Raw genomic sequence first — 57,671 nt, 5'->3', positions numbered from 1 at the left:
GATGCGCGCGGCTCATCGACATCAACGGCGTAATGCCGGAACCCGCCGACAGAAACAGGAATTTGCGCGCGGGATGGCGGGCGCACGTGAATTCGCCGGCCGGCCCAAGCACGCGAACCTCGCCGCCCACTTGCAGATTGTCATGCAGCCAGTTCGACACTTTGCCGCCCGGCACGCGCTTCACCGTAATGGAGATGGTGTGTGGCCGCGTCGGCGGCGACGAAATCGTATAGCAGCGGTTAATCGATTCGCCGTCTATATCGAGTTCGAGCGTGATGAACTGCCCAGGCTCGAACACGAACGCCCGTTCATTCGGCGCGCGGAAGAAAAAGCTCTTCACGTCATGCGTTTCCTGACGGACGTGGCAGCACACCAGCGTGTCGTCGACGTCGCTGTTCCAGCGCGCCGGCAGCGCGTCCCAGAAGCGCGGCTGCGTAACACGGCTTGCACGGCTTGTTGCAGGGTCTGTGGCCGGCTCACCGCCTGGCTGAAACGCCGCCTGATCGCGCATCATTGTTTTCTCCCGCTCCTGGTTGCGCTCGGCGCTCAGCGCACGAAGGACACGACATTCTCGCCATGCGCAAGCGGCGTGGCATCGTGCGTTTGCGGTGCATTGCTGTAATCCGCGATGCGGCCGATATACCACTCGCAGAACTTCTCGACGAGACCTTCGGTGAACGGCGAATAAGGACCCGGCTCGTACGCGCTGCTCGATGCGCCGCGCTGCGAGTATTCGACGAGCGAACGGTCCTGATCGTTGGTCGCGCGCCAGACTGCCGTGAGGTTGTTCACGTCATAGTCGATGCCTTCGCGTGCATCCTTGTGCACGAGCCATTTCGTGCGCACGAGCGTCTTGCCCGCGGAAAGCGGAATCACGGAAAAGCTCACGATATGATCGCTCATGAAGTGATGCCACGAATTAGGTTGCGTCCAGAAAGAAAGCCCGCCGAGATCGGCCTGCTCGAAGCCGCCCAGCAGTTTCTTCGACGCCACTTTTGCGTCGAGCGTCTGCGATTCGCCGTCGCGATCGAGCGGCAGGCGCTGCGTGCGAAAACCAGTCACGAGATCCGCGAGCCGTTCAATTTCCGCCGACGGCAGTTTCATCGCTTGCCATTGCGCGGTGCGCCGTGCAACGGTCTCTTCGAATGCGGCCATGCCTTCTTCGTTGGCCGGCGAGCGTTGATAGCCGAAGCCGTATTCGTAAAGCGAAATGGTGAGTTCGGGATGGTTCGCGACGCAGTGATAGCACTCGCGATTGTTTTCCATCGTCAACTTCCAGTTGCCTTCCTCGATAATGTCGACCGATGCCGCGATCTTGCAGCCGGCCAGTTCGTGCGGCAGCAGATACGGCTCCATTGCAGCGCGCATCACCGAAAAGTCCGCGGGCGGATTCTCCGCGAGGCAGATGAAGATCAGGCCCGCGAGGTTCTCGACGTGCACTTTCTTCAGGCTATGCTTGCAACGGTCGAACTGGTCGCCCATATGCTCGGCGAACATCAGGTCGCCGTTCAGGTTGTACGTCCAGCTGTGATACGGACACACGATGTTGCCGAGCGAGCCCTTGTCGGTATTGCACAGGCGCGAGCCGCGATGACGGCATACGTTATGAAACGCCCTCACCTGCATGTCGTCGTCGCGAACGATCAGAATGGAATCGTGACCGATCTCCACCGTGATGTAGTCGCCCGGTTCGGGCACGTCCGGCTCGACTGCGACCTGAATCCAGTGCTGGCGAAAGATCGCTTCCATGTCGAGCGCGAAGATGTCCTCGCTCGTATAGAACGGCGCTTCCAGCGTGCGATTCTTTTTGCGGCGTTCGATCATTGCGCGAACGTCTGCGGAAACTTTCATTGTGTGCTCCGTTGCGTGTCACGTCTGGCGCCGCGCCAGGCCCTCCTGGCCGCTGGTTCGCCTGAACCGGAAATCAGTAATCCACGAGTTGATGCTCGCGCAAATACGCGAGAATCACTTGTGCTTTTTCGACGGAACTCCCTTCAATTACGACGCTTCCGCCGCGGCTTTCCGTCGTGGTTGCCGAAAGCATGCGGGCATGGCCGGAACGCTTTTCAGCGGCGGCCAGGCGCACGGGTTTGGCGGTTGCGGGGCGGATCATCCAGGCGGGTTCTGTGGTGGCATTGCTCGCGGCTGTTCCCGCGCCTGCCGTACTCGCAACCGGACGAATCGTGCCTTCGCGCAGCCGTCCATACGCATACGTCGGCGTCGCATTCGCCATCGGATGCACCGCGATCAGCGCAGGCAATTGAACCTCGACACGTCGACGCAAACCCTTCGGCATGAATTGCCGCACCTGCGCGCAACTGTCGTTCAACGTCACGTCGACGGCCGCGCCGACGAGCGGAATATTCAGCGCATTGGCGACGCGATACGGCAGCATGCCGCTGTCGAATGCGCCTTCTGCGCGCGTACCGGTCAGCACCAGATCGTAGCCTTGCAGGCGCGCGGCGAGCGGCGCGGAAGCATCCGCTTGCGCGTTGTCGCCCGCAGTGGGAACCGCAAGCACTTCCACCGAGCGCGCGCCGAGCGCCAGATACTCCTGCAACGCGGGATTCGCTGCGTCGCCCGCATGCAGCACATCGAGCGTGGCGTTGTGCTGTTTCACCAGCGACAACGCGAGCGTGAGTGCGGCTGCGTCGTTGCGGCTGTAACGCGCAACGCCGCTTACCGGATGCCGGCCCACCGAAACAAGTACGGCGATTTTCATGCGAGCGCTCCTTCCGCAACGGCCTTCGAATTGAGTAACGCCGCGCCGGTGCCGCGCGCCGAACGCGCCGCAGCCGCGGCATCGTTGAGCGCCGAGATCGTTTCCTGCGCGTCCGCGATCACGGTCAGATTGGCGCGCTTGGCAATCGGTGCGCTGGCGTCGAGATTCACGGCGATCACATGACGGCAATCCTTGATGCCTTGCAAATGCTGCACGGCGCCCGAGATGCCGAACGCGATATACACGCTCGCTTCGACCGTCTTGCCCGTTGCGCCGATCTGCTTGTCGCGCGTGAACTTGCCGTCGTCGACGGCCACGCGGCTCGCGCCGATCGCCGCGCCCAACGTAGCCGCGAGACGCTCGAACGCAGGCACGTCGCTCACGCCGTTGCCCGCGGACACGATGAAATCCGCCTCTTCCAATGCGAGTTGCGCCGCGTCCATTTCCTCGATGCCGAGATCGCGCACCATGCCTTTCGCGCTGGCCGACTCGCCATCGAAGCGCCACACCACTCGCTCGCCCGCGCCGACGAACGGCAACTTCGGATCGACCGCATTCGCTGCGAGCAAAATCACTTCGGGCAACGCGCGCGAAGCCAACGCGGTATTCGCGTGTGCATACGCGGCCACATGCGAGGCGTCTATTTCGACCACATGTGTCGCGACGCTCGCATTCGCCGCGGCTGCATAGCGGCGGCCGAGATCGCCGTCGCCGGTCGCGTTGTCGGGCAGGAACACATGCACGGGCGCATACGCGGCGACGCACGCGGCAAGCGCATTCAGTTCATCGACCGGCGCGAACTTGCGTCGATCGAACATGGGCAATTCGATTAGCTTGTCGGCGCCGAGTGCCGCGGCGTCGCCGGTGAACTCGCCGAATACCAGCAGCACGATTTCCGTCGATGCATCCGCAACCAACGCGGCGGCGGCGAGTGTCTGGCGCGCATGCTCATCGAGCGCGCCGCGGTCCGCGTGCGCCGCGACCAGCATCGTGTGCGAAGGCGCCGCTGTCGTGCGGCGCGGCTTCGGCTGTTCGCGATGTGCGCCGCTCGCGGCCGTGAAATCCAGCGCACCGGCCACACCGATAGCGCCCAACGTAATGCGCCGAAGTCCGTCAGCCGTGATCGTGAACGGCCGGCGCGGATCGATTCGTTTGATTGTGTTCATCGCGTTACTCCAGCGCCGCTGCAACCAGTTCGGCGACGTCCAGCACTTCGGGACGCGGACCGACCACGCCTTCGAGCATCGCCGTGCAATTCGGGCAACCCACGGCGACGATGTTTGCGCCGATGCCGCGTGCGTCGTCGATACGAATGTCGGGAATGCGCCGCTTGCCCGGAATGTCCGTCAACGGTGCGCCGCCGCCGCCACCGCAGCAACGTCCACGCATGCCGTTGCGCTCCATTTCGACGACCTTGATGCCGATGCTCTTCAACACGCGGCGCGGCGCTTCGGTTTCGCCGTTATAGCGGCCGAGATAACACGGATCGTGATACGTGATCTTGCTATCCGCGTACGCGGCCGCGGCACGCGGCGACAGCTTGGCGCTCGCGATGAGTTCGTCGATCAGCGCCGTGTGATGCTGAACCTCATAAAAGCCGCCCAGCGCGCGATATTCGTTGCGCAGGCTGTGCAGCACATGAGGGTCTGCCGTGACGATCTTGCCGAACGAATACTGCGAAAGCGTGCCGATCAATTTGCTCGCGAGTTGCTGGAAGGTGGCTTCGTCGCCGAGACGCCGGGCTGTATCGCCCGTATCCGTTTCCACTCCACCGAGCACCGCATAGTCGATGCCCGCGCGGTTCAGCACCTTGACGAGCGCGCGCAGCGTGCGTTGATAGCGCATGTCGAACGCGCCTTCTCCGGCGAGCAAGAGCACATCCACGCGACGTCCGGGCTGCGCGACCTGCACCTGAAGATCGACGGCCCAGTCGTAACGCGCGCCGATGTCGTAACCATTCGCGCTGCCCGTCTCGCGCAGATTCGCGAGCGTGATCGGACCTTTGCCGGGCACCGTGCCTTCGACAAGCGTCTGATTGCGGCGCATGTCCACGATCGCGTCGACATGCTCGATCAGCATCGGGCACTCCTGCACGCAAGCGCGGCAGGTCGTGCATGACCACAGCGTTTCCGCTTCGATGAGACTGGAAATCAAGGGCTTTTGTGGTGCGCCGCCGTGCTTGCCGACCGGAATGCCGGGCGTCGGGCTGCCCGCGTATTCCGCGTCCGTTCCACCGACCATGCCCGTGACCAGGTCCTGAATCAGCTTCTTCGGATTAAGCGGCTGGCCGGCGGCGAATGCGGGGCATGCCGCTTCGCACTTGCCGCACTGCACGCACGCATCGAAACTGAGCAACTGGTTCCAGCGAAATTCAACCGGCTTGCCCACGCCATATTCTTTCGCGTCGAGCATCGGCACTTTCAATGCGGTGGGCGGCACGACATCGCTCGAGTTACGCTCGGCAAAGCGCTCCTGACGCGGATGAAAAGCCAGATGCAAAAGACCCGCGAGCGCATGTTTCATCGGACCGCCACGCGCGGCGCCGAACGTCATCGTGAAGGCGCCCACCGCGATCAGCAGCGCGACGATGATCGCGAGCGCACCCGACATCGCCGAGGCCGGCAGCGCGACGAACAGCACGAGGCCGAGCGCGAACGAGCCGAGCAGCAGCGGCAAGTGATCCCACGGTCCACGCGAAAGCCGCGCGGGCACCGCCTTCGCACCATGACGGCGGCGCCACACGAACACGGCGCCGACCAGCATCACGAGCGCGGCCAGAAAGATCAGCTTGTCGAGCCACGGCGAGTAGATCGCGAGACCGTAGTTGACGAACACGAGCGCCATCGCGAGGATCGCACCGCCAGCGGTCGCGACGTGCGTCTTTGCAATGTACGGATCGCGCGCGACCACATGATGCAGATCGACGAAGTAGCGCTTCGGAATGGACAGCAAATTGGCCCAGCCGTACGCGCCCGCCGCCGTCGCGCGGCCCTCGCGCCAATACGCGGCGCGCTTCGCGAGCGCGAACGCCAGACCCGCCATCGACAACCACAACAGCACGGTGATGACAGACACGGGGCTCATCGTCAGAAATCCTTGCAAAGGCGCAGCGCGTCGTAAATCGCGCCGTGAATGTTGTGCATGGAGATGCAGTCGCCGACGCGGAACAGCAGAAAGCGGCCATTGCCGAGTTCTTCGGAAAGCGACGGCTGCGGCTCGGATGCGAAGAGCTTATGCACGTCCACCTGGCCGCGATTCACCGACTCGGGCTTGAGCTTCCAGTACAACTCGTCGTTCGGCGTGCTGCCGTTTTCGATCACCACCTGATCGACCGCGCGCTCTTCCTGCTCCTCGGTGTACTCGTTGCGAAGCACGGCGATCTTCTTGCCGTCTTCTTCGTACACCTTGTCGAGCCAGTAATTCGGCGTGTGAACCACGCCTTGCGCATAGAGACGGCGATAGAAAATCGGGAACGTGGTGCCGCCTACGTCGTCGGCGACTTTCACGTCAGGCGTGACGATCTCCACATTCGAGCCGCGGCTCGAGATGAAATCGGCGACGCCTGCGCCGGCATGCGTGCTGACGCCGTCATACACGAGTACATTTTTGCCCGGCTCGACCTTGCCCGACAGCACGTCCCACGAACTCACTGCGAGACCTTCGTCGACACCCCATGCCGCGACTTGCGACGTGAACGACGACCCGCCCGTCGCCAGCACGATGATGTCCGGCTTCTCGGCCATGATGGTCTTTTCGTCGGCGGCAACACCGAGACGGCGGTCCACGCCAAGACGTTTCGTCTCCATGTCGAACCAGCGGACGATGCCCGCCATCTGCTCGCGCTGCGGCGCCTTGGCCGCAAGCATGATCTGGCCGCCCACGTAGTCGTTCTTTTCGAACAGCACGACGTCATGACCACGCGACTTCGCGACGCGAGCCGCTTCGAGTCCCGCAGGACCGGCGCCGACCACAACAACCTTGCGCTTCGGCCCGCTCGTGCGTGTAATCACATGCGGCATCGTCGCTTCACGCGATGTCGCCGCGTTCTGTACGCACAGCACGTCGAGCCCGTTGTACTGGCGGTCGATGCAATAGTTCGCGCCGACGCATTGCTTGATCTCGTCTTCGCGGCCATCGCGAATCTTGATGACCATATGCGGGTCGGCAATTTGCGCGCGCGTCATGCCGACGAGATCGACCATGCCGCTTGCGAGCAAACGCTCGGCCTGGCCCGCGTCGCGAATACTTTGCGCGTGCATGACCGGAATCTTGACGACCGACTTGATGCCGGCCGCGAGATGCACGAACGGCTCGGGCGGCAGCGCCATCGGCGGCATGCAGTTCGCGAGCGTGTTGTGCGTGTCCGCGCCCGAACCGATCACGCCGAGATAATCGATCAGGCCGCTTTCGCTCATGGCCTGCGCGATCTCTTTCAACTGCTCGTGATCGAGCCCGTCTTCATGAAACTCGTCGCCGCACATGCGCAAGCCGACGCAGAAATCGGGGCCGACTGCTTCGCGCACCGCCTTCAGCACTTCGACGCCGAAACGCAGGCGGTTTTCGAGCGAGCCGCCCCATTCGTCAGTACGGAAATTGGTTCGCGGGCTCCAGAACTGATCGATCAGATGCTGGTGCGCCGCCGAGATTTCGACACCATCCATGCCCGCGTCTTTCACACGCTTAGCGGCCGCGGCAAAGTCGGTGATAATGCGGCGAATCTCTTCCGCTTCGATGATCTTCGCGTTGCCGCGATGTACCGGCTCGCGCACGCCAGACGGCGACATCAGATGCGGCCAGTGCTCGCCGTGAAATGCAGAGCGGCGGCCCATATGCGTCGCCTGAATCATGATCTTCGCGCCGTGCGCATGCATGGCTTCGGCGAGGCGCGAGAGCGGATCGATGATCTTGTCGGTCGACAGATTCACCGACTTCCACCAGCCTTGAGGACTGTCGATCGACACCGGGCTCGAACCGCCGCACACGGCGAGGCCGACACCACCCTTGGCCTTTTCTTCGTAGTAGCGGATATAACGGTCGCCAGGCAGGCCGCCCGGCTCCGCATACACCTCCGCATGCGCAGTGCTCACGATGCGATTGCGCAAGGTCAGCTTGTTCAGCGTGAGAGGCTTGAAAAGGTTCGGGTAACGCATCGCGATCGACCTCGGAATGATATGGCTGGTGGTGCTGTGCCGTACGCGTTATGCGGCGAGCGGCGAGACTTCGAATACGCAATGCTCGTGGCCTTCCGCTGCGCAGCGCGCTTCGCGCGATTGCGAAGGCGGTCCCTTGCGCGACGAATCGGGCGCGGTGTCGTTGACCCAATCCATTGCGCCCGCGAACCAGCCGGCGAACATGTAGCAGAGCTTGCCGACCTTGCCCGGTTGCGCGAGCACGAACGACGAATGATGCAGTTCGATACGCGCATGCGAAGTTGACGGGTCCGCTTCGGTAATCGAGAAGATGCCCCAGCCTCGCTGCGAAAGCCGCTTCAGGTAATGCTCGAATACGGCCATGCCGGCAATGCCGTGCTGTTTCGCTTCCTTGTCGCACCAGAAGTACGCGGACTTGTAGCCGGCCTTGTAGAGAATCTCCGCATACGTGTCGATGCCGAGCGCTTCTTCAACCGCGGTGTGGTTGTTCGTGAAGAAATGGCGCGGCACGTAGAGCATCGGCAGCGCGTCGGTGGTCCAGACGCCGGTGTTCGGATCGACGTCGATAGGCAGTTGGGGTTGCATGTGGGACTCCGCTTTTTATAGGGTGATTTCGTTGACTGAATGAGGCGGAAGATCAGACCTTCCACACTTCGCCGAATACCCGCACCCAGTTCTCGCCCATGATCTTCTTGATGCGCGTTTCGCTCCAGCCGGCACGTTCCATCGCGGCGGTCAGATTCGGAAACTCGCCGATCGTACGAATGCCTTCCGGGTTCACGACCTTGCCGAAGTTCGTCAACTGGCGATAACGGCCCTTGTCGTGCGTGATCCAGTCGAAGAACTCAGTGCTGTAGCCTTGCGTGAAGTCCGTGCCGATGCCGACCTGATCCTCGCCGATCAGATTCACTACGTATTCGATCGCCTCGATATAGTCTTCGACGGTCGCGTCGGCACCACGCTTCAGAAACGGTGCGAACATCGTCACGCCGACAAAACCGCCTGCATCTGCAATCTCTTTCAGTTGCTCATCGCTCTTGTTGCGCGGGTGCTCTTTCAATCCCGACGGGCAGCAATGCGAATAGCACACCGGCTTTTTAGAAGCCGCAATCGCTTCCGAAGAAGTCTTGCCGCCCACATGCGAGAGATCGACCATGATGCCGACGCGGTTCATCTCCTGAATCACTTCTCGGCCATAGCCCGAGAGGCCGCCGTCTCGTTCATAGCAACCGGTGCCGACGAGGTTCTGCGTGTTGTAGCAAAGCTGCACCACGTTCACGCCGAGATCCTTGAATGCCTCGATATAGCCGAGGTTGTCTTCTAATGCGTGCGCGTTCTGGAAGCCAAAAATAATGCCGGTCTTGTTTTCTTTTTTCGCGCGGAAGATGTCGTCGGTCGTTCGCACGAGCGTCAGGATCTCGCCGTATTCGCGGATCTGCTGCTTCATCTCGGCGATGTTGTCGACCGTCTTCTGGAAACTCTCCCACACCGACACGGTGCAGTTCACCGCGGTCACGCCGCCCTTGCGCATATCCTCGAACACCGAGCGCTCGAACTTCGAAATGTTCAAACCGTCGATGATGATGCTGTTTTCGTGCAGATTGCTCATCGTTTGCTCCAGGCGTTCTCAGTAGATGGGGAAGCGCTCGCACAGCGCGAAGATCTCGCGGCGCACGCGTTGTTCGGTGGCGGCATGGCCTTCGGGGTGATCGCGCAGCGAATCGAGTACTTCGACAATCAGACGGCCCACGTCGCGGAACTCGTTCACGCCGAAGCCGCGCGTCGTGCCGGCCGGCGTGCCGAGGCGAACGCCCGAGGTGATGGTCGGCTTTTCCGTGTCGAACGGAATGCCGTTCTTGTTGCACGTAATGCCGGCGCGCTCCAGCGCCTGCTCGACCTGATTGCCTTTGAGACCCTTCGGGCGCAAGTCGACCAGCAGCAGATGATTGTCCGTGCCGCCCGTCACGAGATCGACGCCGCCTGCCTTCAGTACTTCGCCGAGCGCCTGCGCATTCGCGAGCACACTGTCGATATAAGTCTTGAAGCCAGGTTGCAGCGCCTCGCCAAACGCGACCGCCTTGCCGGCGATCACATGCATCAGCGGGCCGCCTTGCAGGCCGGGGAACACCGCCGAGTTGATCTTCTTCGCGATATCTTCGTCATTCGTCAGCACAAAGCCGCCGCGCGGGCCGCGCAAGGTCTTGTGCGTCGTCGACGTAACCACGTGCGCATGTTCGACCGGATTCGCATGACGTCCCGCCGCGATCACGCCTGCGATGTGCGCCATATCGACCATCAGCTTCGCGCCGACGCTGTCGGCGATCGCACGCAGCCGCTTGAAATCCAGCGCGCGCGGATAAGCGGAGAAGCCGGCGATCAGCAGCGCGGGTTTATGCTGCTGCGCGAGTTCCTCGATCTGCTCGTAGTCGATCAGCAACGTGTCGCGATTCACGCCGTACTGGACCGCGTTAAACCACTTGCCCGAAAGCGCCGGCTTGGCGCCGTGCGTGAGGTGGCCGCCCGCATCGAGCGACATGCCGAGCACTGTGTCGCCTGGCTTGACCAGCGCGAGCATCACCGCGCCGTTGGCCTGGGCGCCCGAATGCGGCTGCACGTTGGCGAACTTCGCGTTGAACAGTTGCTTGATGCGATCGAGCGCAAGCGTCTCGATCTCGTCGACATATTCGCAACCGCCGTAGTAACGCTTGCCCGGATAACCTTCCGCATACTTGTTGGTCAGCACCGAGCCTTGCGCTTCGAGCACCGCGCGCGACACGATGTTTTCCGACGCGATCAGCTCGACTTGCGACTGCTGACGCTCGAGCTCTTTCAAAATTGCGCCGCGCACCGCCGCATCGCGCGTGCTCAGCGGTTCTTCGAAGAAAGGATTCGGGTTCGACATGGAAGGTCCGTGGGGTCATTGACGTTAGGCGCCGGAAGCGTTGGTGGGCCTTTGTTTCTGCCCTGTCGCCGCCGGATTGCGTACGTCTATTCTTGACGCTTGCATCGCGCGTCAATTTATGAATTCAGACGCGTTCTTTGCCTTTTCCGCCATAGGCGACCTTTTTCGACAAGTCGCCTCTGCGGATCCCTTTGTTCATACCGCCGGCGGATCATCGCGCCGATGCCGAACGGTCGTTCGCTGACGACGCGATGCTGCACTGCGGCTGAACGCAGTGCGCGTTTGCGGTGCGGTTCGCGATGGCCGCCGCGCGCTTCTGGTGCCGTTTCTTATCTGTTTGATGGGCAAGCATAGGCAACCGAGGGTTTAGCCTGATGGCATGGTAGTTGCGCTAGTCCTCAAAATTACATAAGTCGCAGTTCCCCACAGCGACGCGGCACTATAGATTCGAAGGAATCATTCCTCATCATGTCCACCGATCGCACGGCGTCACTGTCGCATTTCGCCTTCATGCCCGTCCCGAACTTCACGATGATCGCATTCACCAACGCGATCGAAGTGCTGCGCATGGCGAATTACCTGACAGGGCAAACGCTTTACCGCTGGTCGATCGTGAGTCCCGAAGGCGGGCCGGTGACTGCAAGCAATGGGCTGTCGGTCGATACGGGTCCTGTCGAATGCGTCGGCCAGCCGGATATCGTGTTCGTGATCGGCGGCATCGACGTGCAGCGCGCGACCACGCCTGCGCATCTGTCGGCATTGCGCCGCTTCGCGCGCATGGGTTGCGTGCTCGGCAGTTTGTGCACGGGGACTTATGCGCTCGCGCGCGCCGGACTATTAGCGGGCTATGCGTGCGCGATTCATTGGGAGAACATGTCGGCGCTAAAAGAAGAGTTTCCCGACACGCGCTTTCTGAAAGAACTCTTCGTGATAGATCGCGATCGCGTGACCTGCACGGGCGGCGTCGCGCCGCTCGATATGATGCTTAACCTGATTGCGCCGCGTGTGGGCACTGCACGCGTCACGCAGATCGCCGAGCAGTTCATCGTCGAGCATGTGCGCGATACCAGCGCGCAACAGAAGATGCCGCTCGTCGCGCGGCTCGGCTCGGCCAACAAGTCGCTCTTCGAAGTGATCTCGCTGATGGAGAACAACATCGAAGAGCCGCTATCGCGCGAGGAACTCGCGCGGCTTGCCGGCATGTCGCAACGGCAATTGCAGCGCCTCTTCCGCGAGCATCTCGGGATGACCCCGACGCATTACTATCTGACGCTGCGTTTGCGGCGCGCGCGCGAACTGCTGCTGCAAACCGACATGTCGATCATGAACATCACGATGGCGTGCGGCTTCCAGTCGGCCTGCCACTTTTCGAAGAGCTATCGCGATGCATTCGGCACCGCGCCTACGCGCGAGCGTCGCAAGCAGGCGCCGTCGCTTTCTTCGCCGCCGGTGATGGCGGCCTGAGAAGCGCCTCAGCACTCCCCAAGGTTTATACCGCCGTTGATCGCTTCACGCGGATTAATGCCTTAGTCCGCGTGCCGAATCCGCGCTTACGTCGGCCGGTTGCGCGCCCCATGTCGCCCGCAGATAGTTCGCGAGTTGCGCCAGTTCGTCGTCGCTCAGCTTGCTCGCGAAGCCGGGCATGGCCTGCATGCGTTCGAGTCCGGGGAAGCTCTGTTCGTCGATGCCATCAAGCATCGACACGATCAGATTGTGCGGATTGCTTTGACGAACAGTGGAGTTTCCAAGCATCGGCACGGCTACATGAGGCACGCCTTCTCCGTCCGCGCCATGACAGCGTGCGCATAGAGACAGATAGAGGCGACGGCCCGGCGCGAATTGAGTAGCATCGACCGCCTTAGCTTGCACCCGCACCGGCTCACTCGGTCGATCACCGAGCAGGTACGTCGAAACCGCGCGCAAATCGTCCGGCGTCATGTACTGACTGCTCAGATGCACGACGGAATGCATCTCGCCAAACGCCGAGCCTTGCGACGCGATGCCCGTTGCGAGATACGTCGTGAGATCGGCCGCGGACCATCCTCGCTCGGCGAGCCCTTGCGGTGTGAGGCTCGGCGCGATGACCCGGCCGAGCGTGCCGCCTGCAAACGGCGCGGTGAGGTCGAGTTGCCCGAAGCGGCCGCGCGGCGTATGGCATTCAGTACAGTGTCCGAGCGCGTTCACGACATAACGTCCGCGATTCCAGTCCGCCGAATGACCCTGCGATGCATCGGGCAACGTGTCTTCGAGAAACAGCATTTTCCAGAAGCGCACGGCGAAACGCACATTGAACGGGAACGACAGATCGGCCTCGCGGCTTACGACGGCCGCCGGCTTTTGCGACATCAGGTATGCGTAGATCGCGTCGCTATCCTCGCGAGACATCTGGCGATACGACGTGTACGGCATCGCCGGATACAGTTGGCCATTGGGCGACTTGCCGTCGTGGAGCGCAGCGTAGAACTCGTCCGCGCTCCATTGTCCGATGCCGTGCTGCCTGTCCGGCGTGATGTTCGATCCATAGAACGTACCGAACGGTGAGTCCAGCTTCACGCCTCCTGCGAATGGTGCGCTATCGGGCGACGTATGGCAGGCCGCGCAATCCGCCGCTTTCGCAAGATAACGACCGCGGGCGATCAACGCGGCGTCGTGCGCATCTTGTGTAGTCGCGGTGCGCTGGGCGGCAGCATCAGGTGCGTTGCCGCAGGCTGTCAACATCGCCGCGGCGAGTGTCACCAACGCCGCGCGAAACAACGAAAAGGTACTCGTGTGGGAAATCATCTTTAGACGTTCCTCACCAGTCCGGCTGTGTTCAGTACGAGGTCCTTCACCGCTTCGTAATAGCGTACATAGCCCGTGCAGCGGCAAATATGCGCGTTGAGCGCCTCGGTGATCGTCTCTTCGACCTTGCTGCGTTCAATCGGCTGACGCTTGAGGCGCTCGATCAGCACCGTCGTCGCATTGACGAATCCCGGCGTGCAATATCCGCACTGGAAGCTGAAGTGTTCGAGAAACTTCTGCTGGACGGGCGACAGCGCGACGGGCTTGCCGCTTTCGTCGCACGTCGGGTGAGCTTCGACCGTGCGGATTTTTTTGCCGTCGAAGAAACTCGCGCCGGTAATGCACGATCGCACTTCTTCACTGCTGCCATCGGCGTTATCGAGAATGACGACGCATGCGTGGCACACGCCTTGGCCGCACCCCAGGCGCGAGCCTGTCAGCCCGAGGTACTCATGCAGAAAGTCGATCAGCATGAGCTGCTCCGGTACGCGGATCGGCCCGACGGGTCGGCCATTGACGGTCATCGACACCGGTTGCACGGCGTAACGCGTCAGCGGCTTTTCGGCAACGCTTGCGATTGCGGGAGCTGCTTCGGTGGAATCGGATTTGGGCAGTGTCATGCGAGCACCTCCTGAATTTTTTGTGGCGTAACGGGAAGGTCGCGGAAACGATGTCCAACCGCATGCGCAATGCCGTTCACGATGGCGCCGACGACCGGAATCATCACCACCTCGGCAATGCCTTTTGGCGGGTCGGTTTCTGTTAGCGGAGGCAGTACTTCACTTGTCTGGCTCCATACCGCAACGTCCGTCGAACGTGGCAAACGATAGCGGTTGAAATTCCATGTGCCGTTGCCGGGGCCGTCTTCGTAGAGCGGCAAATACTCATGCAGCGCATGGCCGATGCCCATCGCAAGACCGCCTTGCAACTGGCCCGAAACCAGTTGAGGCGACAACTGGTTGCCGCATTCGAGAATGGAGTGATGCGTCAATACTTCGACCTCGCCGCTCGACTCGTTCACTGCAAGTTCGACGAGCGTGCCGACCGCGCTGTAGTACGTGACCATTGCGTTATTGCGCTGCACGGGCGGATTAAACACGCGCTTTCGATCGAGCACACGATAGCTATTGAGCGTCGTCGCGGACTTCTGACCGTTCGGCATTGCGCCGTTGCCGTAGCGAAGCGACAGTCCGTCGATTGGCAAGCGCTCTATCTTGCCGCCGACTTCGAACTCGGCCTCGGTCCATTGCCAGCGATTGAATACATGCACGGTGGCGCCCGTCACGAGTCCGAGTTCGTGCGCCTTTTTCGCAATCTGCTCGAACGGCAATGCTTCCAGTCCATCCGCCGACAGCTTGCCGTTCACCCAGCGCGCGTCTTCTATGCGCACGACAAGCGATGCGGCCTGACCGCCGCCCGCACCGCTCGACCAGATCGACATTGCCGCCGGCCATAAGCCGTGCACAAAAAGAACGCGCGCTGCTTCGCGAGTACTGTGCGTGAAGTAATAGGCCGAGTTAGTCGCACTCGACGGCGACATAAAGCCCGGCGACCAACGCGGATTCCTCGAAAGGCGATCCTGATCGGCCTGCGACATCAGGTAAGGATCGCCGCTCGTGATTACCGGAAGATCGGGCCAGTCGGCCAACGCGAAATGCACGGTCGACGCCGGCACGCCGAGCCATTTCGCCACGGCAATGGCTTGCGATGTCGACATACCCGTGCCGATTTCCGAGCCCGAATGATGCAGCGTGATCTTGCCGTCTTCACTCATCTCGACTTTGGCGAAAGAACATTCGGCGCCTGTGCCGAAGTCTTTTTGCACGCACGCAAAGCCCACGCCATAGCGTTTGCCGGGATGCTCCGCTTCGTACTTCGCTTTCTTCTGCGCGCGGCTCTTCCACAATGGATGCGACTTTGCCTTTTGCAGAACTTCATCGACGCGAACAGCGCCAGCCGGTATTGCGCCCTGCGTATTCTTCATTCCCGACCGCAACGCGTTCGTGAGGCGGAAATCGATTGGGTCGAGCTTCAGTTGTTTGGCGATTTCGTCGATCATCATCTCGGTTGCGGCCATGCTTTGCAGCGTGCCGTAGCCGCGCGCAGAGCCGGCATCGACTGCGCGCGACGCAATGGCGGTTGCAGTGAGATCGCTCTTCGGAAAGTAGTAGATCGATTGCGCGGCGGTCGCACCGACCATCGCCACAGACGGCGAAAAGTTCATGCGCCCGCCGCCATTCGCTTCGAGATCGCCTTTGAACGACTGAAGCAGTCCCGTCTTTCTGTCGACAGCAATGCGGTACTTCATGTTGAACGCATGGCGTTTGAGCGCGCTTTGAAACTGCTCGTAGCGATCGTTAGCGAGGCGCACCGGTCGGCCATCGCCATACATCGCAGCGACAAGACCATAGAACGGCATGTTGTAGTGATCTTTCGATCCATAACCGACCGTGTAGCATGGGTGAAGGAACACACTCTTCACCGCGAAGCGGCACTTCGCGACCATTTCCGCCACGCTTTGCGCCACTTCGGCAGGGCCTTGCGTGGGTACGATCATGTGAAGCGCGTGCGAGTCGGCGTCATACCAGCAGTTCGCGTTATCCGGCTCGAGTGCGGCGGTATCGATCGACTGCGTGCTGTAGTCGCGCTCCATCACCAGCCAGTCCGCAGGCGGATGTGCGAGTTCTTCGGCGATGCCGTCCGCGAAGGAAATGCCTTGTTCGCCGAGCGATCCGTGCTCGACGCCATCCGGCCATACCGGTTGATGCTTGCGCATCGAGCCGGGAAACAACGGCGCGTTCTTCAGGCTCGAAAAAACGTCGTCGTCATACGGAGTCTTGCCACCGACGCGCACGAACCGGAACGTGCCCCACGGATCACGTTCGAGCGGTCCCGTCTGCTGGCCGTACTGGATGACGTCGTCGCGGAACTTCAGATAGTCCTTCGCGAGGCGAAAGCGCGCGAAGTCGTGGAAGATCAGAATTGCAACGGCATGGCCGAGATAAGCAGGCGTGTTGCCCTTCGGCAGAAGCATGTCGCTGCCGTAGAAGGCGGGAAATTGCAGACCGTCGCGCGTGAGGTCGTCGGCGGTCACGAGGCGGTCCGACATCAGGTCGTCGCCCAGTCCCGCGAGATTGAAGCCTTCGTACAGGCAGTCTGCACGCGTCGCGCGCAGGATCATCGCGTGTGATTGCTGCTGCGGCCAATGCGGCATATCCGATGCACGCATATCGCGAGCGAACACTTTTTCACCCGTGACCTTGGCGATGCCGTCGATGCGGAATTTGGGCTGACCGCTCGCCGGGTCCCAGTTGACCGGCGTCAGTATGCGTTCCTCGAACAACGCGGCAAAGGCACGCCCACCGACTGGCGCGAGATACACGGAAATGCCGGCGATGACGCTGGCCTTCAGAAAGCTACGGCGTGGAAGGCCGGCCATCTACTACTCCTGAAATATATGACTGCGCGCGTCGATCGAGCCGGCAAAGTTGCCCGCAGCGTTTAGGGGGCCGAATTATGAACTGGCCCATGCGCTTATATGTTGATATTTGCAAAATATCGGCGTTGGAGGTAAAGCGTTGTCGGCTTGCAGTGAGCTGGACGGCCGTCATCGGGAACTGAGACGCGATGGCGTGAATCGGAAGAGTCCTATTTCAGGTTCCGCTCTGGTTGTGCATCGTTGCGGTCCCGATGACACCCGTTTCCACTTTGAGAATGAAAAAGAAAACGCTGATGCCGATGGGCACGCTGTGGTTCGTTGGGGGAAGCCTTGTGGCTCACCTTGCGTATGCGCAGGACCATTCAGGCATTGCAGAGCCGACGTTGCCCCTCGAAGTCACGCCGACTGTCGATATGCCCACGGCTGTCACCGCGGCGCCGCGACGAATGCTGCACCATTGGTCTCGCGTCGGCGCATTGAGCGATGACCAGAAAAGTATGGGCGAAATGCTGGCGGAACACCCGGAACTGCAGACGCATTCGCATTCGACGTACTACTCGTGGTCGCTTCACGTTGGGGAACGTGCACGGCTGCAACCGCCGGGTAGTGAGTTTTCGCATTAGGGGGCGGCGGGTGTGGCGCTGCGGGGGATATGCAGCGCGCTGCAATGCTTGAGCGAAGTGGGTCCGATCCTACCGATATTCGTCGATTTCGATCGTTCCACCTATTGCTTCGATTATTGAGCGAATGTCGTTGGGCACGTCGGGTACACGGTTTCCTGAGGGATTGAACCAGAAGCAGGAGAACCCAACCCTCGCACCGTTCTGTTGCGCGATCTCCTTCAAACCCTCGCGGGGCAAACCAAGGCGCGCTATGAGATACCGCAAATGCGGTTCCAGCAAATCGCTTTCTACCGCCGATTCGCTGCTTACTCCCCACAGGCCCGTTTTCCCCAAAGCTTTACTGGACTTTCCGGAAGGAAGGGCAAATGACTTTCCTTTGACGATCGCGGTGTCAGGGGCTATCTGAAAGTACTGCGTCCAGAATTCCGGTGATACGGCGTCTCCGGTTATCAGGAAAGACGCGTAGGCTCCGGCGTCCGCGCTCGCATTTGATGTTGAAGACTGGTTATGGTGCATAGTCGCGAATACTGTCCTCAAATATTTTCCCCTGGCTTTGTTGCACTGCTAAGCGCGAATAAACAGCGAGTTACTGATATTCGTCAATTTCGATTGTTCCGCCCATCGCTTCCATCATCGCGCGGATGTCGTTGGGCACGTCGGGCACCCGGTCGCCCGTTTCATTCATCCAATAGCACCACAGGGCCATCTTGCCTCCTTGTCGCCGCACCAGTTCATGCAAATCGGCGCGGGGCAAGCCCAGATAATTCGTGATGTATTGCAAATGCGGGCCAAGGCAATCGCTGCTTACCACAGCCTTGTTTTCAAGAGCCCATAGGCCGAGCTTACCGGCACGAGGAGTCAACTTCCCGGACGGGAGCTGGAAAGGCTGTCCTTTCGTGATCAGGCGACTAGGCTGCACGCCGAAATACGAGGTCCAAAACTCGGGGTTGACCGAATCGCCGGAAATGATGAATGTGGCATGGGCCAATGGGTGACGCATTTCGTTTGGCTTCTGGTTATGTGACGCGAGAAACAACCACCTACCGATATTCGTCAACCTCGACTGTTCCCCCCATCGCCTCCATCATTGACCGAATGTCGTCGGGAACGTCGGGCACGCGATTTCCAGCCTCGTTGTCCCAATAGCAGAAGAAGCGCATGCGCGCGTTCCCGCGCCTGAGTAGCTCGGGCAAGTCTGCGCGCGGCAAGCCAAGATGCTCGACGAGATAGCGCAAATGCGGCTCAAGGAGATCGCTCTTGACCACCGATTTGCTGCGGACACCCCACACTCCTGTCCGCCTGGCTATACCCCGTGGTTGCCCGTCACGGTCGACGATTGCATCGCCTTTGCGGTGCGCGACATCAGGGACAACGCCGAAATACTCTGTCCAGAATGTTGGCGAAACGTCGTCGCCTGAAACCGAGAATGACGCATGTGCGAGTTCGTGCGAATCCATATCTTTCCCGTTTCAGCAACTGTGTTTTCTGCTCGGAAGAAACAAAGATACGCCCACTTCCATAGTCATCCTTACGGTACATCACCCACCGTTGAAACGAATCCGTCTTCAGTTCGGTTCCACCCATCGCGAGCCTCGTCGCTTATGACGGCGTAACCCTAGCAGACTGGCCGACACCCATGTTTTTGGGATCGCGCGTCACAAGCAAAAAACGCGTTGAACGTAAGCACGTTCAACGCGTTTCCTTACTACAGGCTTTTAACTTCGTCTGAAGCTTCGTCCGAAGCTCAGGCCGCCTTCAACAGCCCATGCGGATCGATCACGAACTTGCGCGGCGCACCGCCGTCGAACTGGCGATAACCGTCCGGCGCCTGATCGAGCGACACCACCGTCACGTTCACGATGTCCGCAATCGGCAGACGGTCCCACAGAATCGCCTGCATCAGATTGTGGTTGTACTTCATCACCGGCGTCTGGCCCGTGTGGAACGAATGCGACTTCGCCCAGCCGAGCCCGAAGCGGATGCTCAGACTCCCCTTGCGCGCGGCAGCGTCCGCGGCGCCCGGATCGTCGGTGACATAGAGCCCCGGAATACCGATCGCCCCCGCAGCCCTCGTGATTTCCATCAGCGAGTTCAGCACAGTGGCCGGTGCTTCCTCGTGCGAGCCGCTGCTGCCGTGGCCGTGCGCCTCGAAGCCCACGCAGTCCACCGCGCAATCCACTTCCGGCTTGCCCAGAATCTGCTCGATCTGTTCGCCGAGCGTCGCATCCTTCGACAGGTCCACGGTCTCGAATCCCATCTTGCGAGCATGCGCAAGGCGCTCCTCGTTCATGTCGCCGACGATCGTACACGCCGCGCCCAACAGACGCGCCGACGCAGCCGCCGCCATGCCTACCGGCCCGGCGCCTGCGATATAAACCGTCGCGCCCGGCTTCACGCCTGCCATGACCGCGCCGTGATAACCGGTCGGCAGAATGTCGGACAGGCATGTCAGGTCGCGAATCTTCGACATCGCCTGCGCGCGGTCGGGAAACTTCAGCAGATTGAAGTCGGCATACGGCACCATCACGTACTCGGCCTGGCCGCCGATCCAGCCGCCCATGTCCACATATCCGTAAGCGCCGCCCGCACGCGACGGGTTCACGTTCAGGCACACGCCGGTATGCTGCGACTTGCAGGTCGGGCACCGTCCGCATGCCACGTTGAACGGCACGGAGACGAGATCGCCAACGCTCAGCGTCTCGACGTCGCGGCCGACCTCGATCACCTCGCCGGTAATCTCATGGCCGAGCACGAGGCCGACTTCCGCGGTCGTGCGGCCCCGCACCATGTGCTGGTCGGAGCCGCAAATATTCGTGCTGACCACCTTCAGAATCACACCGTGACCGATCGAACGGCCGCGTGGGTCGACCATCTTCGGATAGTCGATCGATTGCACTTCAACCTTGCCCTGCCCCAGATAGACGACGCCGCGATTGCTGCTCATTGAATGTCTCCATGTCTTGTGAGCGGTGCGCGGCCTGCGCCGCACGCCGTTCAACGAGCGTAGCGCCCGCCGCGGTCAACCACCTGCACCGAACCCGACACGAGTTTGGCCGAAACCGACATGCCCCTTCTTCGCAGGTTTTTATTGATTGACCGTTCAATATAAAAAAACTACCATGCGTCGATCGAACCTGCGGGCAACGTGCCGGCAGCGAACCGTCTGATCTTTATAGTCACGCCATGCCCAAGCTCGGAATGCGCGAAATCCGCCGCGCGCAGTTGATCGACGCGACGCTGCTCACCATCGACCAGACCGGCCTCGCGGGCGCGACACTCGCGTCGGTCGCACAGCGCGCGAGCATTTCCACCGGCATCGTGAGCCACTATTTCGGCGACAAGGACGGTCTTCTCGAAGCCACCATGCGCCATGTGTTGCGCGATTTGTGGCAGGCCACGTCCCGCCGCCGTCGCGCGGCAAAAACGGACCCGCGCTCGAAACTGCGTGCGGTCGTCGCCGCGAATTTCGATGCCGAGCAGACCAGCACGCCCGTCATGAAGACCTGGCTTGCGTTCTGGTCCGAGAGCATGCACAAGCCGCAACTGCGGCGTCTTCAGTCTGTCAACACGCGCCGCTTGAACTCCAATCTGTGCGCGGATTTTTCGAAAGCGCTGCCGCGTGCGGCGGCGCGGCGCGCGGCCAGCGGTCTCGCGGCATTGATCGACGGATTGTGGCTGCGCGGCGCCTTGTCGGGCGAACCGTTCGACACCAAAGCGGCGCTGCGCGTCGCCAACGAATACATCGACCTGGTCCTGGCGGCGCGCGAATAGCGCGCAGCAGCCGGCGACATCTCTACAAAGGAGCACATGATGGCGGTATTCGCAATGCAACGTCTGTACATTGGCGGCGCTTACGTCGACGCGACCAGCGGTGAAACCTTCGACACCGTCGACCCTGCCACCGGCGAAACGCTCGCGACCGTGCAGCAGGCGAGCGCCGCGGACGTCGATAGCGCAGTGCAGTCCGCGCGCGACGGTCAGCGCGAGTGGGCCGCGCTCACGGCAATGCAGCGCTCGCGCATCCTGCGCCGCGCGGTCGAGATTCTGCGCGAGCGCAACGACGAACTCGCGCTGCTCGAAACGCGCGACACCGGCAAGCCGATCGCGGAAACGCAGGCGGTGGACATCGTGACCGGCGCGGACGTGATCGAGTATTACGCGGGACTCGCGACCGCTATCGAAGGGCAGCAGATTCCGCTGCGGCCGTCGTCGTTCGTGTACACGCGGCGCGAACCGCTCGGCGTTTGCGCGGGCATCGGCGCATGGAATTATCCGATTCAGATTGCGTGCTGGAAGTCCGCGCCCGCGCTTGCCGCAGGCAACGCAATGATCTTCAAGCCGAGCGAGGTCACGCCGCTTACTGCGTTGAAACTCGCGGAAATCTACACCGAAGCCGGCGTGCCGCCTGGCGTGTTCAACGTCGTGCAAGGCGACGGCCGCGTGGGCGCGATGCTGGCCGCGCATCCGGACATCGAAAAGATTTCGTTCACGGGCGGCGTCGAAACGGGCAAGAAGGTGATGTCGATGGCGGGCGCGTCGTCGTTGAAAGAAGTGACGATGGAACTCGGCGGCAAGTCCCCGTTGCTCGTGTTCGACGACGCGAATCTCGAACGCGCCGCCGACATCGCGATGAGCGCCAACTTCTTCAGCTCGGGCCAGGTCTGCACGAACGGCACGCGCGTGTTCGTGCAGCGCAATGTGATCGAGCGCTTCGAGGCATTGCTGCTCGAACGCGTGAAGCGTATTCGCGTCGGTGCGCCGACCGAGGCCGCCACCAACTTTGGCCCGCTCGTGAGCGCTGCGCAATTGCAGAAGGTGCTCGGCTATATAGAAAGCGGCGTTACAGAAGGCGCGCGTTTGATCGCGGGCGGCAAGCGTTTGACAGAAAATCATTATGCGCAAGGTCAATACGTAGAGCCAACTATCTTCACCGGTTGCCACGACGACATGCGAATCGTGCGTGAGGAAATCTTCGGGCCGGTCATGAGCATTCTCGTATTCGACGAAGAAGACGAAGCCATCGAGCGCGCGAATCGCACCGCGTATGGCCTCGCCGCCGGCGTCGTGACGGAAAATCTCTCGCGTGCGCATCGCGTGATTCATCGGCTGGAAGCGGGCATTTGCTGGATCAACACGTGGGGCGAGTCGCCCGCCGAAATGCCCGTGGGCGGCTATAAGCAATCCGGCGTGGGCCGCGAAAACGGCATCACGACACTCGAGCACTACACGCGCATCAAGTCCGTGCAGGTCGAGCTAGGCCCTTATCAACCGGTGTTCTGAGAGCGCTGCCATGAGTTCCAACGAATACGATTACATCATCGTCGGCGCGGGTTCGGCGGGCAACGTGCTGGCCTCGCGTCTCACCGAAGACGCCGACGTCACTGTGCTGCTGCTCGAAGCGGGCGGTCCCGATTACCGCTTCGATTTCCGCACGCAGATGCCCGCCGCCCTCGCCTATCCGCTGCAAGGGCGCCGCTATAACTGGGCGTACGAGACCGACCCCGAGCCGCATATGGACAACCGCCGCATGGAATGCGGACGCGGCAAGGGACTCGGCGGGTCGTCGCTGATCAACGGCATGTGCTATATCCGCGGCAACGCGCTCGATTACGACGGCTGGGCTCAGCGCCCAGGCCTCGAAAACTGGACGTATCTCGACTGCCTGCCGTACTTCCGCAAGGCCGAAACGCGCGACGTGGGTCCGAACGCGTATCACGGCGGCGACGGTCCGGTGCATGTGACCACCAGCAAGCCCGGCAACAATCCGCTGTTCGCGGCGATGGTCGAAGCCGGCGTGCAGGCCGGCTTTCCGCGCACCGACGATCTGAACGGCTATCAGCAGGAAGGCTTCGGTCCGATGGATCGCACGGTCACGCCTCAGGGCCGGCGCGCCAGCACGGCGCGCGGCTATCTGGATCGTGCGAAGGCGCGTTCGAACCTGGCCATCGTCACGCACGCGCTGACTGATCGCGTGCTGTTCTCCGGCAAGCGCGCGGTCGGCGTCTCGTATCTGCAGCATGGCGCGGCCGTCAACGCGCATGCGCGCCGCGAAGTGCTGGTCTGCAGCGGCGCGATTGCATCGCCGCAATTGCTGCAACGCTCCGGCGTGGGCCGCTCGACGTGGCTGCGCGATCTGGACATTCCGCTCGTCCACGATTTGCCGGGCGTCGGCGAAAATTTGCAGGACCATCTGGAGATGTACATCCAGTACGAATGCAAGGAGCCGGTCTCGCTCTATCCCGCATTGCAGTGGTGGAATCAGCCGGCTATTGGGCTCGAATGGATGGTGAACGGCACCGGCATCGGCGCGAGCAATCAGTTCGAAGCGGGCGGTTTTATCCGCGCACGCGACGACGACTTGTGGCCCAACATCCAGTATCACTTTCTGCCGGTCGCGATCAACTACAACGGCTCGAACGCGATCAAGATGCATGGCTTTCAGGCACATGTCGGTTCGATGCGTTCGCCAAGCCGCGGACGCGTGAAGCTCACGTCGCGCGATCCGGCGGCGCATCCGAGCATCCTATTTAACTACATGGCCGATCCGCTCGACTGGCGCGAGTTCCGCGACGGCATTCGCATCACGCGCGAAATCATGCGGCAGCCCGCGCTGGACCGTTATCGCGGGCGCGAGCTGAATCCGGGCGCCGAGCTAACCACCGACGCGCAACTCGACGCTTTCGTGCGGGCGCGCGCCGAGACGGCGTTTCATCCTTCGTGCTCGTGCAAGATGGGCTACGACGACATGGCCGTGGTGGACAACGAAGGACGCGTGCATGGCATGGAGGGGCTGCGCGTGGTCGATGCGTCGATCATGCCGCTTATCACCACGGGCAATCTGAACGCGCCGACCATCATGCTGGCCGAGAAGATCGCGGATCGGATTCGTGGACGCGAGGCATTGGCGCGCGTGGACACGCCCTACTTCGTCGCGAACGGTGCGCCCTTCAGAAAGCGCGAACGTGTGACCGTTTAGCGCATTGCGTCAGCCGCCCGATTCTGTTTGCGAATCATGATGCCGTGAGGCCGTCAGGCGGTCACGCATCTCGTTCTTGACTTCCTCCTACCCAACATCCAGATTAGATCAGGAGTATTGAAAGCTCTCTGAGGACGCGTTGTCCGCAGATGGATGTTGTTGGCAAACCGCTAGCGTAGGCCCGGAGGCAAGATGAAATGGTTAGCATGGCTGTTGCCGTTAAGCATAGGTGCGCAGGCATATGCACAATCGAACGAAGCAGGCGCGAACAGTCCCGCGAGAAACGACGCAACGACACAGACCATGCAGGTGAACCAGCAGATCGCGAGTTACCTGAATCTCGCAGACAAGCGGGATTTCGAGGATGCAGGACGGGGCTTCATATCGTCCCTGCCGCAACCAGTTCTGACCACCGCGTCGGGCCGTACGGTGGTCGACCTCACCCGCTATGCTTTCCTGCGCCCCGGAACCGAAGCTCCGGCCACGGTGAACCCAAGCCTGTGGCGTCAGGAGCAGATACTGACGATGAACGGCCTGTTCAAGGTGGTCGACGGCATCTATCAGGTGCGCAATATCGACCTGGCCAACATCACGTTTATTCGAGGGGCGACCGGCTGGATCGTAGTCGATACCGGAAGTTCAGCCGAGACAGCGAAGGCAGCGTTGGAACTGGTCAATGAAAAGGTCGAACGCCGGCCGGTTAGCGCCGTCATCATCACGCATAGCCACGTCGACCATTTCAGTGGCATCAGAGGCGTGGTCGACGAAAAAGACGTGGCCTCGGGCAAGGTTCCATTGATCGCGCCGGAAGGCTTCATGGAAGAAGCAATCAGCGAGAACATTTTCGCTGGAAACGCAATGAGCCGCCGCGCGTCGTACATGTACGGCGATCTTCTCGAGAAAGACCCGAAAGGCACGGTCGGCAGCGGCCTCGGCCTGGTCAATGCGACCGGCACGCTCACTCTGCTTCAACCGAATCGTCTCATCAAAAAGACGGGCGAGAAGCTGACGGTGGACGGCGTCGACGTCGTCTTTCAAATGGCGCCGGGCACCGAAGCGCCCGCCGAGATGCTGTTCTACTTCCCTCAGTTCAAGGCGCTCGATCTCGCCGAAGACGCCAATCATTCACTGCATAACATTCTGACGCTCAGAGGCGCGAAGGCGAGAAGCGCGCAGAAGTGGGCCGCGGCGCTCGATCAAACCATTGCCATGTTCGGCAACGACGCTCAATTGTCTTTCGGAAGCCACCATTGGCCGCAGTGGGGAAATGAACGCGTCGTCGAGCATTTGTCGAAACAGCGGGACCTGTACAAGTACATCAACGATCAGACGCTGCGCATGGCCAACGAAGGCTTGACCATGCATGAAATCGCCGAACAGTTCGTGCTTCCCGATTCGCTCGCCAAGGAATTTTATAACCGTGGCTATTACGGCAATCTGAACACGACGTCAGATCGACTTATCAACTCTACCTGGGCTGGTGGGACGCCAATCCCGCGAACCTCGATCCGCTTCCCCCCGCCGAAGAAGCGAAGAAATACGTCGAGCTTATCGGCGCTGACAAGATCATGGCGAACGCGCGTGACGCCTATCGGAAAGGCGAGTACCGATGGGTCGCCACCATCACCAACAAGCTCGTATTCGCTCAACCTGATAATCAGGCCGCGCGGCGTCTCGAAGCCGATGCACTTGAACAGTTGGGCTATCAGTCGGAATCGGGCACCGTCCGCAATGTTTATCTGAGCGGCGCTCACGAGTTGCGCGGTGGCGTGAAGAAGATGGCCGGCGTGAACACGGCTGCGCCTGACATCATCACGGCCATGTCGCCGGAAATGTTCCTCGACTTCCTGGCGATCCACCTGAACGGCCCGCACGCGGCGAATAAAAGCTATGCGTTCAATCTGATTCTGCCGGACGTGAAAAAGCAATTTGCGCTTACCGTGCGCAACGGTGTGATGAACTATGTGGAAGGCCGTCCATTGGAGCATGCCGACGGAACGATCACGTTCGACAAGTCGACCCTGGACGACATCGCGCTCGGCAATGTGAAGCTGCAGCAATTGTCCGAGACGGGTAAGGTGAAGTTTGACGGCGATAAAGCGAAGTTCCGGGAAATGCTCGGGATGTTCGATAAGTTCGATTACTGGTTTTCTATCGCGGAACCGTAAGCATTTTCCAACGGCGCGATTACGGTTGCGAGGAGACCGTATTGCGCTCACCGCGAACTGCAACTGTAGCTGCACGCTCGGGCGGGGCCAGGTGCCCCGCCCTCAGTTTTTCTTGACCCTCGCATAAGTTATCGTCGATTGTCAGCGCTTTCCCAAAGCGGGATAGTGCTGCGTCGGGACACCCGTCGATAACCGTTCGAGGAAGCGTTGTACATGAAGCTAAAAGCCGTGAGCCTGATGGTCACCATGCTGTTTGCGCTGGGCGCGCCCGCGCAGGCAAGCCGCGCGGCAAGCGAAGGCGAGGCCGAACGCCAGGTGAAATCCGTAGTGGACTCCGCCATCGAACCGCTGATGGCGAAACATCATGTGCCTGGGATGGCGGTCGGCATCGTCGCCAATGGCAAAACATACGTCTTCGACTACGGCGTGGCATCGGCGGAAACCGGCAAGCCGGTCACGCAGCGCACGCTCTTTGAAATCGGCTCCGTGAGCAAGACATTCACCGCGACGCTTGCCGAATATGCGCAGTTGAGCGGCCATCTGAGGCTGTCGGACCCGACGCAAACATACTTGCCGTCCTTGCGAGGCAGCGCATTCGGCAAGGTTAGCCTGCTGAATCTCGGCACGCACACGCCCGGCGGTCTGCCGCTCCAGGTGCCCGACGACATCCACGACAACGCGCAGTTGCTGCAGTACTTCAGCGCATGGAAACCGGCCTACGCGCCTGGCACGTATCGTACCTACGCGAATCCGGGGATCGGCACGCTCGGTCTGATCACGGCGAAAAGCATGAATCAGGACTTTGCGTCGCTGATGGAGCAGCGCCTGTTTCCGGCGCTCGGCATGACGAGCAGCTACATCCATGTTCCGCCAACGAAAATGTCCGACTACGCACAGGGCTATACGAAGGACGGCGCGCCGATCCGCATGAAAGGCGGCGTGCTCGCCGACGAAGCGTACGGCGTGAGGACCACCGCCGCCGACATGCTGCGTTTCGTGCAAGCGAACATGAACCTGATCGATGTCGACAACCAGCTTCAGCGCGCTATCACGGCGACACACACGGGTTACTTCAAGGCCGGCGTGCTGACGCAGGACCTGATATGGGAGCAGTACGCCTATCCCGTCACGTTGACGACCTTGCACGAAGGCAATGCGCCCGCGATGGCCACCACGGCGACGCCGGTCATCGCAATCGAGCCGCCCTTGCCGCCGCAGCAGAATGTATGGATCAACAAGACCGGTTCGACGAATGGGTTCGGCACCTACGTTGCCTTCATTCCGCAGAAACACGTCGGCGTCGTTTTGCTTGCCAACAGGAATTTCCCGATCGAGGACCGCGTGAGCGCTGCGTATCGGATCGTGTCGGCACTGGTGGCGAGCAAACAGTAAGCGCCGATGCCCGGTTAGCTGTGGAGAGCGCAGCCGACAACGACTGCGTTCTTCATGGGTGGGTCGTCAATCGCGCACCGGACTCAGCACGCCGTGCGCGTCGCTCTCCACCGCTTCGGAGACGAGCGTCTCCAGCGCGAGTCCGCGTGTTTCGATGCCGAGTATCCACACAGCCGTGGCCGCGATCACGAAACACATTGCGCCAAGCGAGAACACGCCGCCCTGCCCGAACATCGGCAGCACGACGCCGACCACATACGGCCCGATCAGCGAGCCCACGCGGCCGATTGCCGACGCGAAACCGGAACCCGTCGCGCGCGCGCCGGTGCCGTACAGTTCCGGCGTGTATGTGTAGAGCACCGCCCACATCGCGAACAGGAAAAACTGCATCGCGAGACCGGCGCAAATCAGCAGCGTGGGCGTTTGCGCGTGCAGTGCGGTTTGTCCGTAGACGTAGGCCATCACCGCACTGCCCGCGAGCGACGCGATACATGTCGGCTTGCGTCCCCAACGCTCGACCAGCCACGCCGCGCAGATGAACCCGGGAATGCCGCCGAGCGAAATCAGCACCGTATACAGCACCGACTTCGTCACCGCGAAGCCCGCCTGCTGCATCAACGCGCCGAGCCACGAAGTCAATCCGTAAAAGCCGAGCAGCGCGAAGAACCACAACGTCCACACCATGATCGTGCGACGCCGGTAAGCCGCGCTCCAGATCTCGCGAAACGCGCCCGCGCCTTTGGCGGCCACCGGTTCGACGAGCATGACCGGCTCGCGCAAACGGCTCAGACCGGCGGCCTTGATCACCTTGACCTCGATGTCGGCGAGAATTTTATCGGCCTCGCCGCGACGTCCGCGATGTTCGAGCCAACGCGGCGACTCAGGCACGACACGGCGCACGATCAGCACGAAGACGGCCGGAATCGCGAGCAGCGCGAACTCGGTGCGCCAGCCGTAGGCCGGCAGCACGAAGTACGACACCACGCCCGCCGTGATGAAACCGAGCGGCCAGAAGCCGTCCATCAACGCAATCAGGCGTCCGCGCGACGAAGCGGGAACAAATTCCGACAGCAGCGTTTGCGCAATCGGAAACTCCATGCCCATGCCGAAACCGAGCAGCACGCGATAGAAAATCAGCGCTTCGACGCTTTGCGCCGTCGAACAGAGATACGAGGCGAGGCCCCACAGCACCATGCTCCACTGAAAAACCGGCCGGCGTCCGAAGCGATCGGCAAGCAGCCCCGCCACCGCCGCACCGCCCACCATGCCGAAGAAGCTCGCACTCGCGACGAGCCCCGCGGTTGCCGTCGACAAGCCGAATTCGGTCTTGATCGAACCGAGCACGAAAGTCATCGTGCCGAGATCGACGGAATCGAAGAAGAACGCAATCGCGATGATGATGAAGATGGTCCGGTGATAACCGGAGAACGGCAGCCGTTCGAGTCGCGCGGCGGCACTTGCGCGAGGCTGAGAAGCGGTAGGCATGGCATCCCCTGAATGATGCGGCGACGGCCGCGAGTGATGTTTCGAGCAGCGTTTTCAGTAGACGCCGACATAAATCGGCCACATAGAAGAAATACGTCATCCGGATGGAACAAGGGCGTCGTGAGGACGTTGTGTTAAGTTGATCGCCTCCTTTTTTTCTTGCGGCTTTTTTTACGCGAAGGCACGGTCCTGACGTTGCCTCCTGACGTTGGCTCCGATTGCGGCGCGCGCGATTTTCTGTGGACAATGGCTGTTCGGACTGGGCACTGATTCGGGTAACGATTTGACGACCGCATTCACCAGACAAGTGGCATCCACGAGGTTTTCGCCGCCGCGCATCGGCTCGAAAACGGTCCGGCGCGCCGACCTGCTCACGCATCTCGAGCGCATGCGGCACGCCACGCTTGCGCTCGTCACCGGGAGCGCGGGCTACGGCAAGACGACCCTCCTCGCCCAATGGCGCGAGCGATGCGTGAAGGCGGGCGCGGACGTCGCGTGGTTATCGCTGAGCGCGGACGAAGCCGATTACGCCGCGTTCTGCGCGACGCTGTTCATGGCGATGCAACGCGTCGGCCTGCGCGCCGAGCCCGAGCTGCTGTTCGAAGATGCAAACCCTGCCGGCATTGACGCGCTCGTGGCGATGCTCGTGGACGGCGTGCTCGACCTGTCGAAAGACATTTACGTCTTCATTGACGACTATCATTTCGTCGATGCCCCGCCCGTGCACCGCTTCATGCAGAAGCTGCTCGATCAGGCGCCGGGCACGCTGCATGTGGTGATCGCCTCGCGCGTCGCGCCGCCGCTTGCGCTCAGCCGGCTTCGAATGACGAATCAGCTCGCCGAACTCGACAGCACAGCTTTGCCGTTTGGCATGGCCGAAACGCGGAGCTTCGTCGAAGAGAATCTGGGAACGGGGTGCCGCAGCAGCATGCTTTGATCGAGCAGCGCGAGCGCGGCATCGGCATCGCGGTCATGGCAAGCGCGCTCGGTGAGCCGCGTGGTGACGACACGGGTCGACGTCATGTGAGTCCCGCAACGGGAAAACCGCGAGCGGCGCGTGAGAGCAGCGCTCGCGGCGTGACGGCGGTCACGACATCAGCGGCTCGGCTGCGTCGAGCATGATCTTCACGAAGTAATCCGCGAAGCTGCGGCGCACGACGATGTCGAAGCTGTCCGCGCCGATCGGCACGAGCGTGATCGACGCCTTGAAATAATGGCTTTGCGCGCACTGCCCTTCGCCGAACAGCTTCGGATGAAGATCGAGCGGACAGCCGCGCGACAGCACTTCACGCGTGCGCGTGCCGCTGATTTCGAGCACCGTATAGCCGCTGCCGATGTCCACCGCCGACGCGAATACCCCTGCAAACGCAGTGCCGAGCGCCGCTTGCAACGGCGCGGTGCGCGTCGCGTCGTGCGTCATCGCCGAGCGCACGAGCCACTCGTCCGGGCCGAGCCACAACATGTCGTAGCCGTTGCCGCGCGCGATCGTGTTGGGTGTCTCCGGCGGCTTGCAGCCGAGCACCTGTTCGACTGCCTGCACGAACGCGGCGTCGCGCGTATCGCCGCGCACATTCACGAGCTGAAGAAACGGCCGCTCGCTCAGCCTGAATGCCGCGGTCGCCGAAGCCTGATGCTTCTTCAGGAGTGCATCCACGCCCACGAGCGGCGACTCCTGCCACACGCCGGTCTGCTTGCCGACGGCGCGATCCACCACCGACGCCCCCGTTTTCGTTTCATTCCACATGTTGACGCGCTCCTTCGCTGTCGTAGAACACCGAGCTGGTGATCTTCGCTGCAATCTGTTTGCCGCTCGAAAGCGGGACCGTGACCGTTTCGCCGATCTTGTCGAGGCCGCCCTTCACGACCGCCATCGCGATCGAGCGCTTGAGAATCGGACTGTAATAGCTCGACGTGACGTGTCCGAGCATCGGCGCGGTCTCGCCCTGGAACGGCCCCGCGACGATCTGCGAGCCTTCGGGTATCACGAACGACGGATCGTCCGCGAGCAGTCCGACCAGTTGCTTTCGCCCCGCCTTCGCCGTGTCCGAGCGCGTGAGCGAACGCTTGCCGAGAAAGTCCTTCGACTTCGCGACGAGCCCGCCCATGCCGACGTCATACGGCGTCATCGAACCATCGGTATCCTGACCAACGATGATGTAGCCCTTCTCCGCGCGCAACACGTGCATCGTTTCCGTGCCGTACGGCGTGATGTCGAATTCGGCGCCCGCGGCCATCAACGCTTCCCACACCGCGCGTCCGACGTTCGCCGGCACGTTCACTTCATACGCGAGTTCGCCCGAGAAACTGATCCGCATCACACGCGACGCCGCGCCCGCGACCGTGCCCTCGCGATAGCTCATGAACGGAAAGGCCGCGTTCACGAAGTCGATGTCGTGGCAAACCTTCTGCAAGACCTTGCGGCTATTCGGGCCGACCACGGCGAAGGTCGCCCAGTGATCGGTGACCGACGCGAGGCGCACGCGCATGTCGGGCCATTCGGTTTGCAGCCAGCGTTCGAACCAGGTGAGCACGCGCGCGGCGCCGCCGGTCGTGGTCGTCATCATGTAGTGCTGGTCGGCGAGGCGCACGGTCACGCCGTCGTCGAAGATCATGCCGTTTTCGTCGAGCATCAGACCGTAGCGGCATTTGCCGACTTCGAGCTTGCTCCACGGATTCGTATAGACCCAGTTCAGCAGCTTCGCCGAATCGGGGCCCTGAATGTCGATCTTGCCGAGCGTGGACGCATCGAGAATGCCGACGCTCGTGCGCACCGCGAGCGATTCGCGCGCGACGGCCGCATGCAGGTCTTCACCCTTCTTCGGGAAGTACCAGGGGCGCTTCCAGTTGCCGACGTCCTCGAATTCCGCGCCGTTTTCGACGTGCCATTCGTGCACCGCCGTCTTGCGCACGGGATCGAGAAACTCGCCGAGCTCGCGCCCCGCGAAGGTGCCGAACGTGACCGGCGTGTAGTTCGGGCGGAACGTCGTCGTGCCGGTTTCCGGAATCGTCTTGCCGAGCGCCTGCGCGAGAATCGCCATGCCGTTGATGTTGCCGAGCTTGCCCTGATCGGTGCCGAAGCCCATCGCGGTATAACGCTTGACGTGTTCGACCGACTCGAAGCCTTCGCGCGCGGCAAGGAAAATATCCGCGGCCGATACGTCGTTCTGGAAGTCGACGAACTGCTTCGGCCCACGCGTGGCGAGTTCGCGTCCGCCGACGAGCCACAGCGGCTGCATCTTCGCTTCGCTGATCTCGGCGACCTGCACCGTGTTCGGCCGCTTGACGATATAGCCCGCGGCCCGCGCCGCTTCGACGCCGGCATCGACGGCAAAACGAATGCCCTGGCCCAGCGTGAAGTCGCCATTGCAGGCGCCCACGCTCGTCTCCGGCTGCATCGCCTTGCCGGGCACGAAGCAGGCTTTGTCGTCATGCCAGTGCGCCTTGCCCCCCGATTGCGCGAACAGATGCAGCACAGGGCTCCAGCCGCCCGACATCGCGAGCAGATCGCACGGCAACTCGCCTTGCTTGGCGCCCACCTGACCGTTCGCGTACGAAGCGACATCGACGGAAGCCACGCGCAGTTTGCCGTGCGCCGCCGTGATCACCGCACCGCTGATCACCTTCACGCCATAGCGGCGTGCGAGCGCAGGCAGCGTGCCTTTCGATTCGCCCGCGCGTGGGTCGATCACCGTGACTTGCGCGCCGGCTGCTTTCAGATCGAGCGCGCATTGATAGCCGTCGTCGTTATTCGTGAAGACGATCGCGTCGCGTCCCGGCAGCACCGCATAGCGATGCAGATACGTCGACACCGCCGACGCGAGCATCACGCCAGGCAGATCGTTGTTGCCGAACACGATGGGACGCTCATGCGCGCCGGTTGCGAGAATCACGCGTTTCGCGCGGATTTTCCACATCAGTTCGCGCGTGCCCGCGCGTTGCGACACCGGCAGATGATCGGTCAGACGCTGAGTAACGGTGACGAGATTGTGGTCCTGATAGCCGAACGCGGTGCTGCGCGACAGAATCTTCACGCCGGGCATTTGCCGCAATTCGTCTTCGATCTTGTGAACCCATTGCAAAGCCGGCTTGCCGTCGATCTCCGCGCGGCACGACAGCAGCGAGCCGCCGAGTTCCGGCTGATCGTCGACGAGCGTGACGCGCGCGCCCGACAGCGCCGCTGCATGCGCGGCCGCGAGCCCCGTCGGCCCGCCGCCGACCACCAGCACGTCGCAATGCGCGAAGCACTTGTCGTAGCGGTCCGCGTCGAGTTGCTCGGGCGCCTTGCCGAGACCCGCCGCGTCGCGAATCACTTCTTCGTACTTCGGCCAGAACTTGCGCGGCCACATGAAGGTCTTGTAGTAGAAGCCCGCCGGAATAAAGCGCGCGATCTTCTGATTGACCGCCATGCGATCCTTCTCGATGCTCGGCTTCGCGTTCACGCTGTTCGCGACGAGCCCCTGATACAACTCGACCTCAGTGGCGCGCGCATTCGGCACCGTGTAGGCGCCCGTTTCGAGTTGCACGACGGCATTCGGCTCTTCCACGCCGGCGGTCACGATGCCGCGCGGCCGGTGATACTTCCAGCTACGCGCGACGAAATGCAAGCCGTTCGCGAGCAACGCGGAAGCAAGCGTGTCGCCCTGATAGCCCTGATACTGGCGGCCGTTGAAGGTGAACGTGAGCGGCAATGCGCGGCTGATGCGCCCGCCATTCGGGAGTCGGTCTTTCTGGCTCATTGCGTCTTGCCCTCTTGTGCGTTGCCGTCGTTGCTGTCCATCTTCAGCAGCGGACGGTCGAACGTTTCGTAGCCCTGAATCTCATAGCTCACCGTGTTGCGCTGCGCCTTGAACCAGCGGCGGCAGCCTTGCGCATGGATCCATTGCTCGCGATGCACGCCGCGCGAATTCTTGCGCATGAACAGGTAGTCGCCCCATTCCTTGTCGGTGAGTTTTTCGGTGTCCAGCGGACGCATGATGTCCGCTTCGCCGCCGCAGGAAAATTCGGTTTCGGCGCGTGGCCCGCACCAGGGGCATTCGATCAGCAGCATGGTTGTCTCTCTATCTGGCTCAAGTGCGTGAGTGCCTGAGTGCGTTAGTGGGCGACGGCGGCGGCGCCGTGTTCGTCGATAAGATGGCCGGTATAGAAGCGGTCCAGCGAGAACGGCGCATTCAGTTCATGCGGCTCGTCTTTCGCGATGGTGTGCGCGTACGCCCAGCCCGAACCCGGCGTCGCCTTGAAGCCGCCCGTGCCCCAGCCGCAATTGAAGTAAAGGCCCTTCACGTCGGTCTTGCTGATAATCGGGCAGGCGTCCGGCGACACATCGACAATGCCGCCCCACTGACGATTCATCCGCACGCGCGAGAACACCGGGAACATTTCGACGATGGCTTCGAGCGTCCCTTCGATAATCTGGAAACTGCCGCGCTGACCGAAGCCCGTGTACTGATCGACGCCCGCGCCGATCACCAGATCGCCCTTGTCGGACTGGCTGATATACGCGTGCACCGCGTTCGACATCACGACCGTATTCACCACCGGCTTGATCGGTTCCGACACGAGCGCCTGCAACGGATGGCTTTCGAGCGGCAAGCGCACGCCGGCCATGTCCGCGAGCGTCGACGTATTGCCCGCGGCCACGATCGCGACTTTCTTCGCCTTGATGAAACCCTTCGTGGTGTCCACGCCCGTCACCTGGCTGCCGTTGCGGCGAATGCCCGTGACCTGGCAGTTCTGCACGATATCGACGCCGGCCTGATCCGCGCCGCGTGCGAAGCCCCAGGCCACCGCATCGTGACGCGCGACGCCGCCGCGCCGCTGAATCGACGCACCCAGCACCGGATAGCGGCTATTCAGATTGATGGTCGGCTCGATTTCCTTGATCTGCGCGGGCGTGAGGAATTCGGCGTCGACGCCGTTCAGCCGGTTCGCATTCACACGGCGCTCGGTGTCGCGCACGTCCTGCAGCGTATGCGCGAGATTCATCACGCCGCGCTGGCTGAACATCACGTTGTAGTTCAGATCCTGCGAGAGTCCTTCCCACAGTTTCATGGCCTTTTCATAAAGCGCGGCCGACTCGTCCCACAGATAATTCGAGCGCACGATGGTCGTATTGCGCGCCGTATTGCCGCCGCCGATCCAGCCTTTTTCGAGCACGGCGACATTGCGCACGCCGTGTTCCTTCGCGAGGTAATAGGCCGTGGCGAGACCATGCCCGCCGCCGCCGACGATCACCACGTCGTACTCGCGTTTGGGCTCGGGACTCTTCCACTGTCGTTCCCAGTTCTCGTGATACGACATCCCGTTGCGCAATAGGCTGAATATCGAATAGCGGCTCATCATTGATCCTTGTGGGTACTGTCGGTGCTTGCTGCCTGATGCTTCATGAAATATGCAATGCTTGCTTCAACATTCGATGACGTTCACGGCCAAGCCGCCGCGCGACGTCTCCTTGTATTTCGTCTTCATGTCCGCGCCGGTTTCGCGCATCGTCTTGATCACGTTATCGAGCGACACGTAGTGCTGGCCGTCGCCCTTCATCGCCATGCGCGCGGCGTTGAGCGCCTTGATCGCGCCCATTGCATTGCGTTCGATGCACGGAATCTGCACGAGTCCGCCGACCGGATCGCAGGTCATGCCGAGGTTGTGTTCCATGCCGATTTCCGCGGCGTTTTCCACTTGCGTCGGCGTGCCGCCCATCACGGCCGCGAGCGCCGCGGCGGCCATCGAACAGGCCACGCCGACTTCGCCCTGGCAGCCCACTTCGGCGCCCGAGATCGACGCGGTTTCCTTGTAGATGATGCCGATAGCGGCAGCGGTCAGCAGGAAGTCGACGATGCCTTCGTCGTTCGACGCATGCATGAACTTCACGTAGTAGTGCAGCACGGCGGGAATCACGCCGGCTGCGCCATTGGTCGGCGCGGTCACGACGCGGCCGCCCGCGGCGTTTTCTTCGTTGACGGCCATTGCGTAGAGATTGACCCAGTCGAGCATCGAAAGCGGATCGCGCAGCGACTCTTCCGAACGCGAGCGCAATTGCGCGCACAGATCGGCGGCGCGGCGCTTCACATGCATCGGGCCGGGCAATTCGCCGCGCACCTTGCAGCCGCGTTCGACGCAAGCCGACATCGCGCGCCAGATCGCGAGCAGGCCGTCGCGTACTTCCTGTTCCGGGCGCGCCGCGCATTCGTTTTTCAGCGTGATTTGCGCGATCGAAAGGCCGGTTTCGCGGCACACGCGCATCAGATCATCGCCGGTGCGAAACGGATGCGGCACTTCCGCGCCGGCGCGCACGCCGTTCACGCGATCGCCTTCGCGATTTACCACGAAGCCGCCGCCAATCGAGTAATACTCTTTTTCTACGAGCAGTTGCCCGTTTTCGTCGAATGCCTGAAAGCGCATGCCGTTCGGATGCACGATGCTCGAACCCGGTGCGCCCGGCATCAGCTTGCGGAAAAAGCCGATGTGTTCGCGCTCGTCGAATTTCACCGTGTGCTTGCCGAGCAACGCAAGCTGCTTCGTCTCGCGGATGGCCTGCAAACGCGGCTCGATCGTGTCGGGGTCGATCAGTTCCGGCAGGTTGCCTTCGAGTCCGAGCAACACCGCCTTGTCCGTGCCGTGCCCCTTACCGGTCGCGCCGAGCGAGCCGAACAGCTCGACCTTCACGCGGCGCACGAAGGCGAGCAGATTGGCATCTTCGATATGCGACGCGAAGCGGCAAGCAGCGATCATCGGCCCGACCGTGTGCGAGCTTGAGGGACCGATGCCGATCTTGAAGAGATCGAAGACGCTGACGTTCATGGCGTTCCTTGTGCGTTGCAATGCCGGTTTGGCGGGATATCCGTTGAAACAGGCCCTATTGCACCGCACGTCAAATTGAACCGATAGAATAAAAACGGCATGACAGTGGGATAGTGGCGTCAAGCGCCTTGCGCGCCAAGCGTCGCGGCGTATTTACGAAGGCTTCTGACGTATTTTCGACAGGCGCGGCATTGGCGCTGCATTGGCCCGGCCCGATGGCGATTGCCGTTGCCGCCTCCGCCGCATTACGATGCATGCCGCGCCGCATCGCGGTGCTATGCTTGGCTCAACTCTTCTTTCGCTCCGGCTGCATTGCATGAACTCCGCTGAACCGCTTCCCCTTCAATCTATCGACGGTGCGCCGAAGCAGCGCATCCGCTTCGGCATTATTCTTCTGCCGAACTTCACGCTGACGGCGTTCTCGGGTTTCGTCGACCTGCTGCGTCTGTCCGCGGACGAAGGCGACTTCAGCAAACCCGTGCGCTGTTCCTGGAGCGTGATAGGGGAAACCCTTGCTCCGGTGCGCGCGAGCTGCGGCATCCAGATCACGCCGTGGGAAACGTTCGACGGCGCCGAGCCATTCGATTACGTGGTCGTGGTGGGCGGCCTGCTGCATTCGGGACCGGCTGCGAGCGACGCGACACTCGCCTTCATTCGACGCGCTGCCGCCGCCGATGCCACGCTCGTCGGCATGTGCACGGGCGTGTTCTCGCTGATGCGCGCGGGTGTGCTCGATGGCTACCGGATTTGTGTGAGCTGGTTTCACTACTGGGACTTCATCGAGCGATTTCCGTCGGTCAATGAAGAGGCGCTGGTGGCCGACCGGCTATTTGTTATCGATCGGCGGCGTATTACGTGTTCGGGCGGACGCGCGTCCATCGACGTGGCCGCGGCTATTCTGTTGCGCCACTTCGAAACGGCGACGGTGCAGAAGGCGCTGCGCATTCTGCTCGTCGACGACATGCAAAAAGGCAACGCGCCGCAGCCGCATCCGCCGGGACTTGCGCCTGCTGCGCATCCGAAGGTGAAGCGCGCAATTCTGCTGATGGAACAGCACGTGGGGCGTTCATTATCGCTCGACGAACTGGCGCGCAAGCTGGACTTGTCGCCGCGTCAATTGGAGCGGCTTTTCAAGGCACAAACCGGCAAGGCGCCGCAGGCTTACGCGAAGCAGGTGCGGTTGCGCACGGCTGCGTGGTTGTTGACGAGTTCGGACAAAACGGTGGCTGACATTGCTTCGAGTTGCGGCTTTTCCGATGCATCGCATCTGGGCCGCGAATTTCGCAAGCAATTCGGTTTGCCGCCGATGATGTACCGCGAGCAGCGCGGCACCGCGGCGGAGGCGGAAGATAGCGGTGATTATGATGAGACGTTTCCGGGGCGGGCGCAGGCGATTTGATGTATTGAATCGAAGCGTCCAATTCCAAATCTCGATTTGAGGCCCTTATTCATGGCCTCAAATCGCGCAGCACCAATTTTCGCGCCGCATACCTAACGCGGCGCGAAACTCCCGCTTCACTTCCCCGCCACAAACGCCTTAACCGCCGGCAACCCATCCTTCCCATCAAACGTCTTCACCCCGGCAAGCCACTGATCCAGCACCGCCGGATTCGCCTTCAGCCACTCGCGCGCGGCCTTGTTCGGATCCACCTTATTCATGATCGGCATCATCACGTGGTTCTCGATGTCAGTCGTGAAATGCAGATTCGACACCAGCTTCGCGACGTTCGGGCAACGCGTCGCATAGTCGGTCGGCGTCACCGTCATCACTTTTGCTTCGCCATAATTCGGACCGAACACGTCGTCGCCACCGGACAGATAATCGATCTTCATCTGCACGTTCATCGGGTGCGGTTCCCAGCCGAGAAACACAATCGGTTTCTTGTCGCGAATCGAGCGGTTCACTTCGACCAGCATGCCCGCCTCGCTCGACTCCACCAGCTTGAACTTGCCGAGCCCATACTGATTGCTGTCGATCATCTTCTTGATGAGCGCATTGCCGTCGTTACCGGGTTCGATGCCGTAGATCTTGCCGCCGAGCTTGTCGTAATTCTTCGCGATGTCGGCGAACGACTTGATGCCGGCCTGATACGCGTAATCCGGCACCGCCAGCGTGTACTTCGCGCCGGTCAGATTGGGCGTCGGCAGTACATTCACCTGGCCGGCTTTCTTGAACGGATCGATCATCGGGTCCATCGTCGGCGACCAGTAACCGAGGAACACGTCGATCTGTTTGCTCTTCACGCCGGCAAACGTGATCGGCACCGAAGCGATCGTTTTGGTCGGCTTGTAGCCGAGTCCCTCGAGCACCGTCGACGCGAGCCCGGTCGTCGCCGCAATGTCGGACCAGCCGACGTCGGCAAAGCGCACGTCGCGGCACGCGGCAGGTTCGGCGGCAATAGCGGAAGTGACGGACGACACAGACAGCGCGCACAACGACGCAGCCCACAAACGTTTCATGGCGGTTCCTCAGGGTCTCAGGGTGATGAATGCTTGACTGCTCTTTATGCCGACAGCCGCCGCTCCACGCTCGGCGCATGACCGAATTGCGCGCGATACGCCTTGCTGAAATGGCACGGCGAATGGAACCCGCAGACCGCCGTCACGCGCGCGATCGACGCGTCGGTGTTACGCAGCAGTTCACGCGCGCGGCGCAGGCGCAGCGTCAGGTAATAGTGCGTCGGCGATACGCTCAGGAACATCTTGAACATGCGCTGCAAGTGACGCTGCGACAAACGCACGAGCCGCGCGAGTTCGTCGAGCGACAGAGGCTCCTCGATGTTCGCCTCCATCAGCCGCACGACTTCGATCAACTCGGCACGCGTGAAGCCGACGCGCGCATCGACGGGAATGTGCTGGTAGTCGGTCGAGCCGCGAATCCTTTCCACGATGAACTGCTCGGACACCTGCGCCGCCACCGAGTGGCCAAGCCGCATGCCGACCAGGTTCAGCATCAGATCGAGCGGCGCCGTGCCGCCCGTGCACGTCATGCGGTCGCGGTCGATCACGAACAGTTCGTCGGCGAAACGCACATGCGGGAAGCTCTTGTGCAGCGGCGACATGTCTTCCCAATGCACGGTGCAGCGATAACCGTCGAGCAGACCCGCCGCGAGCAACGCATACGGTCCCGTGCAGATGCCGCCGAGCGGAATGCCTTGCGCGGCCACGTCGCGCAGCAGCGCGATCACCGTGTCGTCCACGTAATCGCGCACGTGCCATCCGGCGCAGACGATCAGCACGTCGGGCATGCCGGCCTGTTCGAGCGTGGTGGTCGGCTTGACGGTGATGCCGTTGCTGGCTCGCGCCGGCTCGCCGTCCGGCGTGATGACCGACCACCTGTAGTGCTCCGCGCGGCCGACATAGTTAGCCATCCGTAGCACTTCGACGGCGCTCGTGAACGCGATCATCGAAAAATTCGGCAGCGTCAGGAAGCCGACGTGCGCGAGTCGGGAAAGCGGCGACCCGGACGGGGCTTCTATCGGAGTGATCGCGTCGCGCTTCATGGGCGGCTCAGCTATGCTGCGCCGCCGGCGCCCGGCGCACCTTCATCAGATTGCGCACACCCGAGAGGAGCGGCGCGCGTGCCATGCCGGGCGAGCGGCCGAAGCTCTCCGTGATGCGGTCGAGAATGATCGCGAGCATCACGACCGAGAGTCCGCTCTCGAAACCGAGCCCGATGTCGAGCCGTTGAATACTGGCGAGCACGTCGTTGCCGAGACCGCCTGCGCCGACCATCGACGCGATGATCACCATCGACAACGCCATCATGATGGTCTGGTTCACGCCCGTCATGATCGACGGCAGCGCGTTCGGAAACTGCACCTTGTAGAGCAACTGCCACGGCGTGCAACCGAACGCCTGTCCCGCTTCCACAATTTCGCGGTTCACGTGCTTGATGCCGAGCGACGTGAGACGCACTGCGGGCGGCATCGCGAAGATCACGGTGGACAGAATGCCGGGCACGCGGCCAAGACCGAACAGCATCGCGGCCGGAATCAGATAGACGAACGCTGGCATGGTCTGCATCAGATCGAGCACGGGACGCACCATCATCTCGACGGTGCGGCTCTTCGCGGTCCAGATGCCGAGCGGCACGCCGAGCACGAGGCTAATGAAGGTGGACGACAGCGTGAGGCCGAGCGTGATGACCATCTGATCCCAGAAGCCGGTGCCGTAGATCAGCAGCATCGCGAGCAACGTGAAGAGCGCGAAACGCCAGCCCACCCGCCACAAACCGATGCCGACGAAAAACGCCATCAGCGCCCACATGGGCACTGCTTGCAGACCGTGTTCGACGATCGCCGCAAAGCTCTCGATGACCTTGCCGATGGAATCGAAAGTCTTTGCGTCGTGGTCAAGCAGATAGTGAACGCCGTGATCGACCCAGGCGCCAAGTGGAATGATTTCAGACATGGGAACCTCGATGGCGCGTGAGAACGTGCAGCACGTTCGTCTTGTTGACCGAACCACAGTAGGAGCCGTCTGCTTCGACGACCGGCAGGGGCGCGCGGCTCGCGACGACGCGCTGGACCACATCGTCGAGCGGCGTCGTGCGTCGGATGCACTCGACGTAGTTCAGCTTCGCGGACGCGTTGCCCGTTTCGTCGCGGCACACGAAGCCGCGAATCTTGCGCTCGCTGTCGAGCACGAAAGCGTAATCGGCGCTGCCGTTCAGCGTGGCGGCCACGCTCGACACGTCGATCTGCGGCGAGTGCGCATGCATCAGCGGCACGGCGTCGGTCTGCATCAGATCGCCGGCCGTCAGATAGCGGCTCGTGTCGATGCCTTCGAAGAACGCGCGCACGTAATCGTCGGCGGGATTGGTGATGATCTCCTGCGGCGTGCCGATCTGCACGACCTTGCCGCCTTCCATGATCGCGATGCGGGTGCCGATGCGCATCGCTTCCTCGAGATCGTGCGACACGAACAGAATCGTGCGTTGCTGCTCGCGTTGCAGGTCGAGCAGCACGTTCTGCATTTCCTTGCGCTTGAGCGGATCGAGCGCGGAGAACGCTTCGTCCATGATCATCAGCGACGGGTTCACGGCCAGCGCCCGGGCAAGACCCACACGCTGCTGCATGCCGCCCGAGAGTTGCGCGGGCAGCTTCTGCGCGAACGGCGCGAGGCCGACCTGCTCGAGCACCGTCATCGCGCGCGCTTCGCGTTCCTTGCGGCCGATGCCCGCCACCTCGAGCCCGAACGCCGCGTTCGAGAGCACCGTGCGTTGCGGCATCAGCGCGAAGGACTGGAACACCATGCTCATGTCCTTGCGGCGCAGCGCGGTCAGTTCGCCGCGCGGCACGCTGGCGACATCGCGCCCGTCGATCAGCACCTTGCCTGCCGACGGCTCGACGAGCCGGTTGATCAGGCGAATCAGCGTCGACTTGCCGGAGCCGGACAGGCCCATGAGCACGAAGATCTCGCCTTCCTTGACCTCGAACGATACGTTGTGAACGCCGACGATCTGACCGGTGCGCGCGAACACTTCTTCTTTCGTCGCGCCTCCTGCCAGCATGCCGAGCGCCTGTTTCGGGTTGGTGCCGAACACCTTGCACAGCCCTTCGACCACGACCTTGGGGGAATTCATTGAATGCTCTCCTATGTGGGCCGGAGTTGGTGCAAAGCACTTACTCTGGTCCCATGCAAAGCTGTGGCGGACGTCCGTCCGCGCTGTGCATACATAGTTGCCAGAAAAAAGTGCGACTAGCCGACTATTTGCGACAACCACATGTGGAAATACGACACCTATGTCGCGTGGTTGCTGTCGCGCCAGCGTGGAAGCCTTGCTGGGCAAGGTTTTTACGCATATCGACGAAGTGCGCCGAAGATGTCGTTCCAAGCCAAATGAAGGCTTTTTTGGAGCAAAAAACGGCGAGGAAATACGAAATGCGGGGGGGTCGCGGCGCAACAGACGTTGGTGGTCAACGCCAACTCGCGTCGGGAATCGTCTGGCGAAACGCAGATGACACGCGAAACACCAGGAGACAACGCGTCCGCTAAGGGCTCTCAACGAGCGGCGAGCCATTGCAGCAGCCGCCTGCGAAGGCTGCCGAGGTCAGCGCCTTATCACGCGTTTTTACGCGTGCAGCACGAGCATCGCGCCGCACGACTGCAATGATTGCGGATGAATACCTACTGGCTCGCGCCCGTACCGATGCCCGCTTTTTTCTGCGCCTTCTGCAGATCGTCCGGATAGTTCGGGTCGTTGCGCGACGGCTGATAGCCCGCATCCTCGAGCTTCTTCAACTCGGCATTCTTCTTTGCGCGAGCCTGTTTGCGTGCCGCTTTGCGCTCCGCCTTGGTCGGCTTTGAGGTGCTGCTCGCGCCGGTCGCGCCAGGTTGGGCGGTCTGCGCGTTCGTGTCGGTCGTGGTTTGCGCGGCGGCAAGCGGCATGCCGCCTGCTACCAGCGCGGATACGGCGAGGCCGAGCATCATCTGTTTGATGGCAATGGGCTTCATGGCTAACTCCTCTCAAGTTGGCAATTGCATTCAGTTTGCTCAGAACGCATCGTTCACTGCCGCGGATACCGCGCGATGATGCCATGCACGGCCGCAGTCAGAGCTTAATGCCAAACCGCATCGCGCGTGTTGTTGCCAGCACCTCGGCAGTTCGCGCCACGGCCAGTTTTTTTCTGCATGAGCGCGCGTGCTGAGCTATTGTTTAAGCGCGCCGGGAGCGCCGCCGCGGCACGCTTGAACAAAACAGGACGCTCCCAGTGAGAAGAAAACCGCTCACAGGCGTGTGTTTTTTGCATGCAACGAAGCGACATTAACTTTTCGAGGATGGAGAAAACGTGAAAACAGTCAATCTTTTGAAGGCGCTCGGCATTGCATTGTGCGTCGCCACGGCGTCGAGCGCGTATGCGCAAGCGAGCGATGCGGCAATGGCCGACACGACCGCATCGTCGACTGCGCGCACAAAAGCGGTGAAAAAGACGGACCGCAAGCTCGGTCTCGACGTGCGCAAGGCGTTGTCCAAGGCACAAGGCTTCGACGTGTCGAACGTATACGTTCGGGCTCGCGGCGGCGCGGTCACGTTGACCGGATCGGTGCCTGACGGTGCGCAGATTCCGCAAGCCGAGGACGTGGCGAAGAATGTCGCCGGTGTGAAATCGGTGTCCAACAAGCTGACCGTGGCCACGCCGAACGGCGGAGGTTGAACGCCCGGCTTCACATGATCAACGGCGTCCTGCCGGATTGCATCGGACGACGAAGGGTTTCGCCTCGCACTGCTTTACGCGCATACGGCGCTACCCTTTGTCCCGGTATGTGAATCACAAGCCCAACGGCGCACCGCTCACGCGCGCCCCGCATGCGACGACCTCGCATAGCGCGCGAGCATCCACACCGCGGCTGCACCGGCAGCGAGCATGACGGTTTGCCGCGGATGCATCGACGCCTGCGTGTACAGGCTCGACTCCAGCACCCTGCGCTTCTGTCCCGAACGCTCGCGCAACGCGCCGTCGTCGCCATGATTGCCGTCCGGCGTGCGCGGCGGTTCCTGCGTACGTTGCGAAGCGATGCCGATGCGGCTCATCACACGGTCATAGAGATTCGGCGCGCGACGCGCGAACGTCACCATCGCCGCCGATGCCCCACCGACATACAGATCACGAACCGGCGTGCACGCCGCATGCAGGATCGCCTTGGCGACGATGTCCGGTGCATAGACGGGCGGCGGCAACTTCGGCTGCACGTCGAGATGATTGCGCGCGTGCTCGACGAACTGCGTATGAATGCCCGATGGTTTGATCAGCGTGACGGAAACGGGCGCGCGCTCTTCGATCAACTCCATGCGCAGCGTGTCGGTGTATCCCTTCACTGCATGTTTGGACGCAACGTAAGCGGCTTGCAGCGGCAATGCAATATCGGATAGCTCGCTGCCCAGGTTGATGAGCGCACCGCCGCGCTGCTTCAGGTGCGCAAGCGCGATCATCGATCCCTGCACGACGCCCCAGAAGTTGGTCTCGAACAACTCCTTCTGCTCGTCGATGGGGACATCGGCGCAGCGTCCGAAAATCGAGCCGCCCGCGTTGTTCACCCATGTGTCGAATCCGCCGAAGCGCGCGATGGCCTTGTCCGCGGCGGCCTGCAATTGCGCCTGGTTGCTCACGTCGGCGACCGCGTATTCAACCAGCGCGCCCTGATCGCCGAGTTGTGTGGCGAGCGTGCGGAGCGCTTCCTCGTCGCGCGCGATCAGCATCAGGCGCGCTCCCCTGCTGGCGGCAAGACGCGCGGTCGCAAGACCGATGCCGCTCGTCGCGCCCGTAATGACGATGACCTGCTGGGAGACGGGTTTGAGCTTCACTGTCATGGCAAAGTCCTCGAAAGAAGTAACGAATGGCGGCAGCGAACCGTGGAGACGGCGCGCTGCGCGAGCCGGGTTCGCGTGTTGCAGCATCTCGCGTGCCGACTCGTGTTTTTCGGGCAAATCCCGCGCGCGGCGCCCCGCTCCCGCCAATCGCCGCGCGGCTCGCGGCACAGCATGACAGCCGACCGTCAGGAAGCGTTATGCAAATGAATGGCGATCGAGAGCCAGCGTAATATGCGCGCCCTTAAATCTTAATCATCGAATGCTTCAATGCGCGCAGCCTGTCGGGGCTGCCGCGCGCACGTCGACAGGCACAGCACCATTTCCAATAAACAAGATCTTCAGCGGACTCCACACGTGCATCAATGGAAGCGCTGAACGGCGAAGTCGAATCTGGAGCCTGTCACATGTTGCGCAGAACCCTGTTACCCATCCCGTTTGCCGCGTTGCTGACGCTCGCCGCGTGTAGCGATCACAGCGTCAATTCGACTGCGTCGTCGACGCCGGCTTCGTCGCCGGCGCCTACGGTGACCGCGCAGGACGCCGTGGCGACCGCGACGCCGATCAAGCACGTCGTCGTGATCTTCGGCGAGAACGTGTCGTTCGATCACTACTTCGCCACTTATCCGCAAGCGGCGAATCCCGTCGGCGAGCCGCAGTTCACGGCAGCCGCGGGCACACCGGCGGTCAACAACCTCGCGAACAACAATCTGATCGCGACGAATCCGAATGCGCTTTCCACGTCGCCGAATACGGCGGGCCGCACGGTCGGTGCCGTGACGATTGCCGGTCTCGGCCTTCCCGCCGCGGATCTGCTGCCGTTTCGCCTCGACCGCTCGCAGGCGAACACGTCGAGCCAGAACCACGCGTACGCCGCGGAACAGCTCGCGTACAACAACGGCGCGATGGACTCGTTCCCGCTCTTCACGGCGGCCGGTTCCACCATCGCCGGCAGCACGGGCGCATTCGCGACCAAGGGCCAGGTGCTCGGCTATTTCGACGGCAACACGGTCACAGCGCTATGGAACTACGCGCAGCACTTCGCGATGAACCAGAACGCGTACACCGACACGTATGGTCCGTCGACACCGGGCGCGCTCGCAGTCGTGTCCGGGCAGAACAACGGCGTGATCGTGGCGGGCGGCACGTCGGGCAACGCGATTCCGGATTCGGCCGGCGGCTTCACGATGGTCGGCGACCTGGACCCCACGGGCGACGTCTGCACGCTCGCGGCGAACAGCGCCGTGACGGGCACGATGTCGTCGAACAACAAGAATATCGGCGACCTGCTCAACGCGAAGAACATCACGTGGGGCGGCTTCATGGGCGGCTTCAATCTGCAGACGGTCAACGCAAACGGCACGACCGGCTGCGCGCGCTCGACGTTCTCGCAGGTGCTCAACGCGACGAAGACCGACTACGTGCAGCACCATGCGTGGTTCCAGTACTACGCGAGCACGGCGAACCTCGCGCATACGCGTCCTTCGTCGACGGCGGTGATCGGTGCGACCGATCCGCTGGATAACACGGCAACGCCGGTTCATCATCAGTACGACACCGATGATTTCTTTGCCGCGGTGAAGGCGGGCAACTACCCGTCGGTCAGCTTCCTGAAGGCGCCGGCTGTCGAGGACGGCCATCCGGGCAACTCGGACCCGATCGACGAACAGGCATTCGTCACGAAGGTCGTCAACTTCCTGCAACAGCAGCCTGACTGGAAGAACACGGCCGTGATCATCGCCTATGACGATTCGGACGGCTGGTACGACCATCGCTACAAGGCGCCGACGAGTTCGTCGTTCGACTCGACGACCGCGCAATCGGCGGGCGGCAAGACGGTGGCGGGCAGCGACAACCTGAGCGCGGCGGGCCAATGCACGGCAGCCGGCGCGGTGCAGCCGCAAGGCGTGAACGGCGGCGCGGTCAACGGCCGTTGCGGTCCGGGCACGCGCACGCCGTTTGTCGTGGTGTCGCCGTGGGCGAAGGCCAATTTCGTCGACGACACGGCGATCACTCAAGCATCGGTCGTGAAGTTCATCGAGGATAACTGGCTCGGCGGGCAACGCATCGGCGGCGGTTCGTTCGATGCGACCGCGGGCAGCATCATGAACATGTTCGACTTCGCGGGGTCCGGCAACAATCCGCCGTTGTATCTCGATCAGAACCTCGGCACGAAGCTCGCGACCGCGCCGGCAATCTGAGCGTAAGCGTGAGCCTGGGTTGCGTGCGAACCTTGCCGTCTTTCGACGGCCGCGCGCAACTCACGGTAGAAGCGTAATCAGGCGTCGAGCCAGCCCCTGCATGCTGGCTCGATTCGCTTTTTTGAAGCACTATTCGTCATCATCGCCATGAACCGATCTTCAGACGCCGCCCTGCCGCCGACCCTTCCCGCCGGCGGCGAACCGGGTCCCATTGTCACGCGCCGCTCGCTGCTGAAACTCGCGGCATGGGGCGCTGTGTGCAGCGTGATTGCGGCCGTTGCGCTTGGCGCGTACGCACTGGTTTATCCCGAACGCATGCCGGCTTCTGTCGGCGCAATCGTTGAAGAGATCACCGGCGCGAATCCGCAACCCGTGCATCTAATGCGACCGGCTCGCGCGCCGTTGAGCGCCGTCGCACTGCTCGGCAAGCAGATTTTTTTCGACCCGTCGCTGTCAGCTTCGGGCACGCAATCGTGCGCGTCGTGCCACTCGCCAAAGAATTCGTATTCGCCGGACAATGCATTTCCGGTTCAGCTCGGAGGCGCGCATATGAACGAAGCGGGTTATCGTCCGCCGCCGTCGCTCACGTATCTGTATCGGCAGGCGCCGTTCAGCATTGGCCCCGATCAGGGCGACACCGACGCGCCCGTCGATCTCACGAAACTCGCTTCGCAAGCCGCCGGCGTGCAGCGCGCACAGAAGACCGCCCTCGCCACGCCCGCCGCTCCGGCGATGGTGCCGCAAGGCGGACTCTTCTGGGACGGCCGCGCCGATACTTTGCAGGACCAGGCAATTGGCCCGCTGACGAATCCAGTGGAAATGGCCAACAAGACGCCGGAAGACGTCGCGCACAAGCTGCTACAGACAAAGTACATCGATCAGTTCAAACAGATCTTCGGGCCGGCGATTGCTGCGAACCCGAGCCTGCTGATCTCCGAGGCGATGTTCGCAGTGGGCCGCTATCAGATCGAAGATCCGTCGTTTCACGCATTCACCAGCAAGTACGATTATTGGCTCGAAGGCAAAGCGCGGCTCACGCATGCCGAACTGCACGGCCTGCAATTGTTCAACGATAAGGACAAGGCCAACTGCGCCGGCTGCCACCTGAGTCAGCCGACGAGGGACGGCCTGCCGCCCGTGTTCACCGACACGCAATATGAAGCGCTTGGCGTGCCGCGCAATCCCGCCATTCCCGCGAACAGGGACCCGAAGTTCTTCGATATGGGGGTATGTGGGCCGTTTCGTGATGATCTCGCGAAACAGACGCAATACTGCGGCATGTTCCTCACGCCGACGCTGCGCAATGTCGCGAACCGCAGGGTGTTTTTCCACAATGGCGTCTATCACGACCTGAAGCAGGTGATGGACTTCTACAATCTGCGTAATACGTCGCCGGAAAAAATCTATCCTCGCGATGCATCGGGCCACGTGCAGAAGTACAACGATTTGCCCGCGCAATATCACGCGAACGTGGATGTTTCCGACGCGCCTTTCGACCGCAAACCGGGCGACCAGCCCGCGATGAGCGAGGAGGACATTCAGGACATCATCGCGTTTATGAAGACGCTGAGCGATGGGTATCGCGAGGGCGGCTCATGAGTGAGGCTGCGCAGCGCCTCGCGGGCCGTTGAGGTATTCTTTGCGGTTCCCCGACTCTTGCCCTGCTCCAACCGATGGCCGATTTCCCCTTCGACGCAGTACTCTTCGATTGCGACGGCGTGCTCGTCGATTCAGAACCGATTACGAACCGCGTGCTCACCGAAATGCTCGGCGAATTAGGCTGGCAATTGAGCATCGAAGAGACGATGCGGATTTTCGTCGGCAAGGCCGTGAAGGACGAAGCGCCGTTGATCGAAGCGCGGACCGGCGTGGCGATCACCACCGACTGGCTGATGCAATTCCGCGCGCGCCGCAACGCAGCGCTCGATAAAGAACTGGCCGCCATTCCGGGCGCTGTCACAGCGGTTCGCGCTATTCATGCAGCGTTGAATGGACGCATTGCCGTTGCGTCCGGCGCGGACCGCGTGAAAGTCGAATTGCAATTGACGAAGGCGGGCATTCTAGAGTGCTTCGAGGGCCGCATCTTTAGCGGTCACGAAACGCCCCGCAGCAAGCCATTTCCCGATGTTTATCTGGCAGCGGCGGCGGCGCTGAGCGTGGACCCGGCGCGCTGCGCGATCGTCGAAGATACGGTGACCGGCGCGACTGCCGGCGTCGCGGCGGGCGCGACGGTGTTCGGCTACTGCCCGAATGAATTCGGGCACAGCAGCGCAGCCGCGTTGCGCGCGGCGGGCGTCGTGCAGGTGTTTCGGGACATGAGCGACTTGCCCGGCTTGCTTGCCGCGTGGCGCGGCAAGGCGTGAATCGGGCTACTCGAACGCTGCGTCGATCGGCACGCGGTATCCCACCGCGAGGCGGTTGGTTTCGTTAGCCATGCCAACTACCGCGAGCAGTTCGCCGAACATCTCGTCGGTCATACCCGCACGGCGAGCGGCGGCCGTGTGACTCGCCACGCAATAACCGCAGTTGTTCGTCACGCTCACGGCCACGTAGAGCAGCTCTTTCATTAACGGATCGAGCGCGCCGGGCTTCATCACGTCTTTCAGAGTGTCCCATGTGCGCGCGAGAGTCGGCGGATGCTGCGCGATGTACTTCCAGAAGTTGTTGACGTCGTCGACCTGACGCGTCTCCTTGATATCGTCGTACACGGCTTTGACTTCGGGTGACGCTGCGGAATACTCCACGGCTTTCTGCTGACTCATGGGCTCTCCTGTGTTTGACTGCATGAAAAGTGCGATTCGTGCTCGGTTCGGCAGATGCGACATATGCGGCCTATGCCGCATATTGCGTCTGCGTCCGCGTCTATTGTGCGCGCATTTTGCCGAACAGGAATCGACTATTCCGGCCTTACACTACCCTATCACCCTGGCGTGCGCGTCACCGCAACAGCCGCCGCCGGCGCCGCTGCTTGCAGGTGTTCGCCGCCATCGCGACGCGTCGGCTCCGGACGCGTGGAGCGCTCCGATTGCGCCAGCAACGTACCGACAGACGGATCGATTGCATCGGTGAAAGGCTTCGGATCCAGTCCGATTGCAAGCACCAGCAACGCCATTGCGCCGAGCAATACGAACTCGCGCTTACCGAGATCTTTCAATCCCGCGACTCGCGCATTTGCGATCGCGCCGAAAATCACGCGCTTGTACATCCACAACGTGTAAGCCGCGCTCAGAATCAGCGTGGACGCCGCCATTGCGCCGATCCAGAAGTTAAAGCGAATCGCGCCCATCAGCACCATGAATTCGCCGACAAAACCGGAAGTACCCGGCAGACCGATATTCGCCATCGAGAACAACATCACAAAAGCAGCGAAGCGCGGCATGGTATTCGCAACGCCGCCGTACTCGTCAATGGCGGCAGTTTTCGTGCGATCGTAAAGCATGCCTGTGCACAACAACATCGCGCCGGACACCACGCCATACGACAGCATCTGCACAATCGCGCCGGCCTGACCGATGCGGTTGAACACGAAAAGACCCAGCGTAACGAGTCCCATATGGGCCACGGTCGAATACGCGAGCAGTCGGCGCATGTCGGTCTGCACGAGCGCGAGAAGGCTTGCGTAGATCACGGCGACGAGCGAGAGCGTGATCATCATCGGCGCGAAAAAATGGCTGGCCTGCGGTGCGATCGGCAATGCGAAGCGCAGCAGACCATAGCCGCCAAGTTTCAGCATGCCGATCATCACCGCCGCGCCGGTGGGGCCGTCGAGGTGCACGTCGGGCAACCAGGTATGCAACGGCCACATCGGCACTTTCACGCCGAATGCCGCGAGAAAGCCGAGGAAAATGAGTACTTGCGGCATCGTGCCAAGCCGCGTTTCGCGCCACAGCGCGAGATCGAAACTGTGCGTCTGGCTGTACAGATACAGCATCGACATCAGCATCATCAGCGAGCCGAGGAACGACACGAAAAAGAACTTCACCGCGGCATACGAGCGATTGGAATGTCCCCATGTGCCGATCAACAGATAGAGCGGAATCAACGTGGCTTCGAACGAGACAAAGAACATCATGCCGTCGAGCGACGTGAATACGCCCTGCATAAAGCCGGACAACATCAGAAAGGCGCCGAAGTACTGCGCGGTTCGCTCGGTGATCGACTCCCATGAAGCGACCACGATGATAATCGTCGTTAGCGCGGTCAAGGCGACGAGCCACAGCGAAATACCGTCGACGCCGACGTGCCACGCGATGTCGAATGTCGGCGACCATCGGAAGTTCTCGACAAATTGCATCGACGTGACGTCATTGCGGAAGTTCGCGACCAGCGGAATCACCGGCACGAAACCCGCAACGGCGCCGATCAATGCGAGCCAGCGCGTGCGGCCGCGTGCGGCGTCGGAGCCCGCGCGCAGAAGCACCAGGCCGGCGACGATAGGGATCCAGATAAGTAGACTAAGAAGAGGCAATGGCATGTGCTCTATCGAAACTTGGAGTACAAAACGCCGCCGCAATGCTTTCTATTTGGAAAGTATTGAAGCGAAAATGTAGGCTTCTATTGATCGGACTTGCGTGAATCGGCAGTGCCGGAGTTCACGTTTACCCGCAGTCGAATGACAAGGGTGGAAGGTTACCAAGATAAGAATAATTTTGCATCGCAACAATGCGCCGATGCCGTAGACAATGGATTGTTGCGCCCTTGGCCTCTTGCGCAACGAATAAAAATGTGCGTTTGCACAATCCCGCGACACCTGGTGGCGACGTCGCGCAGTTGCTGAAGGAAGCGGACTTTTGCCGGCTCTTTGGGAGAACTTTTTTGGGTCGCTCAAAGCTCCGCACGCAAGGCACTCGCGGCACTCGTCATACGGCATTACCCGATTGCTCTTTTTCGGCCTCTACTGGAGCGCTTTTTTATAGAGCGCGAAAAATTTTTGTTCTGTCGTGCGCTCGACAGAGGGCGCGAGCGTCAGCCAACTTTCGCGCAATGCACGGCGCGACACTAATAAGCCGATGCGCCGACGCACCTTACAGAAGCCGAATATACTCAGCGATCAACAGTACTTTGCGGACCATGCATGCAGTTTCGTGACGAAGATGCGATACCCGCGCTCGAGTGCCGCGGGCTGAGCAAGAAGTACGGCAGCGGTCGAGTCGTGCTCGCCAATCTGGATTTCACGCTCGCGCCCGGCGAATTCGTTGCGATCATGGGCGACTCGGGCGTCGGCAAATCGACGCTGCTCAATCTGATCGCCGGCCTCGATCAGGCGGACAGCGGCGAGGTGATGATCGGCGGTGCTGCCGTTTCGCGTCTGGATGACAATGCCGCGACGCGTTTGCGTCGTCAGAAACTCGGCTTTGTCTTTCAGGCCTTTCACGTGCTGCCACATCTGACGCTTGCGCAGAACGTCGCATTGCCGCTGCTGTTAAATGAACTGCCCGTTTCCGCCGCGCTCGACATGCTCGCGGCAGTCGGGCTCGAAGGCCGTGGCGACGATTTTCCGCGGCAACTGTCGGGCGGCGAACTGCAACGCGTTGCCATCGCGCGAGCCCTCGTGCATCGCCCTACTTTGATCCTCGCCGACGAACCGACGGGCAATCTCGATCCCGACACAGCGCATGGCGTGCTCGCGTTATTTCGCGCGCAAAGCAAGGCGACCGGCGCGGCCACGATGATGGTCACACACTCGCAGGCCGCGGCCGCGATTGCCGATCGCATTCTGATTCTCAGCGACGGCGCCTTGCATCCCGCATCGCAAGCACAGGCGTTTTCAGGCGCGGAATACGGCTCGCAACCTGCAGCGCGTTCAGTCGATGATGCCCGCTGAGTCGCACCGCCCCACGCGCACGCGCGGGCATCGCACTCTCGCGCGCTGGCTGCTCGGCGCCGAATGGCGCAGTCATCGCGGACGGGCACTCGTTGCAATTGCAACGATCGCGCTCGGCGTAGCGCTCGGCTACGCGGTGCAACTCATCAACAGTGCAGCCTTCAACGAGTTCTCCGCTGCGGCGCGCAGTCTTTCGGGCCAGGCAGATTTGCAAGTACGCGGCGCACAACCTCTATTCGACGAGTCCATTTATCCGCGCGTGGCCACAAGAGCGGGCGTCGCACTCGCGAGCCCCGTACTGGCGCTCGACGTCAGCGTGCATGAATATAACGCCGCGTTGCCGGTGCTCGGCATCGACGTATTCAGGGCGAGCCGCATTGCGCCGGATCTGATCGGCGTTCCGTCAGCCGCGCAGCCGCTCGACACGCTCGCCTCCGACGCCGTGTTTCTCTCCACCGCCGCGCAGCAATGGCTGCATGTGAAGACGGGCGATCAGGTCGTGCTGCAAAACGGCACCGCGCTCGTGCATTTGCGCGTGGCCGGCGGCATCGCCAGAACACGGCCAGGACAACGGCTCGCGATCATGGATATCGCGGCCGTTCAGTGGAAATTCGGCAAGGTCGGCAAACTGTCGCGCATCGACGTGCAGCTCAAACGTGGCGTCGACCGCGAGCGCTTCAAGCGCGATCTGCAGAAAGAGCTAGGTAGTCAATGGATCATTGCGGAAACGCGCGACGTCGAAAGCCGCACTGACAGACTCTCGCGTGCCTATCGAATCAACATGAACGTGCTCGCGCTCGTCGCGCTTTTTACCGGCGCGTTTCTCGTCTTTTCGACGCAGGCATTGAGTGTCGTGCGTCGTCGTGCGCAGTTTGCGATGTTGCGCGTACTCGGACTGACACGCGGCCAGCTATTGCGTCAGATTCTCTTCGAGGGCGCGCTGCTCGGCTTGCTCGGTTCCCTATGTGGCCTCGCGCTGGGTTATGCGCTCGCTGCGGGCGCGTTGCGCTTTTTTGGCAGCGATCTCGGTGGCGGCTATTTTCCCGGCGTGCAACCGCAGGTCGGCTTCGAACCGCTTGCAAGCGCACTCTTTTTGACGCTCGGCATCGCGGTGGCTGTTCTCGGCAGTCTCGCGCCGGCACTCGAAGCGGCACGCGCACGGCCCGCGTCGGCACTGAAGGCAGGCGCCGAAGAAGGCGCGCTCGCGCGGCTCGCCACGCCGTGGCCCGCATTGCTATGCCTGCTGATCGCGGCGCTGCTGACGCAAGCGCCGCCCTGGTTCGACGCGCCCATTGGCGGTTATGTGGCCGTCGCGTTGTTACTTATCGGCGGCATTGCATTGATGCCGCGCGTGACCGCTTTTGTGTTCGGTGCAACGAGCCGCGGTTTGGCAATGCGGCCGCGCAGCGGCGTCGCGAGTACGCTTGCGCTCGCACGCCTTGCGAATGCGCCGGGCCATGCGTCGATTGCAATGGGCGGCGTGTTGTCGAGCTTCGCGCTGATTGTGGCGATGGCGATCATGGTCGCGAGCTTTCGCGTGTCCGTCGAAGATTGGCTCGTGCATCTGCTATCGGCCGATCTCTATGTACGGGTCGCACAGAATGGCGACACCGGCGGTCTCAGCGCCGATGAGCAGCGCCGGCTTGCAAGCGTCCCAGGCGTTGCGAGAGCGGCCTTTACGCGCGCGTCGCATATTACACTCGACCCCGCGCGCCCCGACATCGCGATACTTGCCCGCGAAATCGATGTGGCCGATCCCGGCGCGAATCTGCAAATGACGGGACCTGTACTCGGTATTCGTGATCTGCACGGCGACGAAACACCTGTTTGGGTATCCGAAGCAATGATCGATCTATACGGCTATAAGCTCGGACAGCGTGTTCACTTGCCGATTGGCGAGCGCGGACACGCGTTCGTCGTGGCCGGCGTGTGGCGCGACTATGTGCGGCAAAGCGGTGCCATTCAGATACGGCTCGCCGATTATCGGCGGCTCACCGCCGACATGAGTGCGACCGATGTCGCGGTAAGCGTCGAACGAGGCGCGAGCGTCGAAAGCGTAATAGCCGGATTGCGCGCACTACCGTTCGGCGCGATGTTGCAGATCGCGCAGCCCGGCGACATTCGTGCGCGCACGCTCGTGATTTTCGACCGGAGCTTTGCGGTCACCTATCTTCTCGAGGCGGTCGCGATTGTTATCGGCTTGTTCGGTGTGGCCGCAACGTTCTCCGCACAGACGCTCGCGCGCGCTCGTGAGTTCGGCATGCTGCGGCATGTCGGTGTAACGCGCTCGCAGATCCTCGCAGTACTCGCACTCGAGGGCGGTCTGCTCACGGCATGCGGCATTGCAATGGGCTTCGTTCTCGGATTTGCGATCAGCCTCATTCTTGTATTCGTCGTCAATCCGCAATCGTTTCATTGGAGCATGTCGCTGCATGTTCCGTGGATTATTCTCGGCACCGTTGCACTGGTGATGCTGGCGTCGTCGTGCTCGACGGCCGTGCTCGCGGGACGCGGCGCGGTTTCCGTCGATGCGCTGCGCGCCGTCAAGGAGGACTGGTGATGCGAACGCGGCTGCGGTTGCGCTTGTCGACGACGGGCGGGCTCGTGCGGCGCGCGGCCGTTCTTCGCGTTGCGGTTGAGATCAGGCTTCGCGTTGCGCGGTTTTGGCGTGTACGTCCGCGAGTTTCCGTCTTGTTCCTTTCTACCGTACTCACTGTTTCGCCAGCATTCGGCGCAGCGCCGGAGTTTGCCGTCGTCACAAAAGAACGTCCCATCGTGCTGCCGATGGACACTGGCGCTCACGCCGATTTTCGCACCGAGTGGTGGTACGCGACAGGCTGGCTCAACACGCCGGACAACAAGCCGCTCGGTTTCCAGATCACTTTCTTCCGGTCCGCAACGGGCCACGATGCCGCGGACCCGAGTACTTTTGCGCCTTCTCAATTGATCATTGCGCACGCGGCGCTGAGTGATCCGGCACTGGGTCATCTCGTGCACGATCAACGGATTGCGCGCCAGGGGTTCGGGCTTGCGTATGCGAAGCCCGCCAACACCGACGTAAAGCTCGATGCATGGAAAATCGTCCGTGCCGCGGATGGCCGCTACGATGTCGCCGTCGATGCGGGCGAATTCACGTTGCATCTCACGCTAACACCGACACAGGCACCGTTGATTCAAGGCGAGCGCGGCTACTCCCGCAAGGGCCCGCGACAGGAACAGGCGAGCTACTACTACAGCGAGCCGCAACTGTGTGTGTCGGGCAGCGTGACAAGGCCCGTCACTGGAGGCGGTTCATCGCAAGCTGCCACTGCGGTAACGGGCATTGCGTGGCTCGATCACGAATGGTCGAGCACCCTGCTCGATGCGAATGCAGTGGGATGGGACTGGTTGGGCGCTAATCTGTTCGACGGGTCGGCTTTAATGGCCTTCAAGGTGCGCGGCCGCGACGGACACGCTATTTGGGCGCACGCTGCAATGCGCGATCGTGATGGACATGTCACGACTTTCGCCCCGAACGAGGTCGAGTTCACGCCGCGCCGCACGTGGCGTTCACCGCGCACCAACACGCCGTATCCGGTCGCGATGACGGTGAGGACCGGCGCGCTGACATGGCAGCTCGATCCGCTGATGGACGATCAGGAACTGGACTCGCGGCAGTCCACCGGCGCGGTGTACTGGGAAGGCGCGGCGCGGGTGAGCCGCGATGGTACTGAGCTCGGGCGGGCGTATCTGGAACTGACCGGCTATGCGGGCGCTCTGCGCATGGGCGGGCCGTGACGGCGCCGTATTTTCCAGCGCCGTAAACGCAGAAACCCCACCTTTGCGGGGTGGGGTTTCTGACACTGCTGGGGAGCCTGACGATTACCTACTTTCACACGGGTAATCCGCACTATCATCGGC

At 61.8% G+C, this 57,671-nt stretch carries 46 protein-coding genes and 1 pseudogene (1 of these 47 running past the window's edge); 17 read left to right on the top strand and 30 right to left on the bottom strand.

From position 1 onward, the window contains the following. The 9 genes from AB6809_RS28470 to AB6809_RS28430 form a co-directional block, all read right to left on the bottom strand. A protein-coding gene (locus tag AB6809_RS28470; RefSeq protein ID WP_371027673.1) for an FAD-binding oxidoreductase crosses the window boundary here: on the bottom strand, nt 1-514 show its beginning. The gene continues 755 nt to the left of window position 1, outside the view; only the first 514 of its 1,269 coding nucleotides appear in the window; the start codon lies at nt 512-514; its stop codon lies beyond the left edge, outside the window. A 32-nt stretch (nt 515-546) separates the two neighbouring features. Continuing rightward, the gene (locus AB6809_RS28465) at nt 547-1,851 is read right to left on the bottom strand and encodes an SRPBCC family protein (RefSeq protein WP_371027672.1); all 1,305 of its coding nucleotides are present in this window, start codon (nt 1,849-1,851) and stop codon (nt 547-549) included. A gap of 73 nt (nt 1,852-1,924) precedes the next feature. Further along, nucleotides 1,925-2,722: an electron transfer flavoprotein subunit beta/FixA family protein gene (locus AB6809_RS28460; RefSeq protein ID WP_371027671.1), complete on the bottom strand. Its 798-nt coding sequence runs from the start codon at nt 2,720-2,722 to the stop codon at nt 1,925-1,927. Continuing rightward, nucleotides 2,719-3,888, bottom strand: a complete 1,170-nt coding sequence (locus AB6809_RS28455; RefSeq protein WP_371027670.1) for an electron transfer flavoprotein subunit alpha/FixB family protein — start codon at nt 3,886-3,888, stop codon at nt 2,719-2,721. The genes AB6809_RS28460 and AB6809_RS28455 overlap by 4 nt, the downstream gene beginning before the upstream one ends. 4 nt (nt 3,889-3,892) lie before the next feature. Then, nucleotides 3,893-5,806 (bottom strand): (Fe-S)-binding protein, encoded by a 1,914-nt coding sequence (locus AB6809_RS28450; RefSeq protein WP_371027669.1) that lies wholly within the window; start codon nt 5,804-5,806, stop codon nt 3,893-3,895. A gap of 2 nt (nt 5,807-5,808) precedes the next feature. After that, complete coding sequence (locus tag AB6809_RS28445; protein WP_310031731.1) at nt 5,809-7,872, bottom strand: NADH:flavin oxidoreductase; 2,064 nt, start codon at nt 7,870-7,872, stop codon at nt 5,809-5,811. 48 nt (nt 7,873-7,920) lie between these two features. Then, entirely contained in the window at nt 7,921-8,457 is a 537-nt protein-coding gene (locus AB6809_RS28440; RefSeq protein ID WP_006052170.1) for a DUF5943 domain-containing protein, read from the bottom strand. Between the two features lie 52 nt (nt 8,458-8,509). Continuing rightward, nucleotides 8,510-9,481, bottom strand: a complete 972-nt coding sequence (locus tag AB6809_RS28435; protein WP_371027668.1) for a dipeptidase — start codon at nt 9,479-9,481, stop codon at nt 8,510-8,512. 18 nt (nt 9,482-9,499) lie between these two features. Continuing rightward, entirely contained in the window at nt 9,500-10,774 is a 1,275-nt protein-coding gene (locus AB6809_RS28430; RefSeq protein WP_107710894.1) for a serine hydroxymethyltransferase, read from the bottom strand. Between the two features lie 468 nt (nt 10,775-11,242). Between AB6809_RS28430 and AB6809_RS28425 the strand changes: the two genes are divergently transcribed. After that, the gene (locus tag AB6809_RS28425) at nt 11,243-12,238 is read left to right on the top strand and encodes a GlxA family transcriptional regulator (RefSeq protein ID WP_006052173.1); all 996 of its coding nucleotides are present in this window, start codon (nt 11,243-11,245) and stop codon (nt 12,236-12,238) included. Between the two features lie 54 nt (nt 12,239-12,292). Here the strand turns inward: AB6809_RS28425 and AB6809_RS28420 are convergent, their stop codons facing one another. From AB6809_RS28420 to AB6809_RS28410, 3 genes are read right to left on the bottom strand one after another with little or no spacing between them, the layout of a single operon-like run. Beyond that, nucleotides 12,293-13,555 (bottom strand): c-type cytochrome, encoded by a 1,263-nt coding sequence (locus AB6809_RS28420; protein ID WP_310031738.1) that lies wholly within the window; start codon nt 13,553-13,555, stop codon nt 12,293-12,295. Nucleotides 13,556-13,557: 2 nt separating this feature from the next. Next, nucleotides 13,558-14,175 carry a 2Fe-2S iron-sulfur cluster-binding protein gene (locus tag AB6809_RS28415; RefSeq protein WP_310031741.1) on the bottom strand — a complete coding sequence of 206 codons (618 nt, stop codon included), beginning with the start codon at nt 14,173-14,175 and terminating at the stop codon, nt 13,558-13,560. Beyond that, complete coding sequence (locus AB6809_RS28410) at nt 14,172-16,994, bottom strand: molybdopterin cofactor-binding domain-containing protein (protein WP_310031746.1); 2,823 nt, start codon at nt 16,992-16,994, stop codon at nt 14,172-14,174. The genes AB6809_RS28415 and AB6809_RS28410 overlap by 4 nt, the downstream gene beginning before the upstream one ends. Before the next feature lie 275 nt (nt 16,995-17,269). Between AB6809_RS28410 and AB6809_RS28405 the strand changes: the two genes are divergently transcribed. Further along, a complete protein-coding gene (locus AB6809_RS28405; protein ID WP_371027667.1) occupies nt 17,270-17,617 on the top strand; it encodes a hypothetical protein in 348 nt (115 codons plus the stop codon). Between the two features lie 69 nt (nt 17,618-17,686). Here the strand turns inward: AB6809_RS28405 and AB6809_RS28400 are convergent, their stop codons facing one another. The 4 genes from AB6809_RS28400 to fdhA all read right to left on the bottom strand — a co-directional run bounded on the left by AB6809_RS28400 (nt 17,687) and on the right by fdhA (nt 20,561). After that, entirely contained in the window at nt 17,687-18,133 is a 447-nt protein-coding gene (locus AB6809_RS28400; protein ID WP_310031751.1) for a DUF4279 domain-containing protein, read from the bottom strand. A gap of 70 nt (nt 18,134-18,203) precedes the next feature. Then, a complete protein-coding gene (locus AB6809_RS28395; protein ID WP_371027666.1) occupies nt 18,204-18,617 on the bottom strand; it encodes a hypothetical protein in 414 nt (137 codons plus the stop codon). A 40-nt stretch (nt 18,618-18,657) separates the two neighbouring features. Beyond that, nucleotides 18,658-19,074 (bottom strand): DUF4279 domain-containing protein, encoded by a 417-nt coding sequence (locus AB6809_RS28390; protein ID WP_310031755.1) that lies wholly within the window; start codon nt 19,072-19,074, stop codon nt 18,658-18,660. A 287-nt stretch (nt 19,075-19,361) separates the two neighbouring features. Beyond that, on the bottom strand, nt 19,362-20,561 hold the full coding sequence (fdhA, locus tag AB6809_RS28385; RefSeq protein WP_310031756.1) for a formaldehyde dehydrogenase, glutathione-independent: 1,200 nt from the start codon (nt 20,559-20,561) through the stop codon (nt 19,362-19,364). 239 nt (nt 20,562-20,800) lie between these two features. Here fdhA and betI point away from each other — a divergent pair, with 239 nt between their 5' ends. From betI to ampC, 6 genes and pseudogenes are all read left to right on the top strand, one after another. Continuing rightward, nucleotides 20,801-21,388, top strand: a complete 588-nt coding sequence (gene betI, locus AB6809_RS28380; protein WP_310031758.1) for a transcriptional regulator BetI — start codon at nt 20,801-20,803, stop codon at nt 21,386-21,388. A gap of 39 nt (nt 21,389-21,427) precedes the next feature. Next, nucleotides 21,428-22,897 (top strand): betaine-aldehyde dehydrogenase, encoded by a 1,470-nt coding sequence (betB, locus tag AB6809_RS28375; protein ID WP_310031761.1) that lies wholly within the window; start codon nt 21,428-21,430, stop codon nt 22,895-22,897. A 10-nt stretch (nt 22,898-22,907) separates the two neighbouring features. Next, a complete protein-coding gene (gene betA, locus AB6809_RS28370) occupies nt 22,908-24,593 on the top strand; it encodes a choline dehydrogenase (protein ID WP_310031764.1) in 1,686 nt (561 codons plus the stop codon). A 192-nt stretch (nt 24,594-24,785) separates the two neighbouring features. Continuing rightward, nucleotides 24,786-25,400, top strand: a pseudogene (locus tag AB6809_RS28365) (MBL fold metallo-hydrolase); the annotation flags it as partial. A gap of 665 nt (nt 25,401-26,065) precedes the next feature. Then, on the top strand, nt 26,066-26,761 hold the full coding sequence (locus AB6809_RS28360; protein WP_310035238.1) for an alkyl sulfatase dimerization domain-containing protein: 696 nt from the start codon (nt 26,066-26,068) through the stop codon (nt 26,759-26,761). A 213-nt stretch (nt 26,762-26,974) separates the two neighbouring features. Next, nucleotides 26,975-28,153 carry a class C beta-lactamase gene (gene ampC / locus AB6809_RS28355; protein WP_310031766.1) on the top strand — a complete coding sequence of 393 codons (1,179 nt, stop codon included), beginning with the start codon at nt 26,975-26,977 and terminating at the stop codon, nt 28,151-28,153. Nucleotides 28,154-28,219: 66 nt separating this feature from the next. Here ampC and AB6809_RS28350 read toward each other — a convergent pair whose 3' ends face one another. Then, a complete protein-coding gene (locus AB6809_RS28350; RefSeq protein WP_310031768.1) occupies nt 28,220-29,638 on the bottom strand; it encodes an MFS transporter in 1,419 nt (472 codons plus the stop codon). 307 nt (nt 29,639-29,945) lie between these two features. On the opposite strand from AB6809_RS28350, the gene AB6809_RS28345 reads away from it, so the two are divergent. Then, the gene (locus AB6809_RS28345) at nt 29,946-30,575 is read left to right on the top strand and encodes an AAA family ATPase (RefSeq protein ID WP_310031769.1); all 630 of its coding nucleotides are present in this window, start codon (nt 29,946-29,948) and stop codon (nt 30,573-30,575) included. Nucleotides 30,576-30,725: 150 nt separating this feature from the next. Here AB6809_RS28345 and AB6809_RS28340 read toward each other — a convergent pair whose 3' ends face one another. The 5 genes from AB6809_RS28340 to AB6809_RS28320 all read right to left on the bottom strand — a co-directional run bounded on the left by AB6809_RS28340 (nt 30,726) and on the right by AB6809_RS28320 (nt 37,435). Beyond that, complete coding sequence (locus AB6809_RS28340) at nt 30,726-31,382, bottom strand: sarcosine oxidase subunit gamma (RefSeq protein ID WP_310031770.1); 657 nt, start codon at nt 31,380-31,382, stop codon at nt 30,726-30,728. Continuing rightward, entirely contained in the window at nt 31,372-34,374 is a 3,003-nt protein-coding gene (locus AB6809_RS28335; protein WP_310031771.1) for a sarcosine oxidase subunit alpha family protein, read from the bottom strand. Before AB6809_RS28335 ends, AB6809_RS28340 begins: the two co-directional genes overlap by 11 nt. After that, nucleotides 34,371-34,685: a sarcosine oxidase subunit delta gene (locus AB6809_RS28330; RefSeq protein ID WP_310031772.1), complete on the bottom strand. Its 315-nt coding sequence runs from the start codon at nt 34,683-34,685 to the stop codon at nt 34,371-34,373. The genes AB6809_RS28335 and AB6809_RS28330 overlap by 4 nt, the downstream gene beginning before the upstream one ends. Nucleotides 34,686-34,729: 44 nt before the next feature. Beyond that, complete coding sequence (locus tag AB6809_RS28325; protein WP_006052194.1) at nt 34,730-35,974, bottom strand: sarcosine oxidase subunit beta family protein; 1,245 nt, start codon at nt 35,972-35,974, stop codon at nt 34,730-34,732. 66 nt (nt 35,975-36,040) lie between these two features. Continuing rightward, entirely contained in the window at nt 36,041-37,435 is a 1,395-nt protein-coding gene (locus tag AB6809_RS28320) for an L-serine ammonia-lyase (RefSeq protein ID WP_107710905.1), read from the bottom strand. 316 nt (nt 37,436-37,751) lie between these two features. On the opposite strand from AB6809_RS28320, the gene AB6809_RS28315 reads away from it, so the two are divergent. After that, nucleotides 37,752-38,834 carry a GlxA family transcriptional regulator gene (locus AB6809_RS28315; RefSeq protein WP_006052196.1) on the top strand — a complete coding sequence of 361 codons (1,083 nt, stop codon included), beginning with the start codon at nt 37,752-37,754 and terminating at the stop codon, nt 38,832-38,834. A gap of 116 nt (nt 38,835-38,950) precedes the next feature. On the opposite strand, the gene AB6809_RS28310 is transcribed toward AB6809_RS28315, so the two are convergent. From AB6809_RS28310 to AB6809_RS28290, 5 genes are all read right to left on the bottom strand, one after another. Beyond that, nucleotides 38,951-39,895 carry a choline ABC transporter substrate-binding protein gene (locus AB6809_RS28310; RefSeq protein ID WP_006052197.1) on the bottom strand — a complete coding sequence of 315 codons (945 nt, stop codon included), beginning with the start codon at nt 39,893-39,895 and terminating at the stop codon, nt 38,951-38,953. A gap of 44 nt (nt 39,896-39,939) precedes the next feature. Next, nucleotides 39,940-40,938, bottom strand: a complete 999-nt coding sequence (locus tag AB6809_RS28305; RefSeq protein ID WP_053860604.1) for a GlxA family transcriptional regulator — start codon at nt 40,936-40,938, stop codon at nt 39,940-39,942. Nucleotides 40,939-40,945: 7 nt separating this feature from the next. Further along, on the bottom strand, nt 40,946-41,848 hold the full coding sequence (choW, locus tag AB6809_RS28300) for a choline ABC transporter permease subunit (protein ID WP_006052199.1): 903 nt from the start codon (nt 41,846-41,848) through the stop codon (nt 40,946-40,948). Beyond that, nucleotides 41,841-43,022, bottom strand: a complete 1,182-nt coding sequence (locus AB6809_RS28295; RefSeq protein WP_006052200.1) for a glycine betaine/L-proline ABC transporter ATP-binding protein — start codon at nt 43,020-43,022, stop codon at nt 41,841-41,843. The genes choW and AB6809_RS28295 overlap by 8 nt, the downstream gene beginning before the upstream one ends. Before the next feature lie 545 nt (nt 43,023-43,567). Then, entirely contained in the window at nt 43,568-43,894 is a 327-nt protein-coding gene (locus AB6809_RS28290; RefSeq protein ID WP_310031777.1) for a hypothetical protein, read from the bottom strand. A gap of 335 nt (nt 43,895-44,229) precedes the next feature. Between AB6809_RS28290 and AB6809_RS28285 the strand changes: the two genes are divergently transcribed. Next, complete coding sequence (locus AB6809_RS28285; protein WP_006052202.1) at nt 44,230-44,595, top strand: BON domain-containing protein; 366 nt, start codon at nt 44,230-44,232, stop codon at nt 44,593-44,595. 137 nt (nt 44,596-44,732) lie between these two features. Here AB6809_RS28285 and AB6809_RS28280 read toward each other — a convergent pair whose 3' ends face one another. Beyond that, a complete protein-coding gene (locus tag AB6809_RS28280) occupies nt 44,733-45,749 on the bottom strand; it encodes an SDR family oxidoreductase (protein WP_310031779.1) in 1,017 nt (338 codons plus the stop codon). A gap of 404 nt (nt 45,750-46,153) precedes the next feature. On the opposite strand from AB6809_RS28280, the gene AB6809_RS28275 reads away from it, so the two are divergent. From AB6809_RS28275 to AB6809_RS28265, 3 genes are all read left to right on the top strand, one after another. Continuing rightward, entirely contained in the window at nt 46,154-47,947 is a 1,794-nt protein-coding gene (locus AB6809_RS28275) for a phospholipase C (protein WP_006052204.1), read from the top strand. A 147-nt stretch (nt 47,948-48,094) separates the two neighbouring features. Beyond that, nucleotides 48,095-49,546, top strand: coding sequence for a cytochrome c peroxidase (locus tag AB6809_RS28270; protein WP_310031781.1), 1,452 nt, complete (start codon nt 48,095-48,097; stop codon nt 49,544-49,546). A 74-nt stretch (nt 49,547-49,620) separates the two neighbouring features. Further along, nucleotides 49,621-50,310 (top strand): HAD family phosphatase, encoded by a 690-nt coding sequence (locus AB6809_RS28265; protein ID WP_006052206.1) that lies wholly within the window; start codon nt 49,621-49,623, stop codon nt 50,308-50,310. A 6-nt stretch (nt 50,311-50,316) separates the two neighbouring features. Here AB6809_RS28265 and AB6809_RS28260 read toward each other — a convergent pair whose 3' ends face one another. Next, complete coding sequence (locus tag AB6809_RS28260) at nt 50,317-50,709, bottom strand: carboxymuconolactone decarboxylase family protein (protein WP_006052207.1); 393 nt, start codon at nt 50,707-50,709, stop codon at nt 50,317-50,319. A 158-nt stretch (nt 50,710-50,867) separates the two neighbouring features. Further along, complete coding sequence (locus AB6809_RS28255; protein ID WP_310031783.1) at nt 50,868-52,421, bottom strand: NADH-quinone oxidoreductase subunit M; 1,554 nt, start codon at nt 52,419-52,421, stop codon at nt 50,868-50,870. Nucleotides 52,422-53,021: 600 nt separating this feature from the next. Between AB6809_RS28255 and AB6809_RS28250 the strand changes: the two genes are divergently transcribed. Genes AB6809_RS28250 through AB6809_RS28240 form a run of 3 tightly spaced genes read left to right on the top strand, consistent with a single transcriptional unit; the run spans nt 53,022 to nt 57,548 of the window. Then, complete coding sequence (locus tag AB6809_RS28250) at nt 53,022-53,771, top strand: ABC transporter ATP-binding protein (RefSeq protein WP_310031785.1); 750 nt, start codon at nt 53,022-53,024, stop codon at nt 53,769-53,771. Further along, the gene (locus AB6809_RS28245; protein WP_310031787.1) at nt 53,758-56,331 is read left to right on the top strand and encodes an FtsX-like permease family protein; all 2,574 of its coding nucleotides are present in this window, start codon (nt 53,758-53,760) and stop codon (nt 56,329-56,331) included. The genes AB6809_RS28250 and AB6809_RS28245 overlap by 14 nt, the downstream gene beginning before the upstream one ends. Beyond that, the gene (locus tag AB6809_RS28240; protein ID WP_310031788.1) at nt 56,331-57,548 is read left to right on the top strand and encodes a carotenoid 1,2-hydratase; all 1,218 of its coding nucleotides are present in this window, start codon (nt 56,331-56,333) and stop codon (nt 57,546-57,548) included. Before AB6809_RS28245 ends, AB6809_RS28240 begins: the two co-directional genes overlap by 1 nt. The last annotated feature ends 123 nt before the right edge of the window (nt 57,549-57,671 follow it).

Source organism: Paraburkholderia sp. RCC_158, from assembly GCF_041355255.1.
Classification (GTDB): domain Bacteria; phylum Pseudomonadota; class Gammaproteobacteria; order Burkholderiales; family Burkholderiaceae; genus Paraburkholderia; species Paraburkholderia graminis.
This window is presented reverse-complemented; position numbering and strand designations above follow the sequence as displayed.

Bases quoted from the DNA above. Each gene is read 5' to 3' on its own strand.
- AB6809_RS28465 (WP_371027672.1), bottom strand. From the start codon at position 1,851: ATGAAAGTTTCCGCAGACGTTCGCGCAATGATCGAACGCCGCAAAAAG.
- AB6809_RS28460 (WP_371027671.1), bottom strand. From the start codon at position 2,722: ATGAAAATCGCCGTACTTGTTTCGGTGGGCCGGCATCCGGTAAGCGGC.
- AB6809_RS28455 (WP_371027670.1), bottom strand. From the start codon at position 3,888: ATGAACACAATCAAACGAATCGATCCGCGCCGGCCGTTCACGATCACG.
- AB6809_RS28450 (WP_371027669.1), bottom strand. From the start codon at position 5,806: ATGAGCCCCGTGTCTGTCATCACCGTGCTGTTGTGGTTGTCGATGGCG.
- AB6809_RS28445 (WP_310031731.1), bottom strand. From the start codon at position 7,872: ATGCGTTACCCGAACCTTTTCAAGCCTCTCACGCTGAACAAGCTGACC.
- AB6809_RS28440 (WP_006052170.1), bottom strand. From the start codon at position 8,457: ATGCAACCCCAACTGCCTATCGACGTCGATCCGAACACCGGCGTCTGG.
- AB6809_RS28435 (WP_371027668.1), bottom strand. From the start codon at position 9,481: ATGAGCAATCTGCACGAAAACAGCATCATCATCGACGGTTTGAACATT.
- AB6809_RS28430 (WP_107710894.1), bottom strand. From the start codon at position 10,774: ATGTCGAACCCGAATCCTTTCTTCGAAGAACCGCTGAGCACGCGCGAT.
- AB6809_RS28425 (WP_006052173.1), top strand. From the start codon at position 11,243: ATGTCCACCGATCGCACGGCGTCACTGTCGCATTTCGCCTTCATGCCC.
- AB6809_RS28420 (WP_310031738.1), bottom strand. From the start codon at position 13,555: ATGATTTCCCACACGAGTACCTTTTCGTTGTTTCGCGCGGCGTTGGTG.
- AB6809_RS28415 (WP_310031741.1), bottom strand. From the start codon at position 14,175: ATGACACTGCCCAAATCCGATTCCACCGAAGCAGCTCCCGCAATCGCA.
- AB6809_RS28410 (WP_310031746.1), bottom strand. From the start codon at position 16,994: ATGGCCGGCCTTCCACGCCGTAGCTTTCTGAAGGCCAGCGTCATCGCC.
- AB6809_RS28405 (WP_371027667.1), top strand. From the start codon at position 17,270: ATGAAAAAGAAAACGCTGATGCCGATGGGCACGCTGTGGTTCGTTGGG.
- AB6809_RS28400 (WP_310031751.1), bottom strand. From the start codon at position 18,133: ATGCACCATAACCAGTCTTCAACATCAAATGCGAGCGCGGACGCCGGA.
- AB6809_RS28395 (WP_371027666.1), bottom strand. From the start codon at position 18,617: ATGCGTCACCCATTGGCCCATGCCACATTCATCATTTCCGGCGATTCG.
- AB6809_RS28390 (WP_310031755.1), bottom strand. From the start codon at position 19,074: ATGGATTCGCACGAACTCGCACATGCGTCATTCTCGGTTTCAGGCGAC.
- fdhA (WP_310031756.1), bottom strand. From the start codon at position 20,561: ATGAGCAGCAATCGCGGCGTCGTCTATCTGGGGCAGGGCAAGGTTGAA.
- betI (WP_310031758.1), top strand. From the start codon at position 20,801: ATGCCCAAGCTCGGAATGCGCGAAATCCGCCGCGCGCAGTTGATCGAC.
- betB (WP_310031761.1), top strand. From the start codon at position 21,428: ATGGCGGTATTCGCAATGCAACGTCTGTACATTGGCGGCGCTTACGTC.
- betA (WP_310031764.1), top strand. From the start codon at position 22,908: ATGAGTTCCAACGAATACGATTACATCATCGTCGGCGCGGGTTCGGCG.
- ampC (WP_310031766.1), top strand. From the start codon at position 26,975: ATGAAGCTAAAAGCCGTGAGCCTGATGGTCACCATGCTGTTTGCGCTG.
- AB6809_RS28350 (WP_310031768.1), bottom strand. From the start codon at position 29,638: ATGCCTACCGCTTCTCAGCCTCGCGCAAGTGCCGCCGCGCGACTCGAA.
- AB6809_RS28340 (WP_310031770.1), bottom strand. From the start codon at position 31,382: ATGTGGAATGAAACGAAAACGGGGGCGTCGGTGGTGGATCGCGCCGTC.
- AB6809_RS28335 (WP_310031771.1), bottom strand. From the start codon at position 34,374: ATGAGCCAGAAAGACCGACTCCCGAATGGCGGGCGCATCAGCCGCGCA.
- AB6809_RS28330 (WP_310031772.1), bottom strand. From the start codon at position 34,685: ATGCTGCTGATCGAATGCCCCTGGTGCGGGCCACGCGCCGAAACCGAA.
- AB6809_RS28325 (WP_006052194.1), bottom strand. From the start codon at position 35,974: ATGAGCCGCTATTCGATATTCAGCCTATTGCGCAACGGGATGTCGTAT.
- AB6809_RS28320 (WP_107710905.1), bottom strand. From the start codon at position 37,435: ATGAACGTCAGCGTCTTCGATCTCTTCAAGATCGGCATCGGTCCCTCA.
- AB6809_RS28315 (WP_006052196.1), top strand. From the start codon at position 37,752: ATGAACTCCGCTGAACCGCTTCCCCTTCAATCTATCGACGGTGCGCCG.
- AB6809_RS28310 (WP_006052197.1), bottom strand. From the start codon at position 39,895: ATGAAACGTTTGTGGGCTGCGTCGTTGTGCGCGCTGTCTGTGTCGTCC.
- AB6809_RS28305 (WP_053860604.1), bottom strand. From the start codon at position 40,938: ATGAAGCGCGACGCGATCACTCCGATAGAAGCCCCGTCCGGGTCGCCG.
- choW (WP_006052199.1), bottom strand. From the start codon at position 41,848: ATGTCTGAAATCATTCCACTTGGCGCCTGGGTCGATCACGGCGTTCAC.
- AB6809_RS28295 (WP_006052200.1), bottom strand. From the start codon at position 43,022: ATGAATTCCCCCAAGGTCGTGGTCGAAGGGCTGTGCAAGGTGTTCGGC.
- AB6809_RS28290 (WP_310031777.1), bottom strand. From the start codon at position 43,894: ATGAAGCCCATTGCCATCAAACAGATGATGCTCGGCCTCGCCGTATCC.
- AB6809_RS28280 (WP_310031779.1), bottom strand. From the start codon at position 45,749: ATGACAGTGAAGCTCAAACCCGTCTCCCAGCAGGTCATCGTCATTACG.
- AB6809_RS28275 (WP_006052204.1), top strand. From the start codon at position 46,154: ATGTTGCGCAGAACCCTGTTACCCATCCCGTTTGCCGCGTTGCTGACG.
- AB6809_RS28270 (WP_310031781.1), top strand. From the start codon at position 48,095: ATGAACCGATCTTCAGACGCCGCCCTGCCGCCGACCCTTCCCGCCGGC.
- AB6809_RS28265 (WP_006052206.1), top strand. From the start codon at position 49,621: ATGGCCGATTTCCCCTTCGACGCAGTACTCTTCGATTGCGACGGCGTG.
- AB6809_RS28260 (WP_006052207.1), bottom strand. From the start codon at position 50,709: ATGAGTCAGCAGAAAGCCGTGGAGTATTCCGCAGCGTCACCCGAAGTC.
- AB6809_RS28255 (WP_310031783.1), bottom strand. From the start codon at position 52,421: ATGCCATTGCCTCTTCTTAGTCTACTTATCTGGATCCCTATCGTCGCC.
- AB6809_RS28250 (WP_310031785.1), top strand. From the start codon at position 53,022: ATGCAGTTTCGTGACGAAGATGCGATACCCGCGCTCGAGTGCCGCGGG.
- AB6809_RS28245 (WP_310031787.1), top strand. From the start codon at position 53,758: ATGATGCCCGCTGAGTCGCACCGCCCCACGCGCACGCGCGGGCATCGC.
- AB6809_RS28240 (WP_310031788.1), top strand. From the start codon at position 56,331: ATGCGAACGCGGCTGCGGTTGCGCTTGTCGACGACGGGCGGGCTCGTG.